Origin of the sequence: Ramlibacter sp. (genome assembly GCF_035627355.1) — a bacterium.
Taxonomy (GTDB): Bacteria; Pseudomonadota; Gammaproteobacteria; order Burkholderiales; family Burkholderiaceae_C; genus Ramlibacter.
Window position 1 is genome coordinate 1 of sequence record NZ_DASPLW010000044.1, and the last position, 54,204, is coordinate 54,204.

Below are 54,204 nucleotides of genomic sequence, written 5' to 3' on the forward strand. Positions count from 1 at the left end.
GCGCAGGCCGACGTGGTGATCACCACCGCGCTGATCCCGGGCCGACCGGCGCCGGTGCTGGTGACCGAGGAGATGGTGAAGTCCATGAAGCCGGGCTCGGTGATCGTCGACCTGGCGGCGCCGCAGGGCGGCAACTGCCCGCTGACCGAGCCGGGCCGCACCGTGGCCAGGCACGGCGTCACCCTGGTGGGCGAGACCAACCTGCCGGCGCTGGTGGCGGCGGACGCGTCCTCGCTCTACGCACGCAACGTGCTGGACTTCCTCAAGCTGATCGTCAACAAGGAAGGCCAGTTGAACATCGACCTGGAAGACGACATCGTGGCCGCGTGCCTGGTGGCCAGGGGCGGCGAAGTGAAGAGGAAGGCCTGATCATGGAAGTCTCACACACCATCACCAACCTCATCATCTTCGTGCTGGCCATCTACGTGGGCTACCACGTGGTGTGGACCGTCACCCCGGCGCTGCACACGCCGCTGATGGCCGTGACCAACGCCATCTCGGCGATCGTGATCGTGGGCGCCATGCTGGCGGCGGCGCAGACCGAGACCTGGGCCGGGCGGGCCATGGGCGTGCTGGCGGTGGCGCTGGCGGCGGTGAACATCTTCGGCGGCTTCCTGGTCACCCGGCGCATGCTGGAGATGTTCAGGAAGAAGGAGAAGAAGACCCCGGGGGCAGCCCAATGAGCATGAACCTCGTCACGCTGCTGTACCTGGCGGCATCGGTCTGCTTCATCCAGGCGCTCAAGGGGCTGTCGCATCCCACCACCTCGATCCGCGGCAACGTGTTCGGCATGGTGGGCATGGCGATCGCCGCGGTCACCACCGCCGCGCTGATCGCGGAGCTGGCCGGCACCAGCCGCGGCCTGGCCTGGGTGCTGGTCGGGCTGGTGGTCGGCGGCGCCTACGGTGCCTGGCGCGCCAAGACGGTCGAGATGACCAAGATGCCGGAGCTGGTGGCCTTCTTCCACAGCATGATCGGCCTGGCGGCGGTGTTCATCGCGGTGGCCGCGGTGCTGGAGCCTTCGGCGCTGCTGAACGGGCTGCCCAAGGGCGAGCCTATCCCCACCGGCAACCGGCTGGAGCTGTTCCTGGGCGCCGCGATCGGCGCCATCACCTTCTCCGGTTCGGTGATCGCCTTCGGCAAGCTGTCGGGCACCTACAAGTTCCGCCTGTTCCAGGGCGCGCCGGTGGTGTTCGGCGGCCAGCACCTGCTCAACCTGGTGCTGGGGCTGGTGACCATCGCGCTGGGGCTGGTGTTCACCTTCAGCGGCAACTGGGTGGCCTTCTTCACGATGCTGGCGCTGGCCTTCGTGATGGGCGTGCTGATCATCATCCCGATCGGCGGCGCCGACATGCCGGTGGTGGTGTCCATGCTCAACTCGTACTCGGGCTGGGCGGCCGCGGGCATCGGCTTCTCGCTGAACAACTCCATGCTGATCATCGCCGGCTCGCTGGTGGGCAGCTCGGGCGCGATCCTGAGCTACATCATGTGCAAGGCGATGAACCGCTCGTTCTTCAACGTGATCCTGGGCGGCTTCGGCGGCGAGGCGGGCCAGGGCGCTGCCGGCGCCGCGGTGCAGCGATCGGTCAAGAGCGGCAGCGCCGACGATGCCGCCTTCGTGCTGTCCAACGCCGAGACGGTGGTGATCGTGCCCGGCTACGGGCTGGCGGTGGCGCGCGCGCAGCACGCGGTCAAGGAACTGGCGCAGAAGCTCACCGAGAAGGGCATCACCGTCAAGTACGCGATCCACCCGGTGGCCGGGCGCATGCCGGGCCACATGAACGTGCTGCTGGCCGAGGCCGAGGTGCCCTACGACCAGGTGTTCGAGATGGAGGACATCAACGGTGAGTTCGGCCAGGCCGACGTGGCCATCGTGCTGGGCGCCAACGACGTGGTGAACCCCGCCGCGCTGCAGAAGGGCAGCCCGATCTACGGCATGCCGATCCTGGAGGCCTACAAGGCCAAGACCGTGATCGTGAACAAGCGCTCGATGGCCGCGGGCTACGCCGGCCTGGACAACGAGCTGTTCTACATGGACAAGACCATGATGGTGTTCGGCGACGCCAAGAAGGTGGTCGAGGAGATGGGCAAGGCGATCGAATGAACGCCTGTCGCCTGCGCGAATAGGGTTAATACACGAACCAGCCGGCACGCCCCGCGACACAATCCGCGGGGTTTTTTCCATCGAGGACGCGGAGACGAAAACCATGAGCACCCAACACCCCTGGCTTAGCGCCTACCCCGCCGGCGTGCCGGCCGAGATCGACGCCTCGCAGTACCGTTCGCTGGTGCAGTTGATGGAGGAGAGTTTCCGCAAGAACGCGGACCGCGCCGCCTACAGCTTCATGGGCAAGGAGGTGACGTTCCGGGAGACCGACTCCCTGAGCCAGGCCTTTGCCGCCTACCTCCAGAGCCTGGGCCTGGCCAAGGGCGACCGGGTCGCGATCATGATGCCCAACGTGCCGCAGTACCCGGTGGCCGTGGCCGGCATCCTGCGCGCCGGCATGGTGGTGGTGAACGTCAACCCGCTGTACACGCCGCGCGAGCTGGAGCACCAGCTCAAGGACTCGGGCGCCAAGGCCATCGTCATCATCGAGAACTTCGCCAACACGCTGCAGCAGTGCATTTCGGCCACGCCGGTCAAGCACGTGGTGCTGGCGGCCATGGGCGACCGGCTCGGCCTGCTCAAGGGCGCGCTGGTCAACTACGTGGTGCGCAACGTCAAGAAGATGGTGCCCACCTACAACCTGCCCGGCGCGGTGCGCTTCAACGACGCCATCGCGCAGGGCACGCGCGCCACGCTCAAGCCGGTGGACATCCAGCCCGACGACGTCGCGGTGCTGCAGTACACCGGGGGCACCACGGGCGTGTCCAAGGGCGCGGTGCTGCTGCATCGCAACGTGATCGCCAACGTGCTGCAGTCGGAGGCCTGGAACGCGCCCGTGATGGGCAAGGTGCCGGCCGGCGAGCAGCCCACCAGCGTTTGCGCGCTACCGCTGTACCACATCTTCGCCTTCACGGTGGGGATGATGCTGGGCATGCGCACCGGCGGGAAGCTGATCCTGATCCCCAATCCGCGCGACCTGCCGGCCGTGCTGAAGGAGCTGTCCAAGCACAAGTTCCACAGCTTCCCCGCGGTCAACACGCTGTTCAACGGCCTGGCCAACCACCCCGACTTCGACAAGGTCGACTGGAGCAACCTGAAGGTGTCGGTGGGCGGCGGCATGGCGGTGCAGGGCGCGGTGGCCAGGAAATGGCTGGAGAAGACCGGCTGCCCGGTGTGCGAGGGCTACGGCCTGTCGGAGACTTCGCCCTCGGCCAGCTGCAACCCGGTGACCAGCACCGAGTTCACCGGCACCATCGGCGTGCCGCTGCCGTCGACCGAGATGAAGTGCCTGGACGACAACGGCGCCGAGGTGCCGGTGGGCCAGCCGGGCGAGATCGCGATCAAGGGTCCGCAGGTGATGGCCGGCTACTGGCAGCGCCCGGACGAGACCGCCAAGGTCATGACGCCCGACGGCTTCTTCAAGAGCGGCGACATCGGGATCATGGACGAGCGCGGCTACTTCAAGATCGTGGACCGCAAGAAGGACATGGTGCTGGTGTCCGGCTTCAACGTGTACCCGAACGAGGTCGAGGACGTGGTGGCCGGCATGCCGGGCGTGCTGGAGTGCGCGGTCGTCGGCGTGCCCGACGAGAAGACCGGCGAGGCCGTCAAGCTGGTGATCGTGAAGAAGGATCCGGGCCTGACCGAGCAGCAGGTGCGCGAGTTCTGCAAGGCCAACCTGACCGGCTACAAGCAGCCCCGGGTGATCGAGTTCCGCACCGAGCTGCCCAAGACGCCGGTCGGCAAGATCCTGCGCCGCGAACTGCGGGACAAGTGACATCGCTCGCGTAGCGCGAGGTATCCCCGCGAAAGCGGGGATCCAGGACCTGGCAGCCATGCCCATCGCCATCGTCTCCGCCATGCACGAGGAGCTGGCCGCCGTGCTGGACCTCATGCCGGACGAGAGCCGGCAATCCGCCGCCGGCCGCGAGTTCTGGGTCGGCCACCTGCACGGGCGCGAGGTGGTGGCGGTGCTCTCGCGCATCGGCAAGGTGGCGGCGGCGACCACGGCGGCGGTGCTGGTCGAGCGCTTCGGCGTCGAGGCGATCGTCTTCACCGGGGTCGCGGGCGGGCTGGCCCCCGGCGTGCAGGTCGGTGACGTGGTGGTGGCCGAGCGCTTCCTGCAGCATGACCTGGATGCGTCGCCGATCTTTCCGCGCTACGAGGTGCCGCTGTACGGCGCCAGTGAGTTCCGCACCGACCCGGCATTGACCGATCGCCTGGCCTCGGCAGTCGCGCGGGCCCTGCCGGCGGCGCGGCTGCATCGCGGCCTGGTGGCCAGCGGCGACCGCTTCGTCTCCACCACGGCCGAGAGCCGCGCGCTCCAGGCTGCGCTGCCCCAGGCCCTGGCGGTGGAGATGGAGGGCGCGGCCGTCGCGCAGGTCTGCCACGATTTCGGCATCCCGTTCGCCGCCGTGCGCACCATCTCCGATCGCGCGGACGACCAGGCCCACACGGATTTCGCCCGCTTCGTGCGCGAGGTCGCCAGCCCGCATTCGGCCGCGATCGTGCAGGCGCTGCTGGCCTGAGCCGGCCGCCGCGCGACCTAGAAGCTCAGCCAGCCCCGCCTGCGGAAGTACCACATGGGCACCAGCGCGCTGGCGGCCATCAGGGCGAGCGCGAACGGGTAGCCGGCCCGCCACTGGAACTCGGGCATGAACTGGAAGTTCATGCCGTAGACGCTGGCCACCAGCGTCGGCGGCAGCAGGGCGACGCTGGCCACCGAGAAGATCTTGATGATCCGGTTCTGGTTGATGTTGATGAAGCCGACGGTGGCGTCCATCAGGAAGTTGATCTTGTCGAACAGGAAGGCCGTGTGGTTGTCCAGTGACTCGATGTCGCGCAGGATCTGCCGCGCCTCCTCGAACTGCCCGGCCGACAGCATGCGGCTGCGCATCATGAAGCTGACCGCGCGCCGGGTGTCCATCACGTTGCGGCGGATGCGCCCGTTCAGGTCCTCCTGGCGGGCGATCTCGCCTAGCACCTCGCCGGCCAGGGCGTCGGTCACTTCGTCGGACAGCACCTGCTTGCTGACCTTCTCCAGTTCGTCGTAGATGCCTTCCAGCGCGTCGGCCGAGTACTCGGCATCGCCGTCGAACAGCCGCAGCAGCACGTCCTTGGCGTCCTCGATCAACCCGGGCGAGCGGCGCGCGCGCAGCCGCAGCAGCCGGAACACCGGGACGTCCTCGTCGTGGATGGAGAACAGCACGCCCCGGCTCCTCAGCGACTCGTTCATCTGGTTCAGGATGAACGCGACCCGCACCGAGCCCGGCTCCTCGTCGTCGGCGATCAGGAAGTCGCTGCGGATGTGCAGCTCGCCGTTGTCTTCCTCGTAGAAGCGGGCCGACTCCTCGATGTCCTCGTCCATCGCGTCCTCGGGGATGGACAGGCCGTAGTACTGCTTGACCCAGCGCTTTTCCTCCGGCGTGGGCGACTCCAGGTCGACCCAGATCGGCTGGAAGCGGGAGAGCTCCTCCAGCGACTCGATCTCCTCCTGGAAGAGTCGGCCGTTGGCGAGCGTGAAGATGTTGAGCATGGCTCTGCTTCCGTGAGGGGTTCTTCTCGGGGCGTTGCGTGCAGGGTGCTTTCAACGCCGCTCACGGACGTTGAAAGCTACCGACTGGGGTAGGTTTCCAAGGAGCGATCTCCGGCGAGTGGAAGACGCGCGATTATGCCGTCCGCCGGTCCAGGAAGGCGAGCAGTTGTGGCTTGCGCGCATACGCGTCCTGCTCGCCGAGCGCGATCAGCGCGCGCACGAAGGCCGGCTCGAACAGCAGGTAGCTGGCCAGTGCGCCGCCGCCCTTGCCGGCGCCCAGGCCGCCGAGCGCCCGCCGCACGGCAGCCGGCAGCAGGTGCGCATGGTCCTGGGCGATGGCGTCCAGCGACTGCGACGGCTGGATCGCCAGCACCTCGGTCGCCCGGTAGGGCAGCACCGCCGCCACTTCGCGCGGCAGCTGCTGCAGGGTGCGGGTGACGCGCTGGGCCTGCTCCACGTCCGCCTGCAGGGTGTCGTGGAACACGCTGGCCATGGCGTGGCCGGCGATCGCGCCCAGCCCCGGCTCGCCGTTGCCGCCGCTGCCGGCCAGCCCGGCGCGCTCGGGCTGGCCCACGCCGACCACCAGGATGCGGTGGGCGCCCAGGTGCATGGCCGGCGACAGCGGCGACATCTGCCGCATCGAGCCGTCGCCGAAGTACTCGCGCCGCCCGTCCACCCACAGCGGGGTGGCCGGGAACAGGAAGGGGATGGCGCTGGACGCCATCAGGTGCTCGATGGTCAGCGGCTGGAACTCGGCCCGCCGGCCGGGGCGGTCCCAGGCGGCGTGTGGCTTCTGGCCGGCCGTGTGGCAGAAGGTCCAGTGCACGCCGGTGCTGTAGCTGGAGGCCGTGACCGCCACCGCGTCGACCGCGCCGGCGGCCAGCGAGGCCTCGATGCCGGCCAGCGAGATCGCCCGGTGCAGGGTGTCGACCAGGGGCATGGTGTCCAGGATCGCGCCGGCCCGGCGCGCCTGGCCCCACAGGCGCACCGCCGTGACCAGGCGGCTGAAGCGCACCCAGGCCGGCACCTGCAGGTCGTAGACGTCGGCGCTGCGCAGCCGCCCCCAGAACGCGGACAGCGCGTCGAAGGCATCCAGCCCCTGGGATGCGGCGCTCGCCAGGTAGGCGACGTTGAGCGCCCCGGCCGAGGTGCCCACCAGCACCTTGAACGGGAAGGCGCCAGCCTGCGGCTGCAGCCGCAGCATGGACGCGATCGCCTGCAGCACGCCGACCTGGTAGGCGGTGCGCGCGCCCCCGCCCATCAGCACCAGGGCGTGCAGCGGGTGGTCCGGCCGCACCAGGCCGGAATAGATGACAGTCCCCAGGCTCATGCGCCGCTCTTCCCCGCTCCTTGCAGCGATGGTAGAGCAGCGCGCCGAGCGCCGCGGACCTCAGGGCTTTGGCGGCGGCGCCGGCGGGCCCTTGTCGGAAGGCCGCACGTCGCACTTGAGGACCGATTCCATGTAGGCCAGTGCGGCGGCCTTGGCCTTCTCGTCCTCGGCGGCAGTGCAGTCGGCGGGCACCCAGGTGCGGAACTCGCGCAGGAAGGCGTCGGCGGCCGTGAGCTGCACGCACATGTCGGTGGCCAGGCCGCAGATCACCAGCTCGCGGGTGTCCATCTCGGCCAGCAGCAACTCCAGCGGGGAGCCGTAGAAGGCCGAGTGCCGCGGCTTGAGGATGGTGATGTCGTCGGCCTGCGGAAAGAGCACGCGGGCGATCTCGCCCGCTTCGCCATCGCGCGCGAGACAGCCGGCCACCTGGCTGTGGAAGTCCGATTGCCACACGCCGTAGTTGTCGTTGGCATAGATGGTGGTCACGCCCTCGCTGTGCAGCCGCTGCTTCAGGGCCGCCGTTGCCCGGGCCGCCGCCAGCGCCGGTGCGGCCAGCTGCGAGGAGCCGGGAAAGTCCAGCGGGGTGATGAAGTCGACCAGCAGCAGGACGCGCGGGCTGCTGGGCAGCCGCGTCGCACGCACGCCGGTGCCGCGGATCCGGTGGGGCATGGCCGCGATTCTGCTCAGCCCCTCGGGAGCAGCCTGACGTCCAAACAGTGGCTCGTCGGCAGGAACCGTCCTACAGCCCTGCCACGACCTGTCCGACAGATCCGATGAGGTCGTCCCCCTACAGTCAAGCCATCCCCAGGTGGACCAGGAGCAGTGCCCATGATCCAGCTCGCCAACGACCCGAATGCCAGCCGTGCCGGCTGGCGCCCCGCACGCGACGAGAAGGCGATGGCGACGCAGGCACGGCGCGTGCGTCCCGGCCACCCCTGGCCCTTCCTGAGCCCGCAGGCCCCCCGGCCCGCGATCCAGGAAGGCAGCAAACCGATCCGCAATGACAGCGGAAGTTGAGTGCCGCAAGGAGGCTGTGTCATGCTGACCGAATCCAAGACGCCCCACAAATTCGCCGAGACGCCGCGCGACAAGCCGCAGAGCGACCGCATCGAACACGCCAACCTGGAACGCCGTCCGGGCGCCCAGGCCCATCCGAGCTTCGGCGGCTCGGGCTGGGCCCGCTACGTGGACCGCGACACCCGCTGGCACTGGCGCTGACGCCCCCTGGCGGGCGACGCAAGGGCGGCCTTTGGGCCGCCCTTTTTCATTGCGTGGGCGGGGGGCAGCGTGGGCCTTGTCTTTTTTGTTTCGGATTGACCTGCAACAGTTGCTTTTGGCAGGGGTGGCGGGCATAGTGGTTCGCAAGCGCTTCGAACTCTTCCCTGGGTCTGCCGGGTGTCGTGGCAGGCCCTCCCACCGAGCGAACCAGGAGGCTCCAGCATGAACCTGACGATCAGCGGTCACCATCTCGAAGTCACCCCCGCCCTGCGAAGCTACGTGACCACCAAGCTCGATCGCATCACTCGCCACTTCGACCAGGTGGTGAACATCAAGGTACTCCTCACCATCGAGAAGCAGAAGGAAAAGGAACGGCGCCAGCGCGCCGAGTGCCACATCCACGTCAAGGGCAACAGCCTGTTCGCCGAGAGTGCGCACGAGGACCTGTACGCGGCGCTGGATGAGCTGGTCGACAAGCTCGACCGGCAGGTGGGTCGGCACAAGACCCGGCTGCAGGACCACCACCACCCCGCGCCGAAGCGCGTGATGTGATCCAGGCGGCGCAGCCAACCGAATGCAGGGGCCCCTCGGGGCCCCTTGTTTTTTCCGGCACGCCGGCGTTGTTTTGCCGCCGCGCCAGGCCGGGCTTGCCGCCCGGGTGCCACAGTGACGACGTGCATAATCGCCCATCCCGACCATGAACCGCCTCGCAGCCATCCTGCCCGCCGCCCAGGTTCTCGTGGGCGTCGACGCAACCAGCAAGAAGCGTGCATTCGAGGAAGCCGGCCTGCTCTTCGAGAACCTGCACGGCCTGTCGCGCGCGCTCATCACCGACAGCCTGTTCGCGCGCGAACGGCTGGGCTCCACCGGGCTCGGGCACGGGGTGGCGATCCCGCACGGCCGCATCAAGGGCCTGAAGTCGCCGATGGCGGCGCTGTTCCAGCTGGCCCACCCGATCGGCTTCGACGCGCCGGACGAGCTGCCGGTCAGCCTGCTGATCTTCCTGCTGGTGCCGGAGGCTGCGACCCAGAAGCACCTGGAGATCCTGTCCGAGATCGCCGAGCTGCTGTCCGACGCGCCGCTGCGCGAGAAGATCAAGGCGAGCGCCACCACGGCCGAGCTGCACGGCCTGATCGCCAACTGGCAGTCGGCGCAGCCGGCCTAGCCCGCGCCCGCCACAAGCGCGTGAAGCCCACCGTCGTCAGCGCCGACGTCCTGTTCGAGGACCATCGCGCGCAGCTCAAGTGGGAATGGATTGCGGGGCTGGGCGCCTCCGAGCGGCGCTTCGACGAAATCGCGGTGCGGGCCGCCCGCTCCGGCGCCGACCTGGTCGGCTACCTCAACTACATCCACCCGTACCGGGTGCAGATCCTGGGCGAGCGCGAGATCGCCTACCTCACCAACAAGACCGAGGAGGACTGCGCCCGCCGCATCGCCCGCATCGTGACGCTGGAGCCGCCGGTGCTGGTGCTGACCGACGGCCAGTCGCCGCCCGACGCGCTGCTGCAGATGTGCGAGCGGGCGCAGATCCCGATGTTCGCCACCGGCGAGGCCTCGGCCTTCGTGATCGACGTGCTGCGCGCCTACCTGTCGCGCCACTTCGCCGAGCGCACCACCATGCACGGCGTGTTCATGGACATCCTGGGCGTGGGCGTGCTGATCACCGGCGAGAGCGGCCTGGGCAAGAGCGAGCTGGGGCTGGAACTGATCACCCGCGGCAATGGCCTGGTGGCCGACGACGCGGTCGACCTGTACCGGGTCAACCAGACCACCATCGAGGGCCGCTGCCCCGAGCTGCTGCAGAACCTGCTGGAGGTGCGCGGCATCGGCCTGCTGGATATCCGCGCCATCTTTGGCGAGACCGCCGTGCGGCGCAAGATGCGGCTGCGCCTGATCGTGCACCTGGTGCGGCGCGAGACGCTGGAGCGCGACTACGAGCGCCTGCCCTACGAGCCGCTGGTGCAGGACGTGCTCGGCGTGCCGGTGCGCAAGGCGGTGATCCAGGTGGTGGCCGGCCGCAACATCGCCGTGCTGGTGGAGGCGGCGGTGCGCAACACCATCCTGCAGCTGCGCGGCGTCGACACCTACCAGGAGTTCGTCGAGCGCCACCGGCGCGCGATGGAGAAGGATGGCTGAGCCGCGGGGCGCGGCCTGGCGTCGCCCGGTCCGCTAGGCCCTGCCTTTGGGCCGGTGCGGGCAGTCGGCCTTGGTGCAGCGCGCATACAGGCTCAGGGCGTGGTCCTCGATGTGGAAGCCCTTGGCCTTGGCCACCGCCTGCTGGCGCTTCTCGATCTCGGGGTCGTAGAACTCCTCGACCCGGCCGCAGTCCAGGCACACCAGGTGGTCGTGGTGCGTGCCCTCGTTCAGCTCGTACACCGCCTTGCCGCTCTCGAAGTGGCTGCGCGAGAGGATGCCGGCCTGCTCGAACTGGGTGAGCACGCGGTAGACGGTGGCCAGCCCGATGTCCGAGCGCTCGTCCAGCAGCACCCGGAACACGTCCTCGGCGGTCATGTGCCGCTGCGCGCCGCGCTGGAACACGTCCAGGATCTTCAGCCGCGGAAGCGTGGCCTTCAACCCCGTGTTTTTCAGTTCGTCGATGTTCGTCATGGGTGCCGCGCGGCAGGGCCGCGGAGGGCCTGCCGCTACAATCGTTCGATCATAGCCTCTGCCCCCGGATCCATGCCTGTTCCGCCCTCCCGTTCCCTCCGGTCCAGCCTGGTGGTCGCGGCCTGCGCGGCGCTGGCAGCCTGCGGCACCGTCGATGGCGTGAGCCACACGATCGCGAGCGCCGTCACGCCCTACAAGGTCGAGGTGGTGCAGGGCAATTTCGTCTCCAAGGAGCAGGTGGACCAGCTCAAGCCGGGCATGAGCCGCCAGCAGGCGCGCGAACTGCTCGGCACGCCCCTGGTGACCAGCCTGTTCCGCGAGGACCGCTGGGACTACGTGTTCACGCTGCGCCGCAAGGGCGTGGAGGAACAGGCGCGCCGCCTGACGCTCTGGTTCCGCGGCGACGCGCTGGACCGTTTCGAGGGCGATCCCATGCCCAGCGAAGCCGAGTTCGTCGCCACCATAGGCGCCAAGCCGCGCGAGGCGCGCACTCCGGTGCTGGAAGCCTCGCCGGAGCAACTGGCCCGCGCCACCAGCAAGCCGGCCGCGGCACCGGCCGCACCCGCTCCGGCCACGCCGCCCACGAGCTACCCGCCGCTCGAACCCGCCGGGCGCTGACCAGCATGTCCACCGATTCCGGCGCTGCCATGCACCAGGTCGCCGTCGCGGGGGCCACCGGGCGGATGGGCCAGATGCTGATCGAGGCGATCCGCGCCTGCGACGACTGCCGGCTGGCCGGCGCCATGGACCAGCCGTCCAGCCCGGCGATCGGCAACGACGCGGCCGCCTTCCTCGGCGTCGCCAGCGGCGTGCCGGTGGTGGCGGACGTGCGGGCCGGCCTCGCCCATGCGCAGGTGCTGATCGACTTCACCCGCCCCGAGGGCACCATGGCCCACCTGGCCGCCTGCCGCGAGCTCGGCGTCAAGGCCGTCATCGGCACCACCGGCTTTTCGGAGGCGCAGAAGCAGCAGATCGAGGCCTATGCGCGCGACATCGCCATCGTGATGGCGCCGAACATGAGCGTCGGGGTCAACGTCACGCTCAAGCTGCTGGAGATGGCCGCCAAGGCGCTGGCCACCGGCTACGACATCGAGGTGATCGAGGCGCACCACCGGCACAAGGTCGACGCGCCTTCGGGCACGGCCCTGAAGATGGGCGAGGTGATCGCCGCCGCCCTCGGGCGCGACCTGAAGCAGTGCGCCGTGTACGCGCGCGAGGGCGTCACCGGCGAGCGCGACGCGTCCACCATCGGCTTCTCCACCATCCGCGGCGGCGACATCGTGGGCGACCACACCGTGCTGTTCGCCGGCACCGGCGAGCGCATCGAGATCACGCACAAGTCGTCCAGCCGCGCCACCTACGCCCAGGGCAGCCTGCGGGCGGTACGCTTCCTGGCCGGCCGCAGCAGCGGCCTGTACGACATGTTCGACGTGCTGGGCCTGAGGTGATTCCGGCGCCCGCGGGCGCGCGCGACAGGGGAGGGAAGCGATGGACATTGCGCAGCTGTTGGGCCAGACCGACGCGATCGGCCGCGCCGTCGCGCTGTTGCTGCTGCTGATGTCGGTGGCCAGCTGGGTGGTGATCCTGTGGAAGGCCTGGCTGCTGCGCCGCGCGGGGGCCGACGTGGCCCGCGCCACCGCCGCCTTCTGGCAGGCGCCCTCGCTCGACGAAGCGCAGCAGCGGGTATCCGCCTTCGACCGCGAAGGGCTGGTGCTGCCGCTGATCGCCTCCACCCGGGCGCAGGCGCCGGGGTCGCTGGCGGCCGCCGGCGACCGCGCCCAGCAGCTCACGCGCGGCCTGCGCGATGCCCTGCACGGCGTGCTGGACAAGCTCCAGTTCGGCCAGGTGCTGCTGGCCTCGGTCGGTTCCACCGCGCCCTTCGTCGGCCTGCTGGGCACCGTCTGGGGCATCTACCACGCGCTCACCGGCATCGCCTCCTCGGGCCAGATCAGCGTCGACAAGGTGGCCGGCCCGGTCGGCGAGGCGCTGATCATGACGGCCGCCGGCCTGGCCGTCGCCATTCCCGCCGTGCTCGGCTTCAACGTGTTCGGCCGCCGCATCGGCCGCATCGAAGCCGACCTCGAGGGGTTCGCGCGCGACCTGCGCGAGCTGGCGGTCCAGCCGGCGCCGGAGCAGCCCTGATGGCCTTCGGCCGGCTCGAGCGCAGCGAAGCCCCGCGCCCGATCAGCGACATCAACGTCACGCCGATGGTGGACGTGATGCTGGTGCTGGTGGTCATCCTGATCATCACCGCGCCGCTGATGGCCAGCTCGCTGCGGCTGGACCTGCCCCGCGCCGAAGCGGCCCGGCCGACCGACGCGCCGCGCTTCGTCACCGTGGGCATCGACCCCGAAGGAAAGCTGTTCCTGGACGACAAGCCGGTGAGTTCCGACCAGTTGGCGCAGGGCCTGGCCCAGGCGGCCACCCGCAGCCGCGACACCGAGGTGCAGCTGCGCGCCGATCGCACCGTGCCCTACGGCAAGGTCGTGGAGGTCATGGGCGCGGCCCAGAAAGCGGGCCTGAACCGCATCGGCTTCGTCGCCGAGCCTCAATAGAATTCCGCATCATGCAAGACAAGTACAACCATCGCGAGGTCGAGCAGGCCGCGCAGGCGCAATGGACCGAGCGCGACGCCTATCGCGTGGTCGAGGACGCGCGCAGGAAGAAGTTCTACGCCTGCTCCATGCTGCCCTATCCCAGCGGCAAGCTGCACATGGGGCACGTGCGCAACTACACGATCAACGACATGTTGACCCGGTACCTGCGCATGAACGGCTACAACGTGCTGATGCCCATGGGGTGGGACGCGTTCGGCCTGCCGGCCGAGAACGCCGCGCTGAAGAACGGCGTGCCGCCGGCCAGGTGGACCTACGACAACATCGCCTACATGAAGGGCCAGATGCAGGCCATGGGCCTGGCCATCGACTGGTCGCGCGAGGTCGCCACCTGCGATCCGTCCTACTACAAGTGGAACCAGTGGCTGTTCCTGAAGATGCTGGAGAAGGGCATCGCCTACCGCAAGACCCAGGTGGTGAACTGGGACCCGGTCGACCAGACGGTGCTGGCCAACGAGCAGGTGATCGACGGCAAGGGCTGGCGCACCGGCGCGGTGGTGGAAAAGCGCGAGATCCCCGGCTACTACCTGAAGATCACCGACTACGCGGCCGAGCTGCTGGACCACGTGCAGAACAAGCTGCCGGGCTGGCCCGAGCGCGTCAAGCTGATGCAGGAGAACTGGATCGGCCGCAGCGAGGGCGTGCGCTTCGCCTTCCCGCACGAGATCCGCGGTGACGACGGCCAGTTGATCGGCGACGGCCGCATGTACGTGTTCACCACCCGCGCCGACACCATCATGGGCGTCACCTTCTGCGCGGTGGCGCCCGAGCACCCGCTGGCCACGCACGCCGCGCGCGGCAACCCGAAGCTGGCTGCCTTCATCGAGGCCTGCAAGAAGGGCGGCACCACCGAGGCCGAGCTGGCACTGCGCGAGAAGGAGGGCATGCCCACGGGGCTGCAGGTCGTGCACCCGCTCACCGGCAAACCGGTCGACGTCTGGGTCGGCAACTATGTGCTGATGGGCTATGGCGACGGCGCCGTCATGGGCGTGCCCGGCCACGACGAGCGCGACTTCGCCTTCGCCCTGAAGTACGGCCTGCCGATCCTGCAGGTGGTGCACGTGGATGGCGAGACCTACGACTACCACCGCTGGCAGGACTGGTACGCCGACAAGGAGCGCGGCGTCACCGTCAACTCCGACAACTTCAGCGGCTACGGCTACCAGCAGGCGGTCGACGCGGTGGCGCATGCGCTGGCGCAGCTGGGCCTGGGCGAGAAGAAGACCACCTGGCGCCTGCGCGACTGGGGCATCAGCCGCCAGCGCTACTGGGGCACGCCGATCCCCATCATCCACTGCGACGAGCACGGCGCCGTGCCGGTGCCCGAGAAGGACCTGCCGGTGGTGCTGCCGCAGGACTGCGTGCCCGACGGCAGCGGCAACCCGCTGAACAGGCGCGAGGACTTCCTGAAGTGCCAGTGCCCCGTGTGCGGCAAGCCGGCGCGGCGCGAGACCGACACCATGGACACCTTCGTGGACTCGTCCTGGTACTTCATGCGCTACTGCGACCCGAAGAACGAGCAGGCCATGGTGGCCGACGGCACGCAGTACTGGATGCCGATGGACCAGTACATCGGCGGCATCGAGCACGCCATCCTGCACCTGCTGTACGCGCGCTTCTGGACCAAGGTGATGCGCGACCTCGGCCTGGTGAAGATCGACGAGCCGTTCACCAGGCTGCTGACCCAGGGCATGGTGCTGAACGAGGCGTTCTCGCGCACCACCACCGGCAAGCAGTACTTCTGGGCGCACGAACTGGACATCGTGCGCGACGAGCACGCCAAGGTGATCTCCGCCACCGCCAAGGCCGACGGCCAGCCGGTGGTGTACGAGGGCTGGACCACCATGTCCAAGTCCAAGAACAACGGCGTCGACCCGCAGGACCTGATCGAGAAGTACGGCGCCGACACCGCGCGCCTGTACACCATGTTCACCGCGCCGCCCGAGGCCACGCTGGAGTGGAACGACGCCGCGCTGGAGGGCAGCCACCGCTTCCTGCGCCGGGTCTGGCAATACGGCCACAAGCTGGCGAGCGCCGGCTCGGTGGCGGGCCACCTGCAGCAACTGGGCGCCGCCGCCGGCTTCGGCAAGGCGGCCAAGGCATTGCGGCGCGAAGTGCACACCGTGCTCAAGCAGGTGGACTACGACTACGTCCGCATGCAATACAACACGGTGGTTTCCGGCGCGATGAAGATCCTCAACGCGCTGGAGGACTTCCGCGCGGCCGGGGAGGAGGGCGCCGGCGCCGCCCAGGCCGAGGGCTTCGGCATCCTGCTGCGCGTGCTCTATCCCGCCACGCCGCACGTGACGCACGCGCTCTGGGGCGAGCTGGGCTATGTGGCCTTGCACGGCGACCTGCTGGACGCGCCCTGGCCAAGGATGGACGAGCAGGCACTGGAGCAGGACGAGATCGAACTGGTGCTGCAGGTCAACGGCAAGCTGCGCGGCTCGGTGGCCGTGCCCGCGGGCGCCAGCCGGGAGGAGATCGAGCGGCTGGCGCTCGCCAGCGAGGCCTTCGCCAGGTTCGGCGGCGGTGCGACCCCGAAGAAGGTGGTCGTGGTGGCCGGCCGGCTGGTCAACGTGGTGGTCTGATGCAACGGCGCCTGCTGCTCGCCGCCGGGGCCCTCGCGCTGTCCGCCTGCGGCTTCAAGCTGCGCGAGGCGCCGGACTTCGCGTTCGATTCGATCGCCATCTCGGGCTCGAACTCCGGCCTGGCGGCCCAGCTGCGCCGCACCATGTCCGCCGGCGGCGACCTGCAGGTGCTTCCGGCCGATGCACCGGCCGGCCAGGCCCAGGTGGTGCTGGACCTGCTGCGCGAGCACCAGGAGAAGGTGGTGGTCGGCCTGAACGCCAGCGGCCAGGTGCGCGAGTTCCAGCTGCGCTCCATCCTGGGCTTCCGGCTGCGCACGCCGCAGGGGCGCGTGCTGATCCCGCCGACCGAGCTGGTGCAGGAGCGCGACGTCAGCTTCAACGAGTCGGCGGTGCTGGCCAAGGAGTCCGAGGAAGGCCTGCTCTACCGCGACATGCAGAACGACCTGGTCCAGCAGCTGATGCGCCGGCTGGCGGCGGTCAAGAGCCTGTAGGCCCGCGTCGGGCAAGCCTGCGCCGCGCGACGCGGCTTTCTCCGACGCCGCGGCGGCGCCCAGGCGCCTACAGTGGCTCAGCGAGGGCCGTTCGGGCCCCAGGGAGAGCCGCGATGGACAGCCAGGCAGGACCCGGCAGCGGCGACTACGTCGCCCTGGAAGCGCGCCACGGCGCGCGCAACTACCAGCCGGTGCCGGTGGTGGTGGACCGGGCCCTGGATTGCCTGGTCTGGGACGTGGAAGGCCGCGAGTACATCGACATGATGGGCGCGTACTCCGCCGTCAGCCACGGCCACCTGCATCCGCGGCTGGTGGCGGCCGCGCGGGCCCAGCTCGAACGGGTGGCCGTCACCTCGCGCGCCTACTACGGCACCACGCTCGGCCCCTTCCTGGCCCGGCTGTGCTCGCTGGCCGGGTTCGAGCGGGCGCTGCCGATGAACACCGGCGCCGAGGCGGTGGAGACCGCGATCAAGTGCGCCCGGCGCTGGGGCTATCGCGTCAAGGGCATCCCGGACGGCCAGGCGGTGATCTTGGTGGCACGCGGCAACTTCCATGGCCGCACCAGCACCATCGTGGGCTTTTCCAGCGAGCCCTCGTACCGCGACGGCTTCGGCCCGTTCGCGCCCGGCTTCCGCCACTTCGACTTCGGCGACATGGCCAGCGTGCGGGCCGCGGCCGGGCCGGACACCTGCGCCGTGCTGGTCGAGCCGATCCAGGGCGAGGCCGGGGTGATCGTGCCGCCGCCCGGCTTCTTCCGCGAGCTGCGCGAGTGGTGCACGCGCGAGCGCGTGCTGCTGATCGACGACGAGGTGCAGGCCGGGCTCGGCCGCACCGGCCGCTGGTTCGCCTTCGAGCACGAGGGCATGCGCCCCGACGCCCTGGTGCTGGGCAAGGCGCTGGGGGGCGGGCTGCTGCCGGTCAGCGCCTTCCTGGCCGACGAGCCGGTGATGGGCGTGTTCGATCCGGGCAGCCACGGCTCCACCTTCGGCGGCAATGCGCTGGCGGCGGCGGTCGCGCTGGAAGGCCTGCGCGTGCTGCAGGAGGAGCGGCTGGTCGAGCGCGCGGCCGAGCTGGGTCCCTACCTGATGGGGCGCCTGAAGGACGTGCAGCGGGCGGCACGTCCGCTGATCCGGGACGTGCGCGGGCGCGGGCTGTGGGTCGGCGTGGACATCGATCCGGCGCAGGGCAGCGCGCGCCGGCTGGTCGAGCAGCTGGCGCAGCGCGGGGTGCTGTCCAAGGAGACGCACGAGACCGTGATCCGGTTCGCCCCGCCGCTGACCATCACGCCGGCCCTGATCGACCGGGCGGTGGACATCTTCCGCCAGGTGGCCCTGCAGGCGATCCGGCGCTGAGCGCCCGGCGGGGGTCCTACACTTGCGCCCCATGCAAGTGGCCGCCGCCCAACTCGCCGCGCACCTGGGCAAGGGTTTGCGGCCCCTGTACACCCTGCACGGCGACGAGCCGCTGCTGGTGCAGGAGGCGGCCGATGCCATCCGCGAAGCCGCGCGCGCGGCCGGCTACACCGAGCGCAGCGTCCACACCGTGGCCGGCGCGCACTTCGACTGGAGCGCGGTGCTGGCGGCGGGCGGCTCGCTCAGCCTGTTCGCCGACCGGCAGGTGGTCGAGATCCGCATTCCTTCCGGCAAGCCAGGCAAGGACGGCAGCACCGCCCTGCAGCAGCTGGCGGAGCAGGCTCCGGGCAACGAGGGCACGCTGACCCTGGTGCTGCTGCCCCGGCTCGATTTCCAGTCCCGCAAGTCGGCCTGGTTCGCCGCGCTCGAAGGCCACGGCGTGTTGGTCGAACTGCAGCCGGTGGAACGCGCCGCGCTGCCGCAGTGGATCGCCCAGCGGCTGGCCCGGCAGGGGCAGCGGGTGAAGCCCGGCGAGGAGGGCCAGCGCACGCTGCAGTTCTTCGCCGACCGGGTCGAGGGCAACCTGCTGGCGGCGCACCAGGAGATCCAGAAGCTGGGCCTGCTGTACCCGGCGGGCGAACTGGGGTTCGAGCAGGTCGAAGGCGCCGTGCTGAACGTGGCGCGCTACGACGTCTTCAAGCTGTCGGAGGCCGCGCTGGCGGGCCAGCTGGCGCGGGTGCAGCGCATGCTCGACGGCTTGCGGGCCGAAGGCGAGGCCGAGGTGCTGGTGCACTACACGCTGGCCGAGGACATCCGCGCGCTGAAGCGGGTCAAGGATGCGATGGCGGCCGGCCGCCCGCTGCCGTTGGCCCTGCGGGAGCAGCGGGTCTGGGGCGTGAAGGAGCGGCTGTTCGAGCGGGTGCTGCCGCGGCTGTCCCCGCTGGCGCTGGACAACCTGCTGAATGCGGCGCATGCCGTCGATGGCATCGTCAAGGGCCTGAAGGTGCCGGGCTGGCCCACCGACGGCTGGCAGGCGCTGCACCGGCTGGCGACCGGCCTCTGCCTGGCGGTTTCCGCCTCCCCCGGCGCGGGCGGCAAGGGCGGTTGAGCGATCCCGCCCGGCGGCCGCCGGCGGGACGGGAGGGGATAATTCAGGCATGAACGCCCCGAACGTCGCCGAGACCATGCAGACGCTGGGCCTGCAGGCCCGGCAGGCGGCCACCCGCATGTCGGCCGCGCCCGCCGCGGCCCGCAACGCCGCCCTGCGCGCGCTGGCCCGTAGGCTGCGTGCCTCGGTGGAGGCCCTCGCCACCGACAACCGCAAGGACATCGAGCGCGCCCAGGCGGCCGGCTTGGCTACCCCCATGGTCGACCGGCTCAAGCTCACGCCCAGGATCCTCGAGACCCTGGCCGAGGGCTGCGAGCAACTGGCCGCGATGCCGGACATCGTCGGCGAGATCAGCGGAATGACCGAGCAGCCCAGCGGCATCCGGGTCGGCCGCATGCGCGTGCCGCTCGGGGTGTTCGGCATGGTGTTCGAGAGCCGGCCCAACGTCACCATCGAGGCGGCCAGCCTGTCGATCAAGAGCGGCAACGCCTGCATCCTGCGCGGCGGCTCGGAGGCGATCGAATCGAACAAGGCGCTGGCCCGGCTGGTGCGCGAGGCGCTGGCCGAAGCCGGCCTGCCCGAGGACGCGGTGCAGCTGGTGCAGACCACCGACCGGGAAGCGGTCGGGCAGCTGATCGCCATGCCGCAGTACGTGGACGTGATCATCCCGCGCGGCGGCAAGGGCCTGATCGAGCGCATCAGCCGCGAGGCCAAGGTGCCGGTGATCAAGCACCTGGACGGCAACTGCCACACCTACGTCGACGACCCCTGCGACCTGGACATGGCCGTGCGGCTGGTCGACAACGCCAAGACCCAGAAGTACAGCCCCTGCAATGCGAGCGAGGGCCTGCTGGTCGCGCGCGGGGTCGCCGCCGCCTTCCTGCCGAAGATCGCGGCCGTGTTCGCTGCCAAGGGCGTCGAGATGCGCTGCGACCCGCAGGCCAAGGCGATCCTGGCCGAGGCGGCGGCGCCCGAACTGCTCAAGGACGCCACCGAGCAGGACTGGTACGAGGAATACCTGGCGCCCATCATCAGCATCAAGGTGGTGGCGGGCCTGGACGAGGCGATCGCCCACATCAACCACTACGGCAGCCACCACACCGACGCCATCGTCACCCGCGACCACGTGCACGCCCAGCGCTTCCTGCGCGAGGTGGACTCGGCCAGCGTGATGGTCAATGCGAGCACCCGCTTCGCCGATGGTTTCGAGTACGGCCTGGGTGCGGAAATCGGCATCAGCACCGACAAGCTCCACGCCCGCGGCCCGGTGGGCATCGAAGGACTCACTTCGCTGAAGTGGGTGGTGCTCGGGCAGGGCGAAACCCGCGCCTGAGCGCACGGATGGGCGGCCCTTGCAAGCCGGTGGCCCGGCCTCAAATCCCTAGAATCCTGTCAACCACTCGCGGCGCCCAGCGGCGGCAAGCTCCATGGTTCCCCACCTCGTCACCGCCCTGACCGGGCCGATCAACGAACTCGAGCAGCGGGTGCTCGAGTCGATGCCCGCCATCGAGCGCTGGTTCCGGCTGGAGTGGATGGAGCACACCCCGCCGTTCTACACCTCGGTGGACCTGCGCAACGCCGGCTTCAAGCTGGCGCCGGTGGACACCAACCTGTTCCCGGGCGGCTGGAACAACCTCACCCCCGAGATGCTGCCGCTGGCGGTGCAGTCGGCCATGGCGGCCATTGAGAAGATCTGCCCGGAAGCCAAGAACCTGCTCGTGATCCCGGAGAACCACTCGCGCAACACCTTCTACCTGGCCAACGTGCTGCAACTGCAGCGCATTTTCCACATGGCCGGCCTGAACGTGCGCATCGGCTCGATCAGCCCGGAGATCAAGGAAGCGACCACCATCCGGCTGCCGACCGGCGAATCCATCCTGCTGGAGCCGGTGGTGCGCAGCAAGGGCCGGCTGGGGCTGAAGGACTTCGATCCCTGCACCATCCTGCTCAACAACGACCTGTCGGCCGGCCCGCCCGGCATCCTGGAGGACCTGCACCAGCAGTACCTGCTGCCGCCGCTGCACGCGGGCTGGTCGGTGCGGCGCAAGAGCCGCCACTTCCAGAGCTACGAGGAGGTCGCCAAACGCTTCGGCAAGATGCTGGGCATAGACCCCTGGCTGGTGAACCCGATGTTCAACCGCTGCGGCGAGATCAACTTCGCCGAGGGCGCGGGCATGGACTGCCTGACCACCAACGTCGATGCGCTGCTCACCCGCATCCGCCGCAAGTACAAGGAATACGGCATCAACGAGAAGCCGTTCGTGATCGTCAAGGCGGACAACGGCACCTACGGCATGGGCATCATGACGGTGCGCGACGTCAAGGACCTGGAGCAGCTCAACCGCCGCACGCGCAACAAGATGGGCGTGGTCAAGGACGGCCGGCCGGTGCAGGACGTGATCATCCAGGAGGGCGTGCAGACCTACGAGCGCATCCAGGACGCCGTCGCCGAACCGGTGGTCTACCTGATGGACCGCTACGTGGTCGGCGGCTTCTACCGGGTGCATCCCGAGCGCGGCATCGACGAGAACCTGAACGCCCCCGGTGCGGGCTTCGTGCCGCTGGCGTTCGCCGAGAGTACGCGCTTGCCTCAGCCGGGCGAGAAGCCGGGTGCCAGCGCACCCAACCGCTTCTACATGTACGGCGTGATCGGCCGCCTGGCCATGCTGGCGGCCAGCTACGAGCTGGAGGCCACCGACCCCGAGGCCGAGGTCTACGACTGAGGCCCGGGCCTGAGTTGTTGCGCTGCAACATGAAGCCCCGGTGCGACCGGTGCCGGGCGCACAATAGCGGGCTTTTCGACCACCGGAACCCCGGCGCGTTGGCGCGAAGACGGGGACCTTCGTGCCAAGCACCAAATCCTCGCTCGCGGCGCTGACCCTGGGCGCCATCGGCATCGTCTACGGCGACATCGGCACCAGCGTGCTGTATGCGCTGAAGGTGGTGTTCAACTCCGGCCTGGTCGAACTCAGCCCGGCCAACGTGTACGGCATCCTGTCGCTGGTGTTCTGGACCGTGACGATCGTCGTCTCCATCAAGTACGTCGGACTGATCCTGCGCGCCGACAACAATGGTGAAGGCGGGCTGATCGCCATGCTGGCGCTGGCCTCCACGGCGATGCACGAGCAATCCCGGCTGCGCGGCGCGCTGCTGGTGATCGGCATCTTCGGCACCGCCATCTTCTACGGCGACGGCGTGATCACGCCGGCGATCTCGGTGCTGTCGGCGGTGGAGGGCGTGGAGCTGCTGTCGCCCGCCTTCACCCCGTACGTGGTGCCGGCCTCGCTGGTGATCATCTTCCTGCTGTTCTGGGTGCAGAAGAACGGCACCGGCGGCATCGGCCGGCTGTTCGGGCCGGTGTGCGCCCTGTGGTTCGTCACCATCGCGGTGCTGGGCATCCCGCACATCGCCGCCCACCCGGAGGTACTGGGCGCGCTCAGCCCGCACCATGCGATCCGCTTCGTGCTGCAGCAGCCCGGCACCAGCTTCGTGCTGCTCGGCGCGCTGGTGCTGGCGGTCACCGGCACCGAGGCGCTGTACGCGGACATGGGGCACTTTGGCAAGCAGCCGATCCGCATCGCCTGGTTCGGGCTGGTGATGCCGGCACTGGTGATCAACTACTTCGGCCAGGGCGCGCTGCTGCTGTACACGCCCGCTGCCGTCGATAACCCGTTCTACAAGCTGGCGCCGTCCTGGGCGCTGGTGCCGCTGGTGGTGCTGGCGACCGCCGCCACCGTGATCGCCTCGCAGGCGCTGCTGTCGGCGGCGTTCTCGGTGACCAAGCAGGCCATCCAGCTGGGCTACCTGCCGCGCATGGAGATCCGCCACACCTCGGTGCACGAGACCGGGCAGATCTACATGCCGGCCGTGAACTGGACCCTGTTCGGTGCGATCGTGCTGGCCGTGGGGCTGTTCCGCAACTCCACCAACCTGGCCTTCGCCTACGGCATCGCGGTCACCACCGACATGCTGATCACCACGGTGCTGACCTTCTTCGTGATCCGATATGCCTGGCGCTACCCGCTGTGGCTGTGCATCGCGGCGACTGCGCTGTTCTTCGCGGTGGACCTGATGTTCTTCTCGTCCAACCTGCTCAAGCTGGTGGACGGGGGCTGGTTCCCGGTGGCGATCGGCATTGCGATGTTCACGCTGATGATGACCTGGAAGCAGGGCCGCGCGCTGATGAACGAGAAGCTGCGCGCCGATGCCATCGACCTGCCGAGCTTCCTGGACGCGGTGTTCGTGAGCCCGCCGACGCGCGTCGAGGGAACCGCGGTGTTCATGACCGCCGAACCGGGCACGGTGCCCAATGCCCTGTTGCACAACCTCAAGCACAACAAGGTGCTGCACGAGCAGAACCTGTTCGTGACCGTGCGCAGCCACGAGGTGCCCTGGATCGGGATGGGCAAGCGGCTGGAGGTCGAATCGCTCGGGCGCAACTGCTGGCAGGTGGTGATCCACTACGGCTTCAAGAACGACTACGACGTGCCGCGGGCGCTGGAGCAGCTGCGTGGCCGGGGCTGCGAGCTGCAGCCCATGACCACCAGCTACTTCCTGTCGCGCGACCTGGTGGTGCCCACCATGGGCGGCGGCATGGCGCCCTGGCGCGAGAAGCTGTTCGCGCAGATGCACCACAACGCCGGCGCGGCGGCGGAGTTCCTCAACCTGCCGAGCAACGCGGTGGTGGAACTCGGGGCGAAGGTCGAGATCTGAGCGGCCGCCGTTCACCCCGGGCCAGCGCCGGGCATGGGCTGCGTGCTAGGGTGAGGGCATGAGCAACGCCCTTTCCGACTACCCGATCACCCGCAAGTGGCCGGCGCAGCATCCCGACCGCCTGCAGCTGTATTCCCTGCCCACGCCCAATGGCGTGAAGGTGTCCATCGCGCTGGAAGAGACCGGCCTGCCCTACGAGGCGCACCGGGTCGATTTCGAGAGCCAGGACCAGCTCTCGCCCGAATTCCTGTCGCTCAACCCGAACAACAAGATCCCGGCCATCATCGACCCGCAGGGGCCGGGCGGGAAGCCGCTGGCGCTGTTCGAGTCCGGCGCCATCCTGCTGTATCTGGCGGAGAAGACCGGCCAGCTGCTGCCGCGCGACCCGGCGCGACGCTGGCAGGCCGTGCAGTGGCTGATGTTCCAGATGGGCGGGGTCGGGCCCATGTTCGGCCAGGTCGGCTTCTTCCACAAGTTCGCCGGCAAGGCCTACGAGGACAAGCGCCCGCGCGACCGCTACATCGCGGAGTCGCGCCGCCTGCTGGGCGTGCTGGACCGGCGCCTCGCGGACAGCGCCTGGGTGGCCGGCGACGAGTACGGCGTGGCCGACATCGCCACCTTCCCCTGGGTGCGCAACCTCGTCGGCTTCTACGGCGCCGGCGAGCTCGTCGAATTCGAGTCGTTCACGAACGTGCGGCGCGCGCTCGACGCCTTCCTGGCCCGGCCCGCCGTGCAGCGCGGCCTTACCATTCCCGCCCCCCGCGCCTGAACACCCACCCGATGAAGCTGCTCTTCATTGCCGATCCGCTGGAGGCCTTCAAGGTCTACAAGGACACCACCTTCTCGATGATGCGCGAGGCGCAGCGGCGCGGCCATGCCGTGGCCGCCTGCGAGCCGCGCCACCTGTCGTGGCGCTCGGGCGGCGTGGTGCAGGCCCGCGTGCGCGAAATCCGGCTGACCGGCTCGGACGAGGACTGGTTCGTCGAAACCGCGGACGGCACGCGCGCGCTGAAGGACTTCGATGCGGTGCTGATGCGCAAGGACCCGCCGTTCGATCCGGAGTACTTCTACGCCACCCACCTGCTGGAGCAGGCCGAGCGCGAGGGCGCGCGCGTGTTCAACAGCCCGCGCGCGCTGCGCGACCATCCCGAGAAGCTGGCGGTGATGGAGTTCCCGCAGTTCGTCGCGCCCACGCTGGTGACGCGCGACCCCGAGGAGGTCAAGCGCTTCCACGCCGAGCACCGGGACATCATCCTCAAGCCGCTCGACGGCATGGGCGGCATGGGCATCTTCCGGGTCGGCGCCGACGGGCTGAACCTCGGCTCGATCACCGAGACCCTCAACGGGCAGGGCGACACCACCATCATGGTGCAGCGCTTCGTGCCCGAGATCGTGCAGGGCGACAAGCGCATCCTGGTGATCGGCGGCCAGCCGGTGCCGTTCAGCCTGGCACGCATCCCGCAGGGGTCGGAAGTGCGGGGCAATCTCGCTGCCGGCGGCAAGGGCGTGGCGCAGCCGCTGACGCCTCGCGACCGCGAGATCGCGCAGGCGCTGGGGCCGGTGCTGGCCGCGCGCGGCCTGCTGCTGGTGGGCCTGGACGTGATCGGCGACTACCTCACCGAGATCAACGTCACCAGCCCGACCTGCTTCCAGGAGATCCATCAGCAGGCCGGCTTCGACGTGCCGGCCATGTTCGTCGATGCGCTGGAGGCCGCCCTGGCGGCCCGTTGATCGCACCGGGACCGACGGCAGGCCGCTAGGCGAGCGCTTCGCCGTCCACGAACACGCGCAGCTCGCCCGGCTGCATCGGCGTCCAGGTCTCGTTCACCGTCAGCGGCGAGGTGACCACCACCGCCACCCGGTCGCTCGGCGTGGTGTGGCGGGCGAAGTCGATCGCCAGGTCCTCGTCCTTGAGCCGGGCATGGGCGAACGGATGCTTGCGCTCCACGTGGAAGAGATGGGTCGCGCAATGGGCCCACAGCGCCTCGCCGTTGGACAGCAGGAAGTTGAAGGGGCCGTGCGCCGCGATCCTCGGCGCCAGCTCGCGCAGGGTGAGCGTCAATTCGGCCACGCTGGGCACGCCGGCGTGCGACTTCCACAGCTCCTGCAGGATCCAGCAGAACGCACGCTCGCTGTCGGTATTGCCCACCGGGCGGAAACTGGCGTGCAGGCGCGGATGGAAGTCCTTCAGGTCGCCGTTGTGCGCGAACACCCAGTAGCGGCCCCACAGCTCGCGCACGAAGGGATGGCAGTTCTCCAGCGCGACCTGGCCCTGGGTCGCCTTGCGGATGTGGGCGATGACGTTGCGGCTCTTGATCGGGTAGCGGCGGATCAGCTCCGCCACGGGCGACCGGGAAGCCGGCTCGTGGTCGACGAAGTGCCGCAGCCCGCGCCCTTCGAAGAAGGCGATGCCCCAGCCGTCGGCGTGGTGGTCGGTGCGCCCGCCGCGCTGCGCGAACCCGGTGAAGCTGAACGCGATGTCCGTGGGCGTGTTGCAGTTCATCCCGAGCAGCTGGCACATGCGGCCATTATTCGCGAGTGCCGCGACCGGTGGGCGTCCGCGTGCGAGGCTGCAGGGGCCGGCGCTAGGCGGAGCCGGCGCAGGCGGGGCAGAGGCAGGCCTTGTCGACCGCTTCCGCCGGCACCCGGGCGAGCAGTTCGCGCGGGAACTCGACGCGGGTGCACCAGCAGGGCGGCTGGGGCCGGCCGGTCGCCTTCTCGATCTCGTTGGCGCAGCGGTTCGGTCCGCCGCACAGGGGGCAGCGATCGGGGTCGGGCGGCGTCGGATGCGGGTCCATGGCGCCAGTCTAGCCAGCGGCCAGTCGCTCGCGCGACGGCGCCGCGTCGCCGGCGACCTCCACGCACGACAGCCGCATGCGGAAGCATGCGCCGCTGCCCGTCCCCGGCACCAGCTCCAGCGTGCCGCCCAGCCGGCGCACGATCTGCCAACTGATCGCCAGGCCCAGCCCGGCACCCTGCTTGCCCGGCATCCGGGCGCCGCCCGTGCGCGAGAACTTGGAGAACAGGCGCTCCTGCACCTCGGGCGGGATGCCCGGGCCGTTGTCCTGCACGGTCAGTTCGTACTGGCCGTCGCGCAGCACGCTCGCGATGCGCACCCGCGGCACCGGGTCGGTGTTGTGGCGGATCGCGTTGGAGATCAGGTTGATGAAGACCTGGCTCAGGCGATCGGGGTCGGCCATCACGCAGGCCCCCTTGTCGTGCGGCGTGCGCACCACCTCCAGCCGGGCCGAGCTGGACAGGCCGCGGCAGATGCCGACCGCGTTCTCCAGCGCGACATCCGGGTCGATGGCCCGCAGCGCCCAGGTGCTGTGCCCTCCCTCCAGCACGCTCAGCTCCAGGATGTCGTCGAGCAGGCGCGTCATGCGGATGCTCTCGTCGTGGATGATGCGCAGGAAGCGCTCGGACTGGGCCCGCTCCAGATCCGGCGTCTGCAGCAGGATCTCGGAAAACGAGCGGATCGAGGTCATGGGCGTGCGCACCTCGTGGCTGACCTGGCTGAGGAAGTCGTCCTTCTGGCTGTCCAGGGCCTTGAGCCGCTCGTTGGCCAGGCGCAGTTCCTGCGCCGTCTGGGCCAGCTCGGTGGACTGCGCTTCCAGCCGCCGGCTGTAGTCGCGCACCCGCTGGGTCTCGTCGGCGATCTGCAGCAGGCCGGCCAGGCTGATGGTCTCGCCGGTGACCACCTGCGACACCATGGCGCGTGCCGTGGCCGCGCCCACGCTGCCCGCCAGCCTGCGTTCCAGCTCCGTGATCAGCGCGTCGTCGGCGACCGGGTCGCCCGGCGCCGGGTTGCCCTCGTGGCCGCCGGCCGCAAACAGGCGCCGGGCCTCCTCCACGCCGATCAGCCGCTGCGCCAGCACGTTCAGGTCGTAGGTGTCGGCGGAGCGGCTGACGAAACGCGAGGTGTCGGCCGTCCCCTGGCGGAACGCGTCGACGAACAGCGTGGCCTGCAGGTGTTCCAACGGGCGCGGCTCGCGCATCAGCGACACGCCGATGAACACCGCCGTGTTGAAGGTCAGGCTCCAGAACACCGAGTGCACCAGCGGGTCCACGCCCTGCATGCCGAACAGCTGCTGCGGCCGCAGCCAGGGCAGTCCGAACGGCCCCTGGGCGATGTCGTCGGGCGACAGCAGCCAGGCGCCCTGGAAGCTGGGCAGCAGCAGGGTGTAGGCCCACATGGCGGCGCCCACCGCCAACCCGGCGACCGCACCGCGTGCCGTGGCGTGGCGCCAGAACAGGCCGCCGACCAGGCAGGGCAGCAGCTGCGCGGCGCCGGCGAACGCCGTCAGGCCGATGGAGGCCAGCGGGTTGAAGCGGGCGCTCAGCCGGAAGTACAGGAACGCCATCAGCAGGATCAGGCAGATGCTGACCCGCCGGCTGCTGATCAGCATCCGGCGCACGTCGCCGCTGGCGTTGATCGACACCCACGGCAGCCGCAGCGCCAGCGGCAGGATGATGTGGTTGGACACCATGGTGGACAGCGCGATCGCGGCCACGATCACCATCGAGGTCGCCGCCGAGAAGCCGCCCAGGAAGGCCAGCAGCGCGACCTCCTGGCGGCCGGCCCACATCGGCAGCGTGAGCATGAACATGTCCGGGTTGGCGCCCCGCGGCAGGAACGACAGGCCGGCGATCGCGATCGGCAGGATGAATAGGCTGATCAGGAACAGGTAGAGCGGGAACAGCCAGGCCGCGGTGCGCAGGTGCTGCTCGTTGCCGATCTCCACCACGGTCACCTGGAACTGGCGCGGCAGGCAGATCACCGCGGTGGCCGCCAGGAAGCACAGCGTCACCCAGCGCGGGCCGAACAGCTCCTGCGCGTGCAGCATGTCGGTCGGCATGCGGGTGAAGATGTCGGCCGGCCCGGAGCCGATGCCGAACACCACCAGCAGGCCCACCGCCAGCATGGCCAGCAGCTTGACCACGGCCTCCAGTGCGATGGCGGCGACCACGCCCGGGTGGCGCTCGCTGGCGTCGATGTTGCGGGTGCCGAACAGGATGGTGAAGGCCGCCATGCCGGCAGCGATCCAGAACGCCAGATGGAAGTTGGGCTGCGCGCTGTAGAAGCCCGACAGCGCGGCCGGCCCCGACCCGCTGATCACCTGGAAGCTGGTGGTCACGGCCTTGAGCTGCAGCGCGATGTAGGGCGTCGAGGCCGCCACCACGATCACCGTGACCAGCGCCGCCAGCCCCGGGCTCTTGCCGTAGCGCGAGGACAGCATGTCGGCGATGGAGGTGATGCGGTGGCGCTGGCCGATGCGCACCAGCTTGCGCAGGAACAGCCACCAGCCGACGAACACCAGCGTCGGCCCCAGGTAGATGGTCACGTACTCCAGCCCGTTGCGGGCGGCCGAACCCACCGCGCCGTAGAAGGTCCAGGAGGTGCAGTAGACCGAGATCGACAGCGTGTAGGTGACCGGCGATTGCAGCCAGCCGAGCTGCCCCTGGCGCGCGCGGTTGTCGCCGAGGAATGCGACCCCGAACAGCACCGCGACGTACAACAGCGCCGTCGCGAGGATCAGGTTGGCCGAGAGCATGGGGTCAGGCCGGCGGTTCGCCCTCGCTGCTGCCGCCCAACCGGCGCGCCAGCCACCATGCGAGTGCGATCAGGATGGCCCAGACGCCGAAGATGTAGACAACGATCAGCGGCAGGCCTGCCACCTGCACGCGCGCGGTGAACAGCGGCAGGAACGGCGGCAGCAGCAGGAACGCGCCCAGGAAGGGCAGCACCACCGCGGCGCTGCGCAGGCGCTGCCGCGAGAGGCGCTCGATGGGCTTCACGCCGTGGTCAACCGCCGCACCTGCTCGACCAGGTCGCGGTTGGCGAAAGGTTTGGTCAGGTAGGCGGCCGCGCCGATCGATTCGGCCATCTCGCGGTCGCGCTGCTGGGTCTTGGCGGTCAGCACGATCACCGGCAGCGACTGCAGCCGCGCGTCGGCCTTGATTGCCTTGAGCACCTCGAAGCCGTTACGCCCGGGCAGCATGACGTCCAGGATCAGCAGGTCGGGCAGGCCGTGGCGCAGCTGCTGCAGCGCGGCCTCGCCGTCGGCCACGGTGGACACCGTGTGGCCTTCCCGGCTGAGGATGAAGCTCAGCGATTCGGAGATGTTCGCCTCGTCCTCGGCGATCAGAACGCGTGCCGCCATGGCTGCCTGCCCGCTGTGTTGGAGCGATCCAGTCTAGCGGTGCAGCGCTGCGACAGCCTCAGGACATGCCCGCATCGAGGATGGGTTCTTCTTGGCGCCAGCCGCAATCGCGCCGCACGCACACTCGGCAGGCCTGTCCCACCGGGGTGGCCGGCGCGCGCGGCGACAGGTCCAGGCCATCGCCGTAGACCAGGCGGTCCGCATGGAGCGCGTCGCAGAACAGCATGACCGACAGCAGGCGCTGCGGCGCGCCGAAGCCGGCGCCGTCCTTCTCCACCACCCGTGCCACCATCAGGTAGCGGTCGCCGCCCGGGAACTCGGCCAGCTGTCGCACGATGGTGCCGGCGCTGCGGAACGCCGTGTGCACCGCCCACAGCGGGCACGCATTGCCCCAGCGCGGCAAGGGCAGGCGCGGCAGCGACAGCCGCTTGGTCACGAAGCCGGACGGGTCGGTGCGCAGGAAGCCGAAGGGGATGCCTTCGGCGCCCGGGCGGTGCAGGGTGGCGAGCCGGTGGCACACCTGCTCGAAGCTGGTGCCGAAGCGGCGCGCCAGCACCTCGATGTCGTAGCGCGCCGCCGTCGCGGCGGCGTGGAAGGCCTCGTAGGGCATGAGCAGCGCCGCGGCGGCGTAGCCGAACAGGGCGCGCCGGGCGCGCTGGCGTGCCGCCTCGCTCGCGAGCACGCCCTGCGCCCGCGCCAGTTCCGCCTCCACCGCCTCGGCGCAGGCGCGCTCGCAGGCGGCCCGGGCCAGCGCGAAGCGGCGGCTGGCCGGGCTGGCCAGCGGCGGCAAGACCAGGTCGCCAGCTTTGGCGGGCGCAGTGCCGGGCTCGTGCACCTCGATGCCGTGCCGCTCGCGCAGCCACCGTTGCAGCGCCTCGGCGGAGGGCGGCTGCCCGGTCGTGGCGCCGCCAGCGACTTCCGCCGCCAGTGCCTGCGCCGCGTTTTCCAGCTGCGGGAAGTGGTTGCCGCGGTCGAACAGGTAGTCGTCCACTTCGGCGGCCGGCGTGCTCGGGGGACGCGATGCGAGATCGCGACCGAGGAAGGCGGCCAGCGCCTGCGCGACGTCCGACAGCCGGCGGCTGTCCTGCGCAATGATGGACACGAAGCGCCGGCTGTGGTCGGCGTCCAGCGCCTCCTCGCTCTCCAGGATTTCGGAGGCGGAGCGGATCGCCGTCAGGCGCGTGAGCAAGGCATGCACCGCCTCGGCGACGAAGGGGTCCTGGCTCAATCGATCGGACAGCGCGGCCACCGTCTGGCGCTGGGCGATGCCGGCACGCTGCAGCGCCACCAGCGCCCGGCCCCAGTCCGGATGCCGCGCCACCAGGTCGGCGGCCGAAGCGGGATCGAGATGCAGCGCGGCCAGCAGCGGATCGGCCGCGATCTCCGCCAGTTCATCGAGCAGGCGGCGTTCGGCGGCGCCGTCGAATTCCTCCAGCGGGCGGTCCAGCGCCTGCGCGATGCGGTGCAGCAGCGCGCCGGCGATGTTGCGCCGGTCGCTTTCGATCAGGTTGAGGTAGGAGGGCGAGATCCCGACCCGCTGCGCCAGGGCGGCCTGGGTGATGCCCTGGGCCCGGCGCTGGTCGCGGATGCGCTGGCCGACGAGGGTGCGTGCCATGGAAAACCCCTCCGTGAAAACCCGCGTGTTCGGCGGTCCGGCTGTCAAGGATTGACCGGCGCCGTCAAACATGACATTGGATCTTTACTAGAAAGTCCTTTGTCGTCAAACATTTATTGAATCCTTGACAAGCGCGTGCGATGTTCCGGTCGTGCCGCAGCTTTCATCGGGCGGTGCATTCGTTTCCCTCCAACCCGATCGACGAGGTCCACCATGGAAGACAAGGTTCGACGCAAGGTACTCAAGGGCATGGGCGCGATGGGGGCCGGTATCGCGGCGCCCACGTTCTTCGTGCGCAACGCCTGGGCGCAGGAGTTCCGCAACGATCCCAGCAAGGCGAAGGCCGTGACGCTGGGCTTCAACGTGCCGCAGACCGGCCCGTACGCCGACGAAGGCAACGACGAGCTCAAGGCCTTCAAGCTGGCCGTCAAGCACCTCAACGGCGAGGGCGACGGCGGCATGATGAAGACGTTCAAGCCGTCCTCGCTCAAGGGCAAGGGCATCCTGGGCAAGAAGGTCCAGTACGTCACCGGCGACACCCAGACCAAGGCCGACGCCGCGCGTGCCTCGGCCAAGCGCATGATCGAGAAGGACGGCGTGATCATGTTCTCCGGCGGGTCCTCCTCCGCCGTCGCGGTGGCGGTGCAGTCGCTGGCGCAGGAAATGGGCGTGATCTTCATGGCCGGCCTCACGCACTCGAACGACACCACCATGAAGGACCGCCGGCGCTACGGCTTCCGGCACTTCTTCAACGCCTACATGTCGGGCCAGGCGCTGGCGCCGATCCTGGCCCAGGAGATGGGCAAGGACCGCAAGGCCTACCACCTGACTGCCGACTACACCTGGGGCTGGACGCAGGAAGAGTCGATCAAGGACGCCACCGAGAAGCTCGGCTGGCAGACCGTCAAGGCGGTGCGCACGCCACTGGGCGCCGGCGACTTCTCCCAGTACATCACCCCGGTGCTCAACTCCGGCGCCGACGTGCTGATCCTGAACCACTACGGCAAGGACATGGTCAACTCGCTGCGCCAGGCGGTGCAGTTCGGCCTGCGCGACAAGAGCGTCAACGGCAAGAACTTCGAGATCGTGGTGCCGCTGTACTCGCGCCTGATGGCGCAGGGGGCCGGCGATGCGGTCAAGGGCATCCTGGGCACGGCCAACTGGCACTGGACGCTCGAGGATGAGGCCACCAAGGTCTTCACCAAGTCCTTCGGCCAGGAATACGGCGAGCCGCCGTCCCAGGCCGCGCACACCTGCTACGTCCAGACCCTGCTGTACGCCAACGCGGTCGAGAAGGCCGGCACCTTCTACCCGCCGGAGGTGATCAAGGCGCTGGAAGGCTTCAAGTTCGACGGCCTTGGCAACGGCCCGACCGAGTACCGCGCCGGCGACCACCAGTGCTTCAAGGACGTGCTGGTGATGCGCGGCGCCGAGAAGCCCAACGGCCGCTTCGGCCTGCTGGAGGTGGTCAAGGTGGTGCCGCGCGCCCAGGTCGAGTACGACCCCAAGATGGGCGGCGGCGAACTCGGCCCGTACAAGGTCTGACGCACAGGAGCCCCGGGCGATGGACGCCATCCTGCTGCAACTGCTCAACGGCCTGGACAAGGGCGGGGCCTACGCCCTCATCGCCCTCGGCCTGACCCTGATCTTCGGCACGCTGGGGGTGGTGAACTTCGCCCACGGGGCGCTGTTCATGCTGGGCGGCTTCTGTGCGGTGGTGCTGCACAAGCTGCTGACGATCTCGAAGATGGTCAAGGACACCTCCGTGACCTTCTTCGATTCGTACAAGGAGATCCCTTACCTCACGCTGTGGTTCGGTGACGCCGGCGCCAAGGTGATCGACTACGCGGTGCCGCTATCGGTGCTGCTGGCGATCCCGTTGATGCTGGTGCTGGGCATCGTGTTCGAGCGCGGGCTGATCCGGCACTTCTACCGGCGCCCGCACGCCGACCAGATCCTGGTGACCTTCGGGCTGGCCATCGTGCTGCAGGAACTGGTCAAGGCGTACTTCGGCGCCAACCCGATCCCGATGCCGACGCCGGACGCGTTCTCCGGCAGCGCCGACGTCGGCACGTGGCTGGGCCTGGGGACTTCGATCACCTACCCGTGGTGGCGGCTGGTGTACTTCGTGTTCTCGCTGGTGGTGATCGCCGCCGTGTTCGCCTTCCTGCGCTTCACCACCTTCGGGATGGTGGTGCGCGCGGGCATGCGCGACCGCGAGACGGTGGGCCTGTTCGGCATCCACATCGAGCGCCGCTTCACGGTGGTGTTCGGGCTGGCGGTGGTGGTGGCGGGCATCGCCGGCGCCATGTACACGCCGATCCTCGCGCCGGACTACCACATGGGCATGGAGTTCCTGGTGCTGTCGTTCGTGGTGGTGGTGGTGGGCGGCATGGGTTCGCTGGCGGGGGCGGTGCTGGCCGGTTTCCTGCTGGGCATCCTGCAGTCCTTCGCCTCGATGAACGAGATCAAGGCGCTGGTGCCCGGCATCGACCAGGTGATCATCTACCTGGTCGCCGTGGTGATCCTGCTGGTGCGCCCGCGCGGGCTGCTGGGCCGCAAGGGCCTGATGGAAACCTGAAGGAGGCGGCATGACGACGAATGGCCGCAAGGACCTGCTGCTGCTGGGCGGCTTCGCGCTGGCGGTGCTGGCGATGCCGCTGTGGGCGGCGCCGCTGGGCGCCGGCTACCCGGACCTGCTGCAGCGCTTCGCGATCTACGGCATCTTTGCGATCGGCTTCAACATCCTGTTCGGGCTGACCGGCTACCTGTCGTTCGGCCACGCGGCCTTCCTGGGGGTGGGCTCGTACACCGCCGTGTGGAGCCTCAAGCTGCTGACCATGAACGTGATCCCGGCGGTGCTGTGCGCCATGGTCGTCGCCGGCGTGTTCTCGCTGGTGATCGGCTACATGAGCCTGCGCCGCTCGGGCATCTACTTCGCCATCCTGACGCTGGCCTTCGCGCAGATGTCCTACAACCTGGCCTACTCCGTGCTCACGCCGATCACCAACGGCGAGACCGGGCTGCAGATCACGCGCACCGATCCGCGCGTGATCGACACCTGGGCGAGCGGGGCGAGCAGCGCGATTCCGCACACCAACCTGTTCGGCATGCCGATGAGCGGCTACAGCGGCTTCTACTTCTGCGCGGTGCTGCTGATCCTGGGGTTCTACGTGGCGCTGCGCATCGGCCGCTCGCCGTTCGGCACCATGCTGCGCGCAATCAAGTCCAACCAGAACCGGCTCAACTTCACGGGCGTGCACACGCGGCCCTATGCGCTGGCCGCCTTCGTGATTTCCGGGGTCTATGCCGGCCTGGCGGGCTCGCTGCTGGCGGTGACCGATCCGCTGGCCGGCGCCGAGCGCATGCAATGGACGGCCTCGGGCGAAGTGGTGCTGATGACCATCCTGGGCGGCGTCGGCACCCTGCTGGGCCCCGTGCTGGGCGCGGTGGTGATCAAGTACTTCGAGAACATCTTCTCGGCCTTCAACGCCCAGACCCTGCACGACATCTTCTCCTTCCTGCCCGACCCGGTCGAGGACGCGGCGGTCGGCGTGCTCGGCCTGTTCGTGGGCGAGGGCTGGCAGCTCACGCTGGGCGTGCTGTTCATGATCATCGTGATCTTCCTGCCGGGCGGCATCATGGAAGGCATCGAACGCATCGTCCGGCGCCTGCGCCGCGGCCCGGCCGCCGAGCCCCAAGCCCATGCGGCGCCGGCGCATCCGCATCCGGCACCAGGCCATGCGGCGGCGCACGCCGGCGCCGCGCACGCCGCTTCGCAGCCCGGTGCGGCGCATCCGGGAACGCCCAACCCCGTCAATCGCCCCGCACAGGGCACGGCCTAGGAAGCAGCGATGGCCATCCTCCATGTCAAGGGCGTGAGCAAGAGCTTCGCCGGCCTCAAGGCGCTGAACGACGTCAACCTCGCGGTCGAGGCCGGCAGCGTGCACGCCATCATCGGCCCCAACGGCGCCGGCAAGTCCACCCTGCTCAACTGCTTCGTCGGCCGGCTCGCGCCGGACAGCGGCTCGGTCACCTTCGACGGCAAGTCGCTGGTCGGCCTGGCGCCGCACGAGATCAACCAGACCGGGGTCGCGCGCGTGTTCCAGACGCCCGAGATCTTCGGCGACCTCAGCGTGCTGGAGAACGTGGTGATCCCGGCGCTGGCCCGGCGCGACGGCGCCTTCGCCTTCAACGCCTGGCCGCGCGCCGACGCGCAGGCCGAGGTGCTGGAGCGCGCCGAGCACGCGCTGGAGGACGTCGGACTGGCCGGCAAGCGGCACGAGACCTCGGGCAACCTCTCGCGCGGCGACAAGCGCCGGCTGGAGCTGGCCATGTGCCTGGTGCAGGAGCCGCGCCTGCTGCTGATGGACGAGCCGACCGCCGGCATGTCGCGCGCCGACACCAACAACACCATCGACCTGCTGCAGCGCGTCGGCGAGGGCAAGGTCACCAAGGTGATCATCGAGCACGACATGCACGTGGTGTTCTCGCTGGCGCGGCGCATCAGCGTGATGGCGCAGGGCACCGTGATCGCCGAAGGCGACCCGCAGTCCATCAAGGGCGACGAGCGGGTCAAGCAGGCTTACCTCGGAGGCGCCCACCTGTGAACGCGGTCACCACCCCCGAACGCGAGGCTGCCGCCGCGGCGGCCGCGCCGGCCTACTTCTCGTGCCGCAACCTGCACGCCTACTACGGGCAGAGCTACGTGGTGCAGGGCGTGGGCTTCGACGTGCACGAAGGCGAGATCGTGGCGCTGCTCGGGCGCAACGGCGCCGGCAAGACCTCGACGCTGCGCACCATCGCCCGGCTGGCCGATCCGCAGCTGCGCCAGGGCGAGATCTGGCTGGACGGCCAGGCGCTGCACCCCAAGGCTTCGTGGCAGGCTGCGCGCTGCGGCGTCGGCCTGGTGCCGGAGGACCGTCGCATCATCGGCGGCCTGACGGTGGAGGAGAACCTGCAGCTGGCGCAGATCGAGGCGCCGCGCGGCTGGACGATAGAGCGCATCTACAGCCACTTCCCGCGGCTGGCCGAGCGCCGCCGGCAGGAGGCCGTGACGCTGTCCGGCGGCGAGCAGCAGATGCTGGCGGTGGCGCGCGCCCTGTCGCGCGAGGTCAAGCTGCTGCTGCTGGACGAGCCCTACGAAGGGCTGGCGCCGGTGATCGTGCAGGAGATCGAGAAGATCCTCGAGGAGATCAAGGCCCTGGGCCTGACCACCATCATCGTCGAGCAGAACGCGATCGCCGCGCTGCACCTGGCGAACCGCGCCGTCATCCTGGACATGGGCGAGGTGGTGTTCGACGGCACGGCGCAGGAAGTGATCGACAACGCCGACCTGCGGCACCAATATCTCGCGATCTGAGCTGGGCTCCCGTCATCCCCGCGAAGGCGGGGATCCAGGACATTCAGGCAGGCCGCGAAAGCGGACGCACTGGATTCCCGCCTTCGCGGGAATGACCAGGTAACAGCGGCCTGCTGTCGCGAGAGGCCTCAGCCCCGCGCCGCCTTCACCTTCAGGCGCCACGCATGCAGCAGCGGCTCGGTGTAGCCCGAGGGCTGTTCCTTGCCCTTGAACACCAGGTCGAGCGCGGCGCGATAGGCGAACGAGGTCTCCCAGTTGCCGGCCATGGGCTGGTACAGCGGGTCGCCGGCGTTCTGCTTGTCCACCACGGCGGCCATGCGCTGGAAGGTCTCGCGCACCTGCTGCTCGCTGACCACGCCGTGGTGCAGCCAGTTGGCGATGTGCTGGCTGGAGATGCGCAGCGTGGCGCGGTCCTCCATCAGGCCGACGTTGTGGATGTCGGGCACCTTGGAGCAGCCCACCCCCTGGTCGATCCAGCGCACCACGTAGCCCAGGATGCCCTGCACGTTGTTGTCCAGCTCCTGCTGGCGCTCCTCGGCCGTCCATTTCGCCTCGGGCACCACCGGCACCTGCAGCAGCCCGGCCAGCAGGGCCTCGCGCTCGCCGGCGGCATCGATCTTCTCCAGTTCCTGCTGCACGGCGGCGACGTCGACCTGGTGGTAGTGCAGCGCGTGCAGCGTGGCGGCGGTGGGCGAGGGCACCCAGGCGGTGTTGGCGCCGGCCCTGGGATGGCCGATCTTCTGCTCCAGCATGGCGGCCATCAGGTCCGGCATGGCCCACATGCCCTTGCCGATCTGGGCCCGCCCACGCAGGCCGCAGGCCAGGCCGACGAGCACGTTGTTCTTCTCGTAGGCCTGGATCCAGGCGCTGGACTTCATGTCGCCCTTGCGGAACATCGGCCCGGCCAGCATGGCGGTGTGCATCTCGTCGCCGGTGCGGTCGAGGAAGCCGGTGTTGATGAAGGCCACGCGCGCCGCCGCCTCGGCGATGCAGGCCTGCAGGTTGACGCTGGTGCGGCGCTCCTCGTCCATGATGCCCAGCTTCACGGTGTTGGCCGGCAGCCCGAGCAGCTGCTCGACGCGGCCGAACAGCTCGTTGGCGAAGGCCACCTCGCGCGGCCCGTGCATCTTGGGCTTGACGATGTAGACCGAGCCGGTGCGCGAGTTGCGGATGCCGTTGGCGCCATGGCCCTTGAGGTCGTGGATCGCGATCGCGGTGGTGACGACCGCGTCGAGGATGCCCTCCGGGATCTCCTGGCCGTCGCCCCACAGGATGGACGGGTTCGTCATCAGGTGGCCGACGTTGCGCACGAACAGCAGCGAGCGGCCGTGCAGGGTGACGCTGCCGCTGCCATCCGGCGCGGTGTACACGCGGTCCGGGTTCAGGCCGCGGGTGAAGGTGCGCCCGCCCTTGCTCACCTGCTCGGTCAGGTCGCCCTTGAGGATGCCCAGCCAGTTGCGGTAGGCCAGCACCTTGTCCTCGGCATCGACCACCGCCACCGAATCCTCCAGGTCCAGGATGGTGGACAGCGCGGCTTCCATCACCACGTCGGTGATGCCGGCGGGATCGGTGCTGCCGATCGGCGTCGAGCGGTCGACCAGGATGTCGATGTGGATGCCGTGGTGCTGCAGCAGCACGGAGGAGGGCGCAGCGGCCTCGCCCCGGTAGCCGGCGAACTGCGCCGGATCCTTCAGGCCGGTGCTGGCGCCGCCCTTGAGCGCGACGGCCAGCCGGCCGCCCTCGACGCGGTAGCCGACGGCGTCCCGGTGCGAGCCCTGCGCCAGCGGCGCGGCCTGGTCGAGCACGCCGCGCGCGTAGTCGATCACCCTGGCGCCGCGCACCTCGTTGTAGCCGGGCCCCTTCTCGGCGCCACCGGTCTCCGGGATCGCATCGGTGCCGTACAGCGCGTCGTACAGCGAGCCCCAGCGCGCATTGGCGGCGTTCAGGGCGTAGCGCGCATTGAGGATGGGCACGACCAGCTGCGGGCCGGCCTGCAGCGCCAGTTCGGCGTCGACGTTGGCGGTGCTGGCCCGCACGCCAGCCGGCGGCGGCACCAGGTAGCCGATCTGCTCCAGGAAGGCGCGGTAGGCCTGCAGGTCCTGGACCGGCCCGGGATGCGCCTGGTGCCAGCGGTCCAGTTCGCCCTGCAGGCGATCGCGCTCGGCCAGCAGCGCCTGGTTCTTGGGTGCGAGCTCGTGCACCAGGGCCTCGAACCCTTGCCAGAAGGCGGCGGGGCTGACGTCGGTTCCGGGGAGGACCTGCTGCTCGATGAAGCGGTGCAGCTCGGTGGCGACCTGCAGGCGGTGGGCGGCGGTGCGGGCGGTCATGCGAAGGACTCCTGGTGCGTTTCGATGGCGTGCGAAGGCACGCGGCCGAACCGCGCGCCGTGAGGGGGACTTTATTCGAACCCGCGCAGAAGGTTTAGAGCCCAACAAGTGATTTGATTCGTGACTTCATCGCGCTTAATCGGACCATAATCCGGCCTGCATGGACAAGCTCAAGCAACTCGAGTCCTTCGTCTCCGTGGCCACCCGCGGCAGCCTCACGGCCGCCGCCAAGGCCGAAGGCGTCGCACCGGCCATCATGGGCCGGCGGCTCGACGGGCTGGAGGAGCGGCTGGGCGTCAAGCTGATGGTGCGCACCACGCGCCGCCTGACGCTCACCCACGAGGGCAGCGCCTTCCTGGAGGACTGCCAGCGCCTGCTGGCCGACCTGGCCAACGCCGAGGCCAGCGTCAGTGCCGGCGGGGTCAAGGCCAGCGGCCACCTGCGCATCACCGCCCCGGCGGGGTTCGGCCGGCGCCACGTGGCGCCGCTGGTGCCGCGGTTCCGCGAGGCGCACGAGGACGTGACCATCTCGCTCAACCTCAGCGACCGGGTGGTCGACCTGGCAGGCGAGGGCTACGACTGCGCGGTGCGGGTCGGCGACCTGCCGGATTCCTCGCTGGTGAGCGTGCGCATGGCCGACAACCGGCGGCTGTGCGTGGCGACGCCGGACTACCTGGCGCGCCACGGCACCCCGCAGCAGCCCAGCGATCTGGCGCGCTTCCAGTGCCTGCTGCTGTCGAGCGAGGCCTCGCAGGTGCGCGGCTGGGCGTTCACCATCCCCAAGGGGGGGGGCACCGAAATCATCCACTACCGCCCGAACGGGCCGCTCGATTGCACCGATGGCCAGGTGCTGCACGACTGGTGCCTGCGCGGCTGGGGCATCGCCTGGCGCAGCACCTGGGAAGTGGAGGCCGACCTGCAGGCCGGCCGGCTGGTGGAGGTGCTCGCCGAGTACGCTGCACCCCCCAACGGCATCTACGCGGTCTTTCCGCAGCGCAAGCACCTGCCGGTGCGGGTGCGGTTGTGGATCGACTTCCTCAAGCAGCATTTCAGCCGGCCCGACTTCTGGCGCGAAGGCGCCACAGCCCAACCATGACCCTCGAAGCCCTGCTCGCCTTCCTGCACATCTCCGCCGTCCTGGCGATCGTCGTCTTCCTGACGAGCGAGACCGCGATCTGCCGGCCCGAATGGCTCAATCCCACGGTGGTCGAGCGGCTCGTGATCGTGGACCGCATCTACGGCATCGCCGCGCTGGCGGTGCTGGCGACCGGGCTGGCGCGCATCTTCCTGGGCATGAAGGGGGCCGGCTGGTACGGCAGCAACTGGCTGCTGTGGTCCAAGGTCGGCCTGTTCGCCATCGTGGGCCTGATGTCGATCCGGCCCACCCTGCGCTTCCTGGCCTGGCGCAAGGCGCTGCGCGCGGACGGCAGCCTGCCGTCGGCCGAGGAGGTGCGCACCGTGCGGCGCTGGGTGATGTGGCAGGCCCACATCGTCCCCCTGATCCCGCTGCCGGCGGTGTTCCTGGCCCGCGGCTGGGGGCAACTGGGCTGACCGGGCGGGGGGCACGCCCCGCCGGTCAGGACTTCATCACTTCTTCTTCAGGCACTCGCTCATGAACGCCTTGCGTTCGTCGCCCTTGAGTGCCTTGGACCTGGCTTCGGCATTGCAGTCCTTCATGCGGGACTGCTGCCCCGCCGCGGCCGGCGAGGCCTTCTCCTTCGGGCCGGCCGCCTGCGCGGCGCCGAGCGACAGGGCCAGCCCCAGGGCGACCAGGCCAATCATCTTCTGCATGGGAATCTCCTCGATCGAAGTCAACGGGCCGGCTTTGTAGCGTGGACGTCGTCCGGCCCGCGTCCTCCAGGCTGGCGAGGAGCCCCCAGGGCGGAGGAGCTCAGGCCTTCCTGAGGCAGTCGCTCATGAACTTCTTGCGCTCGTCGCCCTTCATGCCCTTGGCTTCGACGTTGCAGCTCTTCATCTTGTCCTGCTGGGACACCGGCTTGCTCTTCAGGCAATCGCTCATGAAGGCCTTGCGCTCGTCCCCCTTCCGGTCGCCGGCCTCCTTGTTGCACGTCGCCATCCTGTTCTGCTGCGCCGTGCGGCCCGCGGTAGTGGCGGCCTTGTCGCCGCCCTGGGGCGAGCCGGCCGGCCCGGCGGCCTGGACGGAGCCCAGGCCCAGCGCGAGCCCGAGGGCGATCAGGGGGAGCAGCTGTTTCATGCGGAATCTCCTTCGATGATGGGTTGCGTCCCGGCGGGACTTGCATTAAACGCCGGCGGCCCCGGCTGCGACGACGCCCGGATGAGGTCGCGCCCGTAAAATCCCCCGATGCTCCTGGTGAAAGAAGAATTGCTCGGCGCACTGGCGTCCGGGCTGGAACGGCTGTCGCCGGGCGCGGGGGCGAAGGCCGCGTTCGAATCGCCCAAGGCGGCCGCGCACGGCGACCTGGCCTGCACCGCCGCCATGCAGCTGGCCAAGCCGCTCAAGCTCAACCCGCGCCAGCTCGCGGAGAACCTCCGGTCCGAGCTGCTGCAGTCGTCCGCCTTCCAGCGCTGGGTGGACGCGGTCGAGATCGCCGGCCCCGGCTTCCTGAACATCCGCCTCAAGCCCGCCGCCAAGCAGCAGGTGGTGCGCGAGGTGCTGCAGGCCGGCGCGCGTTTCGGCCACCGGCCGGCCAACGGCCAGCGCATGATGGTGGAGTTCGTCTCGGCCAATCCCACCGGCCCGCTGCACGTGGGCCACGGCCGCCAGGCGGCGCTGGGCGACGCGATCTGCAACCTGTACGCCAGCCAGGGTTGGGACGTGTGGCGCGAGTTCTACTACAACGACGCCGGGGTGCAGATCGCCACGCTGGCATCGTCGGTGCAGCTGCGCGCCAAGGGGCTCAAGCCGGGCGACCCGGGATGGCCCGAGAGCGCCTACAACGGCGACTACATCGCCGACATCGCGCAGGACTTCCTGGCCGGCAAGACCGTGACCTCGGACGACCGCGCCTTCACGGCGTCCGGTGACGTCGAGGACCTGGACGGCATCCGCCAGTTCGCGGTCGCCTACCTGCGCCACGAGCAGGACCTGGACCTGCGGGCGTTCGCGGTGAAGTTCGACCACTACTACCTGGAGTCCAGCCTGTACACCAGCGGCAAGGTCGACGACACGGTGCAGCGGCTGCAGCAGGCGGGCAAGACCTACGAGCAGGACGGCGCGCTGTGGCTGAAGTCGACCGAGTACGGCGACGACAAGGACCGCGTGATGCGCAAGTCCGACGGCAGCTACACCTACTTCGTGCCGGACGTGGCCTACCACATCGCCAAGTGGGAGCGGGGCTTCCGCAAGGCGGTCAACATCCAGGGCACCGACCACCACGGCACCATCGCGCGGGTGCGCGCCGGGCTGCAGGCGGCCGGCGTCGGCATCCCGGCCGGCTATCCCGACTACGTGCTGCACACCATGGTGCGCGTGATGCGCGGCGGCCAGGAGGTGAAGATCTCCAAGCGCGCCGGCAGCTACGTGACGCTGCGCGACCTGGTCGAATGGACCAGCAAGGATGCGGTGCGCTTCTTCCTGCTGTCGCGCAAGCCGGACACCGAGTACGTGTTCGACGTCGACCTGGCGCTGGCGCAGAACAACGACAACCCCGTCTACTACGTCCAGTACGCCCACGCCCGCATCTGCTCGGTGCTGGCGATGTGGGGCGGGGATGCCGCGTCGCTGCAGGCCGCCGACCTGTCGCTGCTGGACAGCCCGGCGGCGCTGGCGCTGATGCTGCAGCTGGCGCGCTACCCCGACATGCTGGCCGCAGCGGCGGCCGACTTCGCGCCGCACGACGTGACCTTCTACCTGCGCGAGCTCGCGAGCAGCTACCACTCCTACTATGATGCCGAGCGCATCCTGGTGGATGACGAGGCCCTCAAGCGGGCGCGGCTGGCGCTGGTCGCCGCCACCGCCCGGGTCCTGCGCAGCGGCCTCGCGATGCTCGGTGTCGCTGCGCCGGAAAAGATGTGAGGTGCGGGCGTCGGGACGACGGCCGCATCAAAAGATGTGAGGTGCGGGCGTCGGCACGACGGCCGCATCAAGGAATGTGGGGTGCGGGCGCGACGGCCGCATCGGATGAAGTGAGCAGGATGTTGAACAGACAGCGTGGCAATGTGCTGGTGGGCCTCGTCATCGGGGTCGTGATCGGGCTGGGTGCCGCGCTCGCGGTGGCGGTCTACGTCACCAAGGTGCCGATTCCCTTCGTGAGCAAGCATCCCGGCCGCACGGCCGAGCAGGATGCGGCCGAGTCGAAGAAGAACCAGAACTGGGATCCCAACGCGCCGCTGTACGGCAAGACGCCGGCGCGGCCGCCGGCGGCTGCACCGGCGCCGGCCGCTCCGGCCCCCGCGCCGCTGCCGCCGGCCGTGGCCGGCAAGCCGGCGCCGGCGATCTCGGGGTCGCCCGACCCGCTGGGCGACCTGGCCGCGGCACGGGCCGGCAAGCCGGCCGCCGCCGACCCGTTCCTGTATTTCATCCAGGTCGGTGCCTTCCGCACCGCCGAGGACGCCGAGGCACAGCGCGCCAAGCTCTCGCTGATGGGCATCGAGGCACGGGTCACCGAGCGCGAGCAGTCCGGCCGCCAGGTGTTCCGGGTGCGCGTGGGCCCCTTCGAGCGCAAGGACGACGCCGACAGCAGCAAGGAGAAGCTCGAGGCCGTCGGCCTGGAAACCGCGCTGGTGCGGGTGCAGCGCTGACCGCCGCCGGGAACCAAGTCCGCGGGCACCGGCTCTGAGCCCAACTCAAGGAGTGAAAACCAAGATGGATCGTCGTGTGTTCTCCGCGGGCGCCGCCTGCGCCGTTGCCGCCGCCGGGCTGGGCCTGTCCCCGCTGGCGCGGGCCCAGAAGAAGCCCGAGGACGGCGACCAGTACAAGTCGCTGGACAAGCGCGCCCCCACCGAGGCGCCCGAGGGCAAGGTGGAGGTGGTCGAGTTCTTCTGGTACTCGTGCCCGCACTGCAACGCCTTCGAGCCGCAGCTGGATGTGTGGCAGAAGCGCCTGCCGGCCGACGTGGTGCTGCGCCGGGTGCCGGTGGCCTTCCGCGACAGCTTCGTGCCGCAGCAGCGCCTGTTCTACTCGCTGGAGGCCATGGGCAAGCTCGACCTGCACGGCAAGGTGTTCCACGCCATCCACGCCGAGAAGCAGCCGCTGGACAAGGAGAACCTGATCGTCGAGTGGGTCGGCAGGAACGGCGTGGACAAGGCGAAGTTCCAGGAGATCTACAACTCGTTCTCGATCTCCACCAAGGCCCGCAAGGCCACCCAGCTGCAGGACGCCTACCGGGTCGAGGGCGTGCCGGCGCTGGGCATCGCGGGCCGCTGGTACACCGACGGCACCATGGCCGGCAGCATGGCGCGCGCGGTGCAGGTCGCCGAGTACCTGATCGCCGAGGCCCGCAAGGCGCGCTGATCGCCACGCCCGCGCCATGGCACCGGCCCGCTTCGGCGGGCCGTTTCGTTCGGGCTGGACGGGACAGCGCCGGTACAATCGTGAGCAAGATTCATGCCTTTATGAACAGCCTCCTTCCTGCCCTCCTGCTCGCGCTGGCCGCGCTCGCCCTGCCGGCGCACGCCGAACGGGCCGATCGCAACCAGCCGATGAACATCGAGGCCGATGCGCTGCGCTACGACGACCTGCGCCAGACCAGCGTGTTCACCGGCCGGGTGGTGCTGACCAAGGGCACCATCCTCATCCGCGGCGCTCGGGTGGACGTGCGGCAGGATCCCGAGGGTTACCAGTACGGCGTGGTCACCGCCGCCCCCGGCGAGCGCGCGTTCTTCCGCCAGAAGCGCGAAGGCGTGGACGAGTACATCGAGGGCGAAGGCGAGGTGATCGAGTACGACGGCAAGGCCGACCGGGTCAAGTTCATCCGTCGCGCCGAGATGCGCCGCTACCGCGGGGCCACGCTGGCCGACGAGACCATGGGCAGCCTGATCGTCTACGACAACACCACGGAGGTGTTCACGGTCGACGGCGGGCCCAGCTCCCCCACGCCCGGCGGGCGGGTGCGCGCCGTACTGGCACCGCGCGAGGCCGCATCGGCCCCGGCACCGGCCGAGCGGCCGGCTGCGCCGCCACCGGCCTCCTTGCGGCCGAGCACGACGCTGCGCGGGGAAGCCCGGTGAAGGTGGATGCGACGGAGGCGGCGCTGGCCGCTCCCGAGGGATTGCCGGTGCGCAGCCGGCTGGAGGCCCTTCATCTGCGCAAGACCTATGGCAGCCGTGCGGTGGTCAAGGACGTTTCGCTGGGCGTGGACAACGGCGAGGTGGTGGGCCTGCTGGGGCCCAACGGCGCCGGCAAGACCACCTCGTTCTACATGATCGTGGGGCTGGTGCGCGCCGACGCCGGCGCGATCTCCATCGACGGCCGGGCCGTGGAGCACATGCCGATCCACCGCCGCTCGCGCCTGGGCCTGTCCTACCTGCCGCAGGAGGCCTCGATCTTCCGCAAGCTCACGGTGGCGGAGAACGTGCGCGCGGTGCTGGAACTGCAGCACGGTCCCGAAGGCCGGCCGCTCGGGCGCGAGGAGATCGAGACCCGCCTCACGGCGCTGCTGGAAGACCTGCGGGTGGACCACCTGCGCGACTCGCCGGCGCCGGCGCTGTCGGGCGGCGAGCGGCGGCGGGTCGAGATCGCCCGCGCGCTGGCGACCCAGCCGCGCTTCATCCTGCTGGACGAGCCGTTCGCCGGCATCGACCCGATCGCCGTCATCGAGATCCAGCGCATCATCGGTTTCCTCAAGTCGCGCGGCATCGGCGTGCTGATCACCGACCACAACGTGCGCGAGACGCTGGGCATCTGCGACCACGCCTACATCATCAGCGAGGGCGAGGTGCTGGCGCAGGGCACGCCTCCGGAGATCGTCGACAACGCCGACGTGCGCCGGGTCTACCTCGGCGAGCACTTCAGGATGTAGCCATGGTGCGCCGGGGGCACCCATGAAGCAGGGGCTGTCGCTTCGGGTCTCGCAGCACCTCGCGCTGACCCCGCAGCTGCAGCAGTCGATCCGGCTGCTGCAGCTGTCGACGCTCGAGCTGTCGCAGGAGGTCGAGCAGATGCTCGGCGACAACCCTTTCCTCGAGCTGGCGGCCGACGAGGCACTGCGCGAGGAGTTCGGCATCGCCCAGGCCGACATCCCGCCGCCCGAATCCGAGCGCGAGGAGGCGGCGGAGGGCGCGACCGAGGCCGCAGATACCGACAGCTTGCTGGCCGACGCGGTCACGGACTGGGAAGGCGACGGCAGCGTCGAGCTGATGCCCGACGACGGCGAGTGGGGCGGCGAGGCGCCGGCCCGGCGCAAGGAGGCCGACGGCGAGGACGGTGCCGACGCGATCGACCTCGCCGGCGGGCACGAGACCCTGCAGGACCACCTGCACCGCCAGGCCCTGGCCCTGCGGCTGGCGCCGGAAGACCAGGCCGCGCTGCGTGTCCTGATCGAGTCGCTCGACGAGGACGGCTATCTCGAGGACACGCTGGAGGAACTGGCGGCCGCGCTCGCACCCGACGAGCCGGAGCAGCACGAAGAACTGGTGCACCGCTTCACGGTCGCGCTGCGGCTGCTGCAGCACCTGGAGCCGGTGGGCGTGGGTGCGCGTTCCCTGGCCGAATGCCTGCAACTGCAGTTGCAGGCCCTGCGCGAGGAGGAGGGCGCCGACGCCGCCGCCTGCGATGCGGCGCTGGCCATCTGCCGCCAGTCCATGGACCTGCTGGCCCGCCGCGACGTGCGGCGGCTCGCCCAGCTCTGCCGGCTATCGGAATCCGAGGTCAAGGCCGGCATCGCCCTGATCGTCCGGCTGGAGCCCAAGCCCGGGCGCCGCTTCGCCAACGTGGAACGCAACATCGTGGTGCCCGACGTGCTGGTCAGCAGCGCCGGTCCGGGCAACCCGGCCCGCCTGCGGGTGCAGCTCAACCCCGACGTGCTGCCGCGGCTGCGCGTGCACGACGCCTATGCCGGCGCGCTCAAGGCGCACCGGGGCGAGGGGCACCATGCGCTGCAGCAGCGGCTGCAGGAAGCGCGCTGGTTCATCAAGAACATCCAGCAGCGCTTCGACACCATCCTGCGGGTCTCCACCGCCATCGTGGAGCGGCAGCGCAACTTCTTCGTGCATGGCGAACTGGCGATGCGCCCGCTGGTGCTGCGCGAGATCGCCGACGAACTGGGCCTGCACGAATCCACCATCTCGCGCGTGACCACCGCCAAGTACATGGCGACGCCGCTGGGCACCTTCGAGCTGAAGTACTTCTTCGGTTCGGCGCTGGGCACCGAGACCGGCGGCAACGCCTCCTCGACCGCCGTGCGGGCCCTGATCCGCCAGCTGGTCGCCGCCGAGGACACCGCGCGACCGCTGTCCGACAGCCGCATCTCCGATATGTTGAAGGAACAGGGGATCGAGTGCGCGCGCCGCACCGTGGCCAAGTACCGTGAAGCCCTGCGGATCGCGCCGGCCAACCTGCGAAAGGCCCTGTGACGCTGCAACTGTTCCTGCCCTGCGCCGCCGGCGTGGAAGACCTGCTGGCCGACGAGGTGCACCGGCTCACCGGCCTGGCCGGCGAGGACCTGCTGGTCGGCCGCGGCGGCGCGGTGGCGCGCGGCGCCTGGCGCGATGCGCTGCACCTGAACCTGCACAGCCGGCTGGCCCAGCGCGTGCTGGTGCAGCTGTCGCACACGCCCTACCGCGCCGAGGCCGACCTGTACGAAGCCGCCACGGCCATCAGCTGGGAGGCCTGGTTCACCCCGCGCCAGAGCTTCAAGGTGGAGGTCACGGCGCAGCACAGCCCGCTCAAGAGCCTGAACTTCGCGGCCTTGAAGATCAAGGACGCGGTGGCCGACCGCTTCCGTGCCCGCGCCGGCACGCGTCCCGACGTCGACACCCAGCGCCCGGACGTGCGCCTGTTCGCGCACCTGACCGCAAGCCACTGCACGCTCTACATCGACACCAGCGGCGAGCCGCTGTTCAAGCGCGGCTGGCGCGAGGACAAGGGCGAGGCGCCGCTGAAGGAGACGCTGGCCGCGGCCATGATCGCGGCCAGCGGCTGGCAGGCGGACGTGCCGCTGTACGACCCCTGCTGCGGCAGCGGCACGGTGGCCATCGAGGCCGCGCAGCTGGCCTGCGGCATCGCGCCGGGATCGCTGCGCCGCTTCGGTTTCGAGCGGCTGCAACCCTTCCAGGCCCATGTCTGGGAGCAGCTGCGCGACGAGGCGCAGGCCGCGCGGCACGCGCCCACCGCGCCGGTCTTCGGCAGCGACGTGGCCTTCCGCATGGTCGATTTCGCGCGTCGCAACGCCGAGCGCGCCGGCGTGGCGGCGGCGCTGGAACTGCGCGGCGGCGATGCCCTGCAGCGGCTGCCGCCCTGCGACGCCCCCGGCCTGATGCTGCTCAACCCGCCCTATGGCGAGCGAATCGAGACGGCCGGGGTGGCCGGCCGCGCGCAGCGCGGGCGCGAGCGCCCGCAGGCGGACGAGGGACAGGATTTCTTCGCCGCCCTGGCGGCCCACTGGAAGCGGCACTACGCCGGCTGGACGGCCTGGGTGCTGACGCCGGACCTGAAGCTGCCCTCGCGGATGCGGCTGAAGGAGTCGCGCCGCGTCCCGCTGTGGAACGGCCCGATCGAGTGCCGGCTGTTCCGCTTCGACATGGTCGCGGGCTCGGCCCGCGGCGCGTCCGGCGATGCGGCCCCTCGTGCTTGACACCAACGTCGTGCTGGACGCGTTCGTGTTCGGCGATGCGGCGGCGCAGCCGCTGCACCAGGGGCTGCTGGCCGGCCGCCTGCAATGGCTGGCGACGGCCGCCATGCGCGAGGAACTGGAGCGGGTGCTGGCCTATCCGCAGCTCGCGCGCCGGCTGGCCGCGACAGGTGCTGCGCCCGGCGACGTCCTGGCGGCGTTCGACCGCCACGCGCAGCCGGTGCCGCCGGCACCCCGCGCGGGCCTGGTGTGCCGCGATCCGGACGACCAGAAGTTCATCGACCTCGCCGTAGCACGGCGTGCCGGCCTGCTGAGCAAGGATCGTGCGGTCCTCGCGCTGCGCAAGCGGCTGGCCGCCGCCGGGATTCGCGTCGCGCCGACGCTGGACTGAGGCGCGGCGCCGGCCTCAGCCGCCGAATGCGTCGTTGAACCAGCTGGTGGGCGGTGTCTCGCGCGCGTACGTGAAGGTGCCCTGCTCGCGCATCTCGCGGCCGGCCGCCAGCAGCGCCGCATAGGCGGTGCGCGCCAGCGAGCCGCCCACGCTGATGCGGCGAACGCCCATGGCCTGCAGCTGCGCCAGGTCCAGCGGGCTGCCGGGCGCGCCCATGATGACGTTGACCGGCTTCTTCACGGCAGCCAGCACGGCGCGGATCTGGTCCGCCGTCTTCAGCCCCGGCGCGAACAGCACGTCGGCGCCGGCCTCCTCGTAGGCCACCAGCCGCCGGATGGTGTCGTCCAGGTCGTCGCGGCCCCACAGGTGGTTCTCGGCGCGCGCCGTCAGCGTGAAGGGGAAGGGCAGCGAACGGGCCGCCTCGACGGCCGCCTGCACGCGCTCGCGCGCCTGCGACAGCTCGTAGATCGGCTCCTCGTCGACCAGCCCGCGGCAGTCCTCGATCGAGCCGCCGACCACGCCGGCCTGCGCCGCCAGCCGGATGGTCTCGGCCGCTTCCTCGGGGCTATGGCCGAACCCGTTCTGCAGGTCGGCGCTGACCGGCAGCGAGGTGGCGGCGCAGACCTCGCGCAGGTGCTGCAGCTTGGCCTCGCGCGTCACGCCCATGTCCGGCAACCCGCGCGAGAAGGCGAAGCCGGCGCTGCTGCTGGCCAGCGCCTCGAAGCCGAGCGACTCCAGCAGCCGGGCCGAGCCCACGTCCCAGAAGTTGGGGATCACGAAGCAGCCGGGCTGCGCGTGCAGCCGCGCCATGCGCTGCGCCTTGTCCTGCTGCGACACCGTCGCGCGACCCGATCCATTCATCTCAAGCTCCTTCCATCAGTGCCAGCAGGCGCGCCAGCGCATGGCGCACCGTCGCCTCGCGAATCGCGGCGCGGTCGCCGTCGAACAGCATCCGCTCGCTCGACAGCCGGCCATCGACCGAGAAGCCGAACCAGACCGTGCCCACCGGCTTGTCGGCGCTGCCGCCGGTCGGGCCGGCGATGCCGGTCACGGCCACCGCCACTTTCGCGCGCGAGTGGCGCACGGCGCCGAAAGCCATGGCGCGCGCCACGATCTCGCTCACCGCGCCGTGGCTGGCAATGGCCTGGGCGTCCACGCCCAGCAACTCGGTCTTGGCCTCGTTGGAGTAGGTGACGAAGCCGCGCTCGAACCAGTTGCTGGAGCCCGCTAGCGAGGTGCAGGCGGCGGCGATCAGCCCGCCGGTGCAGCTCTCGGCCGTCGCCAGCATCCAGCCGCGCGCCTGCAGGGCCTGCGCCAGTTCCTCGCAGGGGGCGGTCAGGCCAGCGTCCATGCGAGCCGCTGCCCGAGGGCCAGGACCAACAAGGTGCAGAACGCCGCGACCAGGTCGTCGAACACGATGCCCAGCCCGCCGCGCCAGCCGAAGCCGTGGAACAGGCTGTCGGCCCAGCCGACCGGCCCGGGCTTGGCGGCGTCGAAGAAGCGGAACAGCGCGAACGCCAGCAGCTGCGCCAGCCAGCCGGCCGGCAGCAGCAGCCACAGCACCAGCCAGAACGACATGATCTCGTCGATGACGATGGCGCCGGGATCCGCCACGCCCATGTCGCGAGCCGTGACCGTGCTGGCCCACCAGCCCACCGGCACGCTGGCGACGACCACCCAGCCGAGTGCGGCCGGCGGCAGCCAGGCCTGCAGCACCAGGAACGAGAGCCAGGCCCACAGCGTGCCGACCGTGCCCGGCGCCGCCGGGCTGAGGCCGCTGCCGAATCCGAGTGCGACCAGGTGCGCGGGGTGCGATAGCAGGAAGCGCGCATCGGGCCGTCCGCCTGCTGGTCGCAGGGGCGCTTCCAGGGACGATGGCAGGGGCACGCTCATGCGCCCAATGGTAGCGAGCCGGGAATGGGCCCGCTCAGCGCCGCTCGTGCGGCTCGCAGTTCCCGTGCAGCTTGCGAAAGCGCGCCGGCTCGATCGGCTGGTGCTCGCTCCACAGCCCGCGGCGGGCCTGGCGCGCCTGGGCCTGCAGGCTGGCATAGGGCCCGGGATCGCGGCGGTAGCGGTAGGACCACGCGAACCCGCTGAATACCAGCCAGGCGCCGACGTCCTGGCCCGACCACTGCAGGCGGGCCAGCGTGCGCCGGTAGTCGTCGCGGCCGCGCTCCTCGACCTTCACGGGCTGCCGCCACAGGCGCTGGCGCAGCGCCTGCGTGGCCTGCGGGCCGAAGGCCTGGCAGCTCTCGGGCGCGTCGATGCCCTGGATGCGCACCTGGATCGAGGGTCCGCCCCAGGACGGGCGCACCCAGACCGTGTCGCCATCGGTCACGTGGACCACGGTGGCCAGGTAGCTGCGGGGCTGGGCCGGAGCTGCCACCGGCAGCGCCAGTGCGAGAGCGAAGGCGAGGGGCAGGAAGCGGCGCATGGGCCTTTCTCAACGCGGCCACGCAGCGGCCGACGACAGTGCCGGCGTTCAGCCGAAATGGTCGAAGGACCGGTACGGGCGGTCGGCCCGCGCGCCGTCGCCGACCAGGCGCACGCCGGGCTCCGTGTCGACCCGCCCGATGCGGGTGACCGGCGTGGCGCAGGTCGCGGCGGCAGCCTCGACGTCGCCTCGCCGGTCCGCCGGCGCCGTGAAGGCCAGCTCGTAGTCGTCGCCGCCCGCGAGCACGTACTCGAGCTGGGTCGCGGCATCCGGCAGCGCGGCGGCATCGGGCAGCCGCCGGGCGGCCAGTAGTGCCTGCGCGGCCACGGTGTCGAGGGTGGCGCCGGCGCCGGAGCGGCGCAGCAGGTGGCCCAGGTCGCCCAGCAGCCCGTCGCTGACGTCGATCGCCGCACTGGCGATGCCGCGCAGGGCCTGTCCCAGCGCCAAGCGTGGCACCGGCCGGTCCATGCGCTCGCGTACCGAGGCGAGCATCGCGGGCGGCAGCGCCAGCCCGCCGCGCAGCGCTTCCAGTGCAAGCCGTGCGTCGCCCAGCGTGCCGCTGACCCAGATGTCGTCGCCGGGCCGCGCGCCCGAGCGCAGCAGGGCCTGGCCGGTCGGCACTTCGCCGAACACGGTGATGCAGATGGCCAGCGGGCCACGCGTCGTGTCGCCGCCGGCCAGCGTGCAGCCGTGGGCATCGGCCAGCGCGAACAGCCCGCGCGAAAAGGCTGCCAGCCAGGCCTCGTCGGCCGCCGGCAAGGCGAGCGCCAGCGTGAACGCCAGCGGACGCGCGCCGCAGGCCGCCAGGTCGCTCAGGTTCACCGCCAGCGCCTTGTGGCCCAGGCTGTCGGGATCCACCGTCGGCAGGAAATGCCGGCCCTCGAGCAGCATGTCGCTGGAGATGGCGAGCTGCTGGCCGGGCGTGGGCGCGAGCAGCGCACAGTCGTCGCCGACCCCGAGCGCCACGCCCTCGGCGGCGGGCCGTCCGGGGCGCAGGAAGAAGCGGTCGATCAGCTCGAATTCACCCATGGCCGGGCGAGGATAACCGCGCCCGCCGCGTGAATCCGGATCAGCTGCGGTGCGATCGGCCTCGCACCATGCCGTAGATCACCAGCAGCACGATGGCGCCCACGATGGAGGCGATCCAGCCGGCGGGCTCGCCCTCGGCGTACCAGCCCAGGGCCATGCCGGCATAGCGCGCGAGGAACGCGCCGGCGATCCCCAGCAGCGTGGTCATGATGATGCCCAGCTTGTCGTCGCCGGGCTTGAGCGCGCGCGCCAGCAGTCCCACGATGAATCCGACGACGATGGTTCCGATGATCGACATCCGGCCAGCCTCCCGTGAAGGCACCCGCGAGGCGGGGTGCTGCGGGCATTCTGGGCGGCGACCCGCCGCGCGGTTGTAGGACGGCGGCGGCAAAAGCCGGGCCGGCCGCACGGCCCGGATCCTTACGCGCCGCCCTTGAAGCGTTCCCCAGCCTGCCGCACCACCTCGGCCAGCAGGCGCTCGCGGGCCTGCCGCTGGCGCAGCCAGCGCGCGTCGTTGCCGCCGCGGGCGGCGTCCTGCACGATCTGCTCGACGGCCGGCCAGGCGCCCAGCCGCTGGGCGTGCGGCGCGATCTGCTGCAGGGTCAACTGGATGTGCTCGCGCAGCGGCATGTGGCGGCCGCTGACCGGGTCCACGTAGACCGCCTCCAGCCCGAAGCGGCAGGCCTGGAAGCGGTTGTACGTGTAGACCATGTAGTCGTCTTCGGCCGGCATGAAGGGCTGCTCGTGCAGGAACCAGGAGGCGAGCGACTGCACCAGGCCGGCCAGGGCGGCGGCGCGCTCGATGGTCAGCGGGGTGTCGAACACGCGGATCTCGATGGTCCCGTACTCGGGCTTGGGCCGGATGTCCCAGTAGAAGTCCTTCATGCTCTTGACCACGCCGGTGCGGGTGGTCTTGGTGAAGAACGCGTCGAAGCCCTCCCAGGACAGCGTGAACGGCGCCCGCCCCGACATCGGGAAGGCGAACACCGAGTTGAGGCGGGCCGAATCGAACTGCGTGTCCTGCCCCTGCACGTAGGGCGAGGAGGCCGACAGTGCGATGAAGTGCGGGATGTAGCGCGACATCCGGTGCAGCATCAGGAGGGCCTCATCCGCGCCGGGGCAGCCCACGTGCACGTGCTGGCCGAAGATGGTGAACTGCTTGGACAGGTAGCCGTACAGCTCGGACAGCTCGCGAAAGCGCGGCCGGTCGTAGATGCGCTGCTGGTGCCACTGCTGGAACGGGTGGGTGCCGCCGCCCACCACCGCGATGTTGAGCTTGTCGGCGCTGCGCACCAGGGCATCGCGCAGCTGGCCGAGCTCGCCCAGCACGTGCGCGGTCGAATCGCACACGCCGGTGGAGATCTCGATCATGCTGGAGGTCATCTCCGGCACCACCGAGCCGGGCAGCTCGAGCTTGCGCATCAGGCGCAGCATCTCGTCGGAATACGGCGCCAGGTCGTAGTCGTGGGTGTTGACCAGCTGCAATTCCAGCTCCACGCCCAGCG

General features: G+C 70.1%; 57 protein-coding genes and 1 pseudogene (1 of these 58 only partly in view). 38 read left to right on the forward strand and 20 right to left on the reverse strand.

What is annotated here, in order from left to right; all coding sequences use genetic code 11:
• The 5 genes and pseudogenes from VEC03_RS11410 to VEC03_RS11430 form a co-directional block, all read left to right on the forward strand.
• Positions 1-369: pseudogene (locus VEC03_RS11410) on the forward strand (NAD(P)(+) transhydrogenase (Re/Si-specific) subunit alpha); the annotation flags it as partial.
• Complete coding sequence (locus VEC03_RS11415; RefSeq protein ID WP_324915402.1) at positions 369-683, forward strand: NAD(P) transhydrogenase subunit alpha; 315 nt, start codon at positions 369-371, stop codon at positions 681-683. The pseudogene VEC03_RS11410 and the gene VEC03_RS11415, both read left to right, overlap by 1 nt.
• The gene (locus tag VEC03_RS11420; RefSeq protein WP_324915301.1) at positions 680-2,104 is read left to right on the forward strand and encodes an NAD(P)(+) transhydrogenase (Re/Si-specific) subunit beta; all 1,425 of its coding nucleotides are present in this window, start codon (positions 680-682) and stop codon (positions 2,102-2,104) included. Before VEC03_RS11415 ends, VEC03_RS11420 begins: the two co-directional genes overlap by 4 nt.
• 103 nt (positions 2,105-2,207) lie before the next feature.
• A complete protein-coding gene (locus tag VEC03_RS11425; protein ID WP_324915302.1) occupies positions 2,208-3,884 on the forward strand; it encodes a long-chain-fatty-acid--CoA ligase in 1,677 nt (558 codons plus the stop codon).
• A 58-nt stretch (positions 3,885-3,942) separates the two neighbouring features.
• Entirely contained in the window at positions 3,943-4,635 is a 693-nt protein-coding gene (locus tag VEC03_RS11430) for a 5'-methylthioadenosine/adenosylhomocysteine nucleosidase (RefSeq protein WP_324915303.1), read from the forward strand.
• A gap of 17 nt (positions 4,636-4,652) precedes the next feature.
• Here the strand turns inward: VEC03_RS11430 and corA are convergent, their stop codons facing one another.
• The 3 genes from corA to VEC03_RS11445 form a co-directional block, all read right to left on the reverse strand.
• Positions 4,653-5,642 (reverse strand): magnesium/cobalt transporter CorA, encoded by a 990-nt coding sequence (gene corA / locus VEC03_RS11435; protein ID WP_324915305.1) that lies wholly within the window; start codon positions 5,640-5,642, stop codon positions 4,653-4,655.
• A gap of 133 nt (positions 5,643-5,775) precedes the next feature.
• On the reverse strand, positions 5,776-6,972 hold the full coding sequence (locus VEC03_RS11440) for a patatin-like phospholipase family protein (RefSeq protein ID WP_324915306.1): 1,197 nt from the start codon (positions 6,970-6,972) through the stop codon (positions 5,776-5,778).
• A 60-nt stretch (positions 6,973-7,032) separates the two neighbouring features.
• Positions 7,033-7,641, reverse strand: coding sequence for an isochorismatase family cysteine hydrolase (locus tag VEC03_RS11445; RefSeq protein ID WP_324915308.1), 609 nt, complete (start codon positions 7,639-7,641; stop codon positions 7,033-7,035).
• 159 nt (positions 7,642-7,800) lie between these two features.
• Between VEC03_RS11445 and VEC03_RS11450 the strand changes: the two genes are divergently transcribed.
• The 5 genes from VEC03_RS11450 to hprK all read left to right on the forward strand — a co-directional run bounded on the left by VEC03_RS11450 (position 7,801) and on the right by hprK (position 10,326).
• Positions 7,801-7,989, forward strand: a complete 189-nt coding sequence (locus tag VEC03_RS11450; protein WP_324915309.1) for a hypothetical protein — start codon at positions 7,801-7,803, stop codon at positions 7,987-7,989.
• 21 nt (positions 7,990-8,010) lie between these two features.
• On the forward strand, positions 8,011-8,190 hold the full coding sequence (locus VEC03_RS11455; RefSeq protein WP_324915310.1) for a hypothetical protein: 180 nt from the start codon (positions 8,011-8,013) through the stop codon (positions 8,188-8,190).
• 222 nt (positions 8,191-8,412) lie between these two features.
• A complete protein-coding gene (hpf, locus tag VEC03_RS11460; protein WP_324915311.1) occupies positions 8,413-8,742 on the forward strand; it encodes a ribosome hibernation-promoting factor, HPF/YfiA family in 330 nt (109 codons plus the stop codon).
• 145 nt (positions 8,743-8,887) lie between these two features.
• Positions 8,888-9,355: a PTS sugar transporter subunit IIA gene (locus tag VEC03_RS11465; protein ID WP_324915313.1), complete on the forward strand. Its 468-nt coding sequence runs from the start codon at positions 8,888-8,890 to the stop codon at positions 9,353-9,355.
• Between the two features lie 20 nt (positions 9,356-9,375).
• A complete protein-coding gene (gene hprK, locus VEC03_RS11470) occupies positions 9,376-10,326 on the forward strand; it encodes an HPr(Ser) kinase/phosphatase (RefSeq protein WP_324915314.1) in 951 nt (316 codons plus the stop codon).
• Positions 10,327-10,359: 33 nt separating this feature from the next.
• Here hprK and fur read toward each other — a convergent pair whose 3' ends face one another.
• Positions 10,360-10,797, reverse strand: coding sequence for a ferric iron uptake transcriptional regulator (gene fur / locus VEC03_RS11475; protein WP_324915316.1), 438 nt, complete (start codon positions 10,795-10,797; stop codon positions 10,360-10,362).
• Between the two features lie 72 nt (positions 10,798-10,869).
• Here fur and VEC03_RS11480 point away from each other — a divergent pair, with 72 nt between their 5' ends.
• The 13 genes from VEC03_RS11480 (at position 10,870) to gshB (ending at position 25,398) form a co-directional block, all read left to right on the forward strand.
• On the forward strand, positions 10,870-11,415 hold the full coding sequence (locus VEC03_RS11480) for an outer membrane protein assembly factor BamE (RefSeq protein ID WP_324915317.1): 546 nt from the start codon (positions 10,870-10,872) through the stop codon (positions 11,413-11,415).
• Positions 11,416-11,420: 5 nt separating this feature from the next.
• Positions 11,421-12,245 carry a 4-hydroxy-tetrahydrodipicolinate reductase gene (gene dapB / locus VEC03_RS11485; protein WP_324915318.1) on the forward strand — a complete coding sequence of 275 codons (825 nt, stop codon included), beginning with the start codon at positions 11,421-11,423 and terminating at the stop codon, positions 12,243-12,245.
• A gap of 40 nt (positions 12,246-12,285) precedes the next feature.
• A complete protein-coding gene (locus tag VEC03_RS11490; RefSeq protein WP_324915320.1) occupies positions 12,286-12,939 on the forward strand; it encodes a MotA/TolQ/ExbB proton channel family protein in 654 nt (217 codons plus the stop codon).
• Positions 12,939-13,352 (forward strand): biopolymer transporter ExbD, encoded by a 414-nt coding sequence (locus VEC03_RS11495; protein ID WP_324915321.1) that lies wholly within the window; start codon positions 12,939-12,941, stop codon positions 13,350-13,352. Before VEC03_RS11490 ends, VEC03_RS11495 begins: the two co-directional genes overlap by 1 nt.
• 11 nt (positions 13,353-13,363) lie before the next feature.
• Positions 13,364-16,003 carry a leucine--tRNA ligase gene (gene leuS / locus VEC03_RS11500; protein ID WP_324915323.1) on the forward strand — a complete coding sequence of 880 codons (2,640 nt, stop codon included), beginning with the start codon at positions 13,364-13,366 and terminating at the stop codon, positions 16,001-16,003.
• Positions 16,003-16,494, forward strand: coding sequence for an LPS assembly lipoprotein LptE (gene lptE, locus VEC03_RS11505; RefSeq protein WP_324915324.1), 492 nt, complete (start codon positions 16,003-16,005; stop codon positions 16,492-16,494). Before leuS ends, lptE begins: the two co-directional genes overlap by 1 nt.
• Before the next feature lie 113 nt (positions 16,495-16,607).
• Positions 16,608-17,846 carry an ornithine--oxo-acid transaminase gene (gene rocD / locus VEC03_RS11510; protein ID WP_324915325.1) on the forward strand — a complete coding sequence of 413 codons (1,239 nt, stop codon included), beginning with the start codon at positions 16,608-16,610 and terminating at the stop codon, positions 17,844-17,846.
• A gap of 31 nt (positions 17,847-17,877) precedes the next feature.
• Positions 17,878-18,954, forward strand: a complete 1,077-nt coding sequence (holA, locus tag VEC03_RS11515; protein WP_324915327.1) for a DNA polymerase III subunit delta — start codon at positions 17,878-17,880, stop codon at positions 18,952-18,954.
• Between the two features lie 49 nt (positions 18,955-19,003).
• A complete protein-coding gene (locus tag VEC03_RS11520; RefSeq protein WP_324915329.1) occupies positions 19,004-20,287 on the forward strand; it encodes a glutamate-5-semialdehyde dehydrogenase in 1,284 nt (427 codons plus the stop codon).
• Positions 20,288-20,381: 94 nt separating this feature from the next.
• Entirely contained in the window at positions 20,382-21,677 is a 1,296-nt protein-coding gene (gshA, locus tag VEC03_RS11525; protein ID WP_324915330.1) for a glutamate--cysteine ligase, read from the forward strand.
• Between the two features lie 121 nt (positions 21,678-21,798).
• Positions 21,799-23,667 carry a potassium transporter Kup gene (locus VEC03_RS11530; RefSeq protein WP_324915331.1) on the forward strand — a complete coding sequence of 623 codons (1,869 nt, stop codon included), beginning with the start codon at positions 21,799-21,801 and terminating at the stop codon, positions 23,665-23,667.
• A 58-nt stretch (positions 23,668-23,725) separates the two neighbouring features.
• Positions 23,726-24,436 carry a glutathione S-transferase N-terminal domain-containing protein gene (locus VEC03_RS11535; protein WP_324915333.1) on the forward strand — a complete coding sequence of 237 codons (711 nt, stop codon included), beginning with the start codon at positions 23,726-23,728 and terminating at the stop codon, positions 24,434-24,436.
• Positions 24,437-24,447: 11 nt separating this feature from the next.
• On the forward strand, positions 24,448-25,398 hold the full coding sequence (gene gshB / locus VEC03_RS11540; protein WP_324915334.1) for a glutathione synthase: 951 nt from the start codon (positions 24,448-24,450) through the stop codon (positions 25,396-25,398).
• A gap of 25 nt (positions 25,399-25,423) precedes the next feature.
• Here gshB and VEC03_RS11545 read toward each other — a convergent pair whose 3' ends face one another.
• The 6 genes from VEC03_RS11545 to VEC03_RS11570 form a co-directional block, all read right to left on the reverse strand.
• Positions 25,424-26,188 carry a class II glutamine amidotransferase gene (locus tag VEC03_RS11545; RefSeq protein WP_324915335.1) on the reverse strand — a complete coding sequence of 255 codons (765 nt, stop codon included), beginning with the start codon at positions 26,186-26,188 and terminating at the stop codon, positions 25,424-25,426.
• 64 nt (positions 26,189-26,252) lie between these two features.
• On the reverse strand, positions 26,253-26,465 hold the full coding sequence (locus tag VEC03_RS11550) for a cysteine-rich CWC family protein (protein WP_324915337.1): 213 nt from the start codon (positions 26,463-26,465) through the stop codon (positions 26,253-26,255).
• 9 nt (positions 26,466-26,474) lie between these two features.
• Positions 26,475-29,222, reverse strand: a complete 2,748-nt coding sequence (locus tag VEC03_RS11555) for a sensor histidine kinase (protein WP_324915338.1) — start codon at positions 29,220-29,222, stop codon at positions 26,475-26,477.
• Between the two features lie 4 nt (positions 29,223-29,226).
• Complete coding sequence (locus VEC03_RS11560; protein ID WP_324915340.1) at positions 29,227-29,466, reverse strand: hypothetical protein; 240 nt, start codon at positions 29,464-29,466, stop codon at positions 29,227-29,229.
• The gene (locus VEC03_RS11565) at positions 29,463-29,831 is read right to left on the reverse strand and encodes a response regulator (RefSeq protein ID WP_324915342.1); all 369 of its coding nucleotides are present in this window, start codon (positions 29,829-29,831) and stop codon (positions 29,463-29,465) included. The genes VEC03_RS11560 and VEC03_RS11565 overlap by 4 nt, the downstream gene beginning before the upstream one ends.
• 58 nt (positions 29,832-29,889) lie before the next feature.
• On the reverse strand, positions 29,890-31,446 hold the full coding sequence (locus VEC03_RS11570) for a helix-turn-helix domain-containing protein (protein ID WP_324915344.1): 1,557 nt from the start codon (positions 31,444-31,446) through the stop codon (positions 29,890-29,892).
• A 213-nt stretch (positions 31,447-31,659) separates the two neighbouring features.
• Between VEC03_RS11570 and VEC03_RS11575 the strand changes: the two genes are divergently transcribed.
• Genes VEC03_RS11575 through VEC03_RS11595 form a run of 5 tightly spaced genes read left to right on the forward strand, consistent with a single transcriptional unit; the run spans position 31,660 to position 36,808 of the window.
• Positions 31,660-32,991, forward strand: coding sequence for a substrate-binding protein (locus VEC03_RS11575; protein ID WP_324915345.1), 1,332 nt, complete (start codon positions 31,660-31,662; stop codon positions 32,989-32,991).
• A 19-nt stretch (positions 32,992-33,010) separates the two neighbouring features.
• Positions 33,011-34,027 (forward strand): branched-chain amino acid ABC transporter permease, encoded by a 1,017-nt coding sequence (locus VEC03_RS11580; protein WP_324915347.1) that lies wholly within the window; start codon positions 33,011-33,013, stop codon positions 34,025-34,027.
• Between the two features lie 10 nt (positions 34,028-34,037).
• Entirely contained in the window at positions 34,038-35,291 is a 1,254-nt protein-coding gene (locus tag VEC03_RS11585; RefSeq protein WP_324915348.1) for a branched-chain amino acid ABC transporter permease, read from the forward strand.
• Positions 35,292-35,300: 9 nt separating this feature from the next.
• Positions 35,301-36,056: an ABC transporter ATP-binding protein gene (locus VEC03_RS11590; protein ID WP_324915350.1), complete on the forward strand. Its 756-nt coding sequence runs from the start codon at positions 35,301-35,303 to the stop codon at positions 36,054-36,056.
• Positions 36,053-36,808 carry an ABC transporter ATP-binding protein gene (locus tag VEC03_RS11595; protein WP_324915351.1) on the forward strand — a complete coding sequence of 252 codons (756 nt, stop codon included), beginning with the start codon at positions 36,053-36,055 and terminating at the stop codon, positions 36,806-36,808. The genes VEC03_RS11590 and VEC03_RS11595 overlap by 4 nt, the downstream gene beginning before the upstream one ends.
• A gap of 128 nt (positions 36,809-36,936) precedes the next feature.
• Here VEC03_RS11595 and VEC03_RS11600 read toward each other — a convergent pair whose 3' ends face one another.
• Positions 36,937-39,135: a malate synthase G gene (locus VEC03_RS11600; RefSeq protein WP_324915353.1), complete on the reverse strand. Its 2,199-nt coding sequence runs from the start codon at positions 39,133-39,135 to the stop codon at positions 36,937-36,939.
• A gap of 160 nt (positions 39,136-39,295) precedes the next feature.
• On the opposite strand from VEC03_RS11600, the gene VEC03_RS11605 reads away from it, so the two are divergent.
• Together VEC03_RS11605 and VEC03_RS11610 are read left to right on the forward strand one after the other, a co-directional pair.
• On the forward strand, positions 39,296-40,231 hold the full coding sequence (locus tag VEC03_RS11605; protein WP_324915354.1) for a LysR family transcriptional regulator: 936 nt from the start codon (positions 39,296-39,298) through the stop codon (positions 40,229-40,231).
• Positions 40,228-40,686: a DUF2214 family protein gene (locus tag VEC03_RS11610; RefSeq protein WP_324915355.1), complete on the forward strand. Its 459-nt coding sequence runs from the start codon at positions 40,228-40,230 to the stop codon at positions 40,684-40,686. Before VEC03_RS11605 ends, VEC03_RS11610 begins: the two co-directional genes overlap by 4 nt.
• A gap of 36 nt (positions 40,687-40,722) precedes the next feature.
• On the opposite strand, the gene VEC03_RS11615 is transcribed toward VEC03_RS11610, so the two are convergent.
• Both VEC03_RS11615 and VEC03_RS11620 read right to left on the reverse strand, forming a co-directional pair.
• Positions 40,723-40,926 carry a PsiF family protein gene (locus VEC03_RS11615; protein ID WP_324915357.1) on the reverse strand — a complete coding sequence of 68 codons (204 nt, stop codon included), beginning with the start codon at positions 40,924-40,926 and terminating at the stop codon, positions 40,723-40,725.
• A 100-nt stretch (positions 40,927-41,026) separates the two neighbouring features.
• Complete coding sequence (locus VEC03_RS11620) at positions 41,027-41,350, reverse strand: PsiF family protein (protein ID WP_324915359.1); 324 nt, start codon at positions 41,348-41,350, stop codon at positions 41,027-41,029.
• A gap of 108 nt (positions 41,351-41,458) precedes the next feature.
• Here VEC03_RS11620 and argS point away from each other — a divergent pair, with 108 nt between their 5' ends.
• The 8 genes from argS to VEC03_RS11660 all read left to right on the forward strand — a co-directional run bounded on the left by argS (position 41,459) and on the right by VEC03_RS11660 (position 49,236).
• Complete coding sequence (gene argS / locus VEC03_RS11625; RefSeq protein WP_324915360.1) at positions 41,459-43,132, forward strand: arginine--tRNA ligase; 1,674 nt, start codon at positions 41,459-41,461, stop codon at positions 43,130-43,132.
• Between the two features lie 119 nt (positions 43,133-43,251).
• Positions 43,252-43,857 carry an SPOR domain-containing protein gene (locus VEC03_RS11630; protein WP_324915361.1) on the forward strand — a complete coding sequence of 202 codons (606 nt, stop codon included), beginning with the start codon at positions 43,252-43,254 and terminating at the stop codon, positions 43,855-43,857.
• A gap of 64 nt (positions 43,858-43,921) precedes the next feature.
• Positions 43,922-44,569, forward strand: a complete 648-nt coding sequence (locus tag VEC03_RS11635) for a thiol:disulfide interchange protein DsbA/DsbL (RefSeq protein ID WP_324915363.1) — start codon at positions 43,922-43,924, stop codon at positions 44,567-44,569.
• 101 nt (positions 44,570-44,670) lie between these two features.
• Positions 44,671-45,285: a lipopolysaccharide transport periplasmic protein LptA gene (gene lptA / locus VEC03_RS11640; protein ID WP_324915365.1), complete on the forward strand. Its 615-nt coding sequence runs from the start codon at positions 44,671-44,673 to the stop codon at positions 45,283-45,285.
• 2 nt (positions 45,286-45,287) lie between these two features.
• Positions 45,288-46,076 carry an LPS export ABC transporter ATP-binding protein gene (lptB, locus tag VEC03_RS11645; RefSeq protein WP_324915404.1) on the forward strand — a complete coding sequence of 263 codons (789 nt, stop codon included), beginning with the start codon at positions 45,288-45,290 and terminating at the stop codon, positions 46,074-46,076.
• 22 nt (positions 46,077-46,098) lie between these two features.
• Positions 46,099-47,628, forward strand: a complete 1,530-nt coding sequence (locus VEC03_RS11650; RefSeq protein WP_324915366.1) for an RNA polymerase factor sigma-54 — start codon at positions 46,099-46,101, stop codon at positions 47,626-47,628.
• A gap of 2 nt (positions 47,629-47,630) precedes the next feature.
• Positions 47,631-48,848, forward strand: coding sequence for a THUMP domain-containing class I SAM-dependent RNA methyltransferase (locus VEC03_RS11655; RefSeq protein ID WP_324915405.1), 1,218 nt, complete (start codon positions 47,631-47,633; stop codon positions 48,846-48,848).
• Entirely contained in the window at positions 48,829-49,236 is a 408-nt protein-coding gene (locus tag VEC03_RS11660; RefSeq protein WP_414708485.1) for a putative toxin-antitoxin system toxin component, PIN family, read from the forward strand. The genes VEC03_RS11655 and VEC03_RS11660 overlap by 20 nt, the downstream gene beginning before the upstream one ends.
• Positions 49,237-49,251: 15 nt before the next feature.
• Here VEC03_RS11660 and VEC03_RS11665 read toward each other — a convergent pair whose 3' ends face one another.
• The 7 genes from VEC03_RS11665 to VEC03_RS11695 form a co-directional block, all read right to left on the reverse strand.
• A complete protein-coding gene (locus VEC03_RS11665; RefSeq protein WP_414708486.1) occupies positions 49,252-50,097 on the reverse strand; it encodes an isocitrate lyase/PEP mutase family protein in 846 nt (281 codons plus the stop codon).
• 1 nt (position 50,098) lies between these two features.
• Entirely contained in the window at positions 50,099-50,587 is a 489-nt protein-coding gene (locus VEC03_RS11670; protein WP_324915369.1) for a CinA family protein, read from the reverse strand.
• Positions 50,572-51,129, reverse strand: coding sequence for a phosphatidylglycerophosphatase A (locus tag VEC03_RS11675; protein ID WP_324915371.1), 558 nt, complete (start codon positions 51,127-51,129; stop codon positions 50,572-50,574). The genes VEC03_RS11670 and VEC03_RS11675 overlap by 16 nt, the downstream gene beginning before the upstream one ends.
• Positions 51,130-51,163: 34 nt before the next feature.
• On the reverse strand, positions 51,164-51,670 hold the full coding sequence (locus tag VEC03_RS11680; RefSeq protein WP_324915372.1) for a thermonuclease family protein: 507 nt from the start codon (positions 51,668-51,670) through the stop codon (positions 51,164-51,166).
• Between the two features lie 48 nt (positions 51,671-51,718).
• On the reverse strand, positions 51,719-52,699 hold the full coding sequence (thiL, locus tag VEC03_RS11685) for a thiamine-phosphate kinase (protein ID WP_324915374.1): 981 nt from the start codon (positions 52,697-52,699) through the stop codon (positions 51,719-51,721).
• Between the two features lie 40 nt (positions 52,700-52,739).
• Positions 52,740-52,997, reverse strand: a complete 258-nt coding sequence (locus VEC03_RS11690; RefSeq protein ID WP_324915376.1) for a GlsB/YeaQ/YmgE family stress response membrane protein — start codon at positions 52,995-52,997, stop codon at positions 52,740-52,742.
• A 122-nt stretch (positions 52,998-53,119) separates the two neighbouring features.
• Positions 53,120-54,204, reverse strand: partial view of a YbdK family carboxylate-amine ligase gene (locus VEC03_RS11695; RefSeq protein WP_414708487.1) — the 3' portion only. It continues 94 nt past the right edge of the window; the window shows 1,085 of its 1,179 coding nt (coding positions 95-1,179); its start codon lies beyond the right edge, outside the window — the gene reads right to left on this strand; its stop codon occupies positions 53,120-53,122.

Bases quoted from the DNA above. Each gene is read 5' to 3' on its own strand.
- VEC03_RS11420 (WP_324915301.1), top strand. From the start codon at position 680: ATGAGCATGAACCTCGTCACGCTGCTGTACCTGGCGGCATCGGTCTGC.
- VEC03_RS11425 (WP_324915302.1), top strand. From the start codon at position 2,208: ATGAGCACCCAACACCCCTGGCTTAGCGCCTACCCCGCCGGCGTGCCG.
- VEC03_RS11430 (WP_324915303.1), top strand. From the start codon at position 3,943: ATGCCCATCGCCATCGTCTCCGCCATGCACGAGGAGCTGGCCGCCGTG.
- corA (WP_324915305.1), bottom strand. From the start codon at position 5,642: ATGCTCAACATCTTCACGCTCGCCAACGGCCGACTCTTCCAGGAGGAG.
- VEC03_RS11440 (WP_324915306.1), bottom strand. From the start codon at position 6,972: ATGAGCCTGGGGACTGTCATCTATTCCGGCCTGGTGCGGCCGGACCAC.
- VEC03_RS11445 (WP_324915308.1), bottom strand. From the start codon at position 7,641: ATGCCCCACCGGATCCGCGGCACCGGCGTGCGTGCGACGCGGCTGCCC.
- VEC03_RS11450 (WP_324915309.1), top strand. From the start codon at position 7,801: ATGATCCAGCTCGCCAACGACCCGAATGCCAGCCGTGCCGGCTGGCGC.
- VEC03_RS11455 (WP_324915310.1), top strand. From the start codon at position 8,011: ATGCTGACCGAATCCAAGACGCCCCACAAATTCGCCGAGACGCCGCGC.
- hpf (WP_324915311.1), top strand. From the start codon at position 8,413: ATGAACCTGACGATCAGCGGTCACCATCTCGAAGTCACCCCCGCCCTG.
- VEC03_RS11465 (WP_324915313.1), top strand. From the start codon at position 8,888: ATGAACCGCCTCGCAGCCATCCTGCCCGCCGCCCAGGTTCTCGTGGGC.
- fur (WP_324915316.1), bottom strand. From the start codon at position 10,797: ATGACGAACATCGACGAACTGAAAAACACGGGGTTGAAGGCCACGCTT.
- VEC03_RS11480 (WP_324915317.1), top strand. From the start codon at position 10,870: ATGCCTGTTCCGCCCTCCCGTTCCCTCCGGTCCAGCCTGGTGGTCGCG.
- dapB (WP_324915318.1), top strand. From the start codon at position 11,421: ATGTCCACCGATTCCGGCGCTGCCATGCACCAGGTCGCCGTCGCGGGG.
- VEC03_RS11490 (WP_324915320.1), top strand. From the start codon at position 12,286: ATGGACATTGCGCAGCTGTTGGGCCAGACCGACGCGATCGGCCGCGCC.
- VEC03_RS11495 (WP_324915321.1), top strand. From the start codon at position 12,939: ATGGCCTTCGGCCGGCTCGAGCGCAGCGAAGCCCCGCGCCCGATCAGC.
- leuS (WP_324915323.1), top strand. From the start codon at position 13,364: ATGCAAGACAAGTACAACCATCGCGAGGTCGAGCAGGCCGCGCAGGCG.
- lptE (WP_324915324.1), top strand. From the start codon at position 16,003: ATGCAACGGCGCCTGCTGCTCGCCGCCGGGGCCCTCGCGCTGTCCGCC.
- rocD (WP_324915325.1), top strand. From the start codon at position 16,608: ATGGACAGCCAGGCAGGACCCGGCAGCGGCGACTACGTCGCCCTGGAA.
- holA (WP_324915327.1), top strand. From the start codon at position 17,878: ATGCAAGTGGCCGCCGCCCAACTCGCCGCGCACCTGGGCAAGGGTTTG.
- VEC03_RS11520 (WP_324915329.1), top strand. From the start codon at position 19,004: ATGAACGCCCCGAACGTCGCCGAGACCATGCAGACGCTGGGCCTGCAG.
- gshA (WP_324915330.1), top strand. From the start codon at position 20,382: ATGGTTCCCCACCTCGTCACCGCCCTGACCGGGCCGATCAACGAACTC.
- VEC03_RS11535 (WP_324915333.1), top strand. From the start codon at position 23,726: ATGAGCAACGCCCTTTCCGACTACCCGATCACCCGCAAGTGGCCGGCG.
- gshB (WP_324915334.1), top strand. From the start codon at position 24,448: ATGAAGCTGCTCTTCATTGCCGATCCGCTGGAGGCCTTCAAGGTCTAC.
- VEC03_RS11545 (WP_324915335.1), bottom strand. From the start codon at position 26,188: ATGTGCCAGCTGCTCGGGATGAACTGCAACACGCCCACGGACATCGCG.
- VEC03_RS11550 (WP_324915337.1), bottom strand. From the start codon at position 26,465: ATGGACCCGCATCCGACGCCGCCCGACCCCGATCGCTGCCCCCTGTGC.
- VEC03_RS11555 (WP_324915338.1), bottom strand. From the start codon at position 29,222: ATGCTCTCGGCCAACCTGATCCTCGCGACGGCGCTGTTGTACGTCGCG.
- VEC03_RS11565 (WP_324915342.1), bottom strand. From the start codon at position 29,831: ATGGCGGCACGCGTTCTGATCGCCGAGGACGAGGCGAACATCTCCGAA.
- VEC03_RS11570 (WP_324915344.1), bottom strand. From the start codon at position 31,446: ATGGCACGCACCCTCGTCGGCCAGCGCATCCGCGACCAGCGCCGGGCC.
- VEC03_RS11575 (WP_324915345.1), top strand. From the start codon at position 31,660: ATGGAAGACAAGGTTCGACGCAAGGTACTCAAGGGCATGGGCGCGATG.
- VEC03_RS11580 (WP_324915347.1), top strand. From the start codon at position 33,011: ATGGACGCCATCCTGCTGCAACTGCTCAACGGCCTGGACAAGGGCGGG.
- VEC03_RS11585 (WP_324915348.1), top strand. From the start codon at position 34,038: ATGACGACGAATGGCCGCAAGGACCTGCTGCTGCTGGGCGGCTTCGCG.
- VEC03_RS11590 (WP_324915350.1), top strand. From the start codon at position 35,301: ATGGCCATCCTCCATGTCAAGGGCGTGAGCAAGAGCTTCGCCGGCCTC.
- VEC03_RS11600 (WP_324915353.1), bottom strand. From the start codon at position 39,135: ATGACCGCCCGCACCGCCGCCCACCGCCTGCAGGTCGCCACCGAGCTG.
- VEC03_RS11605 (WP_324915354.1), top strand. From the start codon at position 39,296: ATGGACAAGCTCAAGCAACTCGAGTCCTTCGTCTCCGTGGCCACCCGC.
- VEC03_RS11610 (WP_324915355.1), top strand. From the start codon at position 40,228: ATGACCCTCGAAGCCCTGCTCGCCTTCCTGCACATCTCCGCCGTCCTG.
- VEC03_RS11615 (WP_324915357.1), bottom strand. From the start codon at position 40,926: ATGCAGAAGATGATTGGCCTGGTCGCCCTGGGGCTGGCCCTGTCGCTC.
- VEC03_RS11620 (WP_324915359.1), bottom strand. From the start codon at position 41,350: ATGAAACAGCTGCTCCCCCTGATCGCCCTCGGGCTCGCGCTGGGCCTG.
- argS (WP_324915360.1), top strand. From the start codon at position 41,459: ATGCTCCTGGTGAAAGAAGAATTGCTCGGCGCACTGGCGTCCGGGCTG.
- VEC03_RS11630 (WP_324915361.1), top strand. From the start codon at position 43,252: ATGTTGAACAGACAGCGTGGCAATGTGCTGGTGGGCCTCGTCATCGGG.
- VEC03_RS11635 (WP_324915363.1), top strand. From the start codon at position 43,922: ATGGATCGTCGTGTGTTCTCCGCGGGCGCCGCCTGCGCCGTTGCCGCC.
- lptA (WP_324915365.1), top strand. From the start codon at position 44,671: ATGAACAGCCTCCTTCCTGCCCTCCTGCTCGCGCTGGCCGCGCTCGCC.
- VEC03_RS11650 (WP_324915366.1), top strand. From the start codon at position 46,099: ATGAAGCAGGGGCTGTCGCTTCGGGTCTCGCAGCACCTCGCGCTGACC.
- VEC03_RS11660 (WP_414708485.1), top strand. From the start codon at position 48,829: ATGCGGCCCCTCGTGCTTGACACCAACGTCGTGCTGGACGCGTTCGTG.
- VEC03_RS11665 (WP_414708486.1), bottom strand. From the start codon at position 50,097: ATGAATGGATCGGGTCGCGCGACGGTGTCGCAGCAGGACAAGGCGCAG.
- VEC03_RS11670 (WP_324915369.1), bottom strand. From the start codon at position 50,587: ATGGACGCTGGCCTGACCGCCCCCTGCGAGGAACTGGCGCAGGCCCTG.
- VEC03_RS11675 (WP_324915371.1), bottom strand. From the start codon at position 51,129: ATGAGCGTGCCCCTGCCATCGTCCCTGGAAGCGCCCCTGCGACCAGCA.
- VEC03_RS11680 (WP_324915372.1), bottom strand. From the start codon at position 51,670: ATGCGCCGCTTCCTGCCCCTCGCCTTCGCTCTCGCACTGGCGCTGCCG.
- thiL (WP_324915374.1), bottom strand. From the start codon at position 52,699: ATGGGTGAATTCGAGCTGATCGACCGCTTCTTCCTGCGCCCCGGACGG.
- VEC03_RS11690 (WP_324915376.1), bottom strand. From the start codon at position 52,997: ATGTCGATCATCGGAACCATCGTCGTCGGATTCATCGTGGGACTGCTG.